This is a genomic window from Gluconacetobacter azotocaptans (assembly GCF_014174355.1).
GTDB lineage: Bacteria > Pseudomonadota > Alphaproteobacteria > Acetobacterales > Acetobacteraceae > Gluconacetobacter > Gluconacetobacter azotocaptans.
Window position 1 is genome coordinate 55299 of the sequence record NZ_JABEQF010000006.1, and the last position, 56826, is coordinate 112124.

At 67.7% G+C, this 56826-nt stretch carries 50 protein-coding genes, 1 tRNA gene and 2 pseudogenes (2 of these 53 running past the window's edge); 16 read left to right on the forward strand and 37 right to left on the reverse strand.

The annotated features are described in order from the left end of the window. A protein-coding gene (locus tag HLH34_RS09660; RefSeq protein ID WP_183119382.1) for a Bax inhibitor-1/YccA family protein crosses the window boundary here: on the forward strand, positions 1-706 show its 3' portion. The gene continues 14 nt to the left of window position 1, outside the view; only the last 706 of its 720 coding nucleotides appear in the window; its start codon lies beyond the left edge, outside the window; it ends in the stop codon at positions 704-706. Positions 707-805: 99 nt separating this feature from the next. Further along, positions 806-3343 (forward strand): cation-translocating P-type ATPase, encoded by a 2538-nt coding sequence (locus HLH34_RS09665; RefSeq protein ID WP_183119383.1) that lies wholly within the window; start codon positions 806-808, stop codon positions 3341-3343. 15 nt (positions 3344-3358) lie between these two features. Here the strand turns inward: HLH34_RS09665 and HLH34_RS09670 are convergent, their stop codons facing one another. Further along, the gene (locus HLH34_RS09670) at positions 3359-3805 is read right to left on the reverse strand and encodes a MarR family winged helix-turn-helix transcriptional regulator (protein WP_183119384.1); all 447 of its coding nucleotides are present in this window, start codon (positions 3803-3805) and stop codon (positions 3359-3361) included. Positions 3806-3859: 54 nt separating this feature from the next. Between HLH34_RS09670 and HLH34_RS09675 the strand changes: the two genes are divergently transcribed. Continuing rightward, the gene (locus tag HLH34_RS09675; RefSeq protein WP_183119385.1) at positions 3860-4978 is read left to right on the forward strand and encodes an FAD-dependent oxidoreductase; all 1119 of its coding nucleotides are present in this window, start codon (positions 3860-3862) and stop codon (positions 4976-4978) included. Between the two features lie 101 nt (positions 4979-5079). Here HLH34_RS09675 and HLH34_RS09680 read toward each other — a convergent pair whose 3' ends face one another. The 3 genes from HLH34_RS09680 to HLH34_RS09690 all read right to left on the reverse strand — a co-directional run bounded on the left by HLH34_RS09680 (position 5080) and on the right by HLH34_RS09690 (position 6724). Then, positions 5080-5514, reverse strand: coding sequence for a methyl-accepting chemotaxis protein (locus HLH34_RS09680; protein WP_183119386.1), 435 nt, complete (start codon positions 5512-5514; stop codon positions 5080-5082). A gap of 20 nt (positions 5515-5534) precedes the next feature. Next, positions 5535-5939, reverse strand: a complete 405-nt coding sequence (locus tag HLH34_RS09685) for a PAS domain-containing protein (RefSeq protein ID WP_342354511.1) — start codon at positions 5937-5939, stop codon at positions 5535-5537. 239 nt (positions 5940-6178) lie between these two features. Continuing rightward, on the reverse strand, positions 6179-6724 hold the full coding sequence (locus HLH34_RS09690) for a DUF4142 domain-containing protein (RefSeq protein WP_183119609.1): 546 nt from the start codon (positions 6722-6724) through the stop codon (positions 6179-6181). Between the two features lie 492 nt (positions 6725-7216). Here HLH34_RS09690 and HLH34_RS09695 point away from each other — a divergent pair, with 492 nt between their 5' ends. After that, positions 7217-7711, forward strand: coding sequence for a hypothetical protein (locus HLH34_RS09695; protein ID WP_183119610.1), 495 nt, complete (start codon positions 7217-7219; stop codon positions 7709-7711). A gap of 47 nt (positions 7712-7758) precedes the next feature. On the opposite strand, the gene HLH34_RS19395 is transcribed toward HLH34_RS09695, so the two are convergent. From HLH34_RS19395 to HLH34_RS09720, 5 genes are all read right to left on the reverse strand, one after another. Beyond that, on the reverse strand, positions 7759-7899 hold the full coding sequence (locus HLH34_RS19395) for a hypothetical protein (protein ID WP_244959823.1): 141 nt from the start codon (positions 7897-7899) through the stop codon (positions 7759-7761). A gap of 409 nt (positions 7900-8308) precedes the next feature. Further along, complete coding sequence (locus HLH34_RS09705; protein WP_264784538.1) at positions 8309-9613, reverse strand: NAD(P)/FAD-dependent oxidoreductase; 1305 nt, start codon at positions 9611-9613, stop codon at positions 8309-8311. Next, on the reverse strand, positions 9610-11043 hold the full coding sequence (locus HLH34_RS09710; RefSeq protein WP_183119389.1) for an aldehyde dehydrogenase family protein: 1434 nt from the start codon (positions 11041-11043) through the stop codon (positions 9610-9612). The genes HLH34_RS09705 and HLH34_RS09710 overlap by 4 nt, the downstream gene beginning before the upstream one ends. An 80-nt stretch (positions 11044-11123) precedes the next feature. Next, complete coding sequence (locus HLH34_RS09715) at positions 11124-12176, reverse strand: alpha-E domain-containing protein (RefSeq protein WP_183119390.1); 1053 nt, start codon at positions 12174-12176, stop codon at positions 11124-11126. After that, complete coding sequence (locus HLH34_RS09720; RefSeq protein WP_183119391.1) at positions 12158-13630, reverse strand: circularly permuted type 2 ATP-grasp protein; 1473 nt, start codon at positions 13628-13630, stop codon at positions 12158-12160. The genes HLH34_RS09715 and HLH34_RS09720 overlap by 19 nt, the downstream gene beginning before the upstream one ends. A gap of 226 nt (positions 13631-13856) precedes the next feature. On the opposite strand from HLH34_RS09720, the gene HLH34_RS09725 reads away from it, so the two are divergent. The 4 genes from HLH34_RS09725 (at position 13857) to HLH34_RS09740 (ending at position 22019) form a co-directional block, all read left to right on the forward strand. Then, positions 13857-17288, forward strand: a complete 3432-nt coding sequence (locus HLH34_RS09725) for a transglutaminase family protein (RefSeq protein WP_183119392.1) — start codon at positions 13857-13859, stop codon at positions 17286-17288. A gap of 104 nt (positions 17289-17392) precedes the next feature. Continuing rightward, positions 17393-18475, forward strand: coding sequence for a zinc-binding metallopeptidase family protein (locus tag HLH34_RS09730; protein WP_183119393.1), 1083 nt, complete (start codon positions 17393-17395; stop codon positions 18473-18475). Positions 18476-18535: 60 nt separating this feature from the next. After that, the gene (locus tag HLH34_RS09735) at positions 18536-21088 is read left to right on the forward strand and encodes a circularly permuted type 2 ATP-grasp protein (RefSeq protein ID WP_183119394.1); all 2553 of its coding nucleotides are present in this window, start codon (positions 18536-18538) and stop codon (positions 21086-21088) included. A gap of 34 nt (positions 21089-21122) precedes the next feature. After that, positions 21123-22019: a transglutaminase family protein gene (locus HLH34_RS09740; RefSeq protein ID WP_183119395.1), complete on the forward strand. Its 897-nt coding sequence runs from the start codon at positions 21123-21125 to the stop codon at positions 22017-22019. A gap of 169 nt (positions 22020-22188) precedes the next feature. Here the strand turns inward: HLH34_RS09740 and HLH34_RS09745 are convergent, their stop codons facing one another. From HLH34_RS09745 to HLH34_RS09760, 4 genes are all read right to left on the reverse strand, one after another. Beyond that, complete coding sequence (locus HLH34_RS09745) at positions 22189-22350, reverse strand: hypothetical protein (RefSeq protein WP_220792118.1); 162 nt, start codon at positions 22348-22350, stop codon at positions 22189-22191. 85 nt (positions 22351-22435) lie between these two features. Beyond that, positions 22436-23347 (reverse strand): methylisocitrate lyase, encoded by a 912-nt coding sequence (gene prpB, locus HLH34_RS09750; RefSeq protein WP_183119396.1) that lies wholly within the window; start codon positions 23345-23347, stop codon positions 22436-22438. Next, positions 23344-24507 (reverse strand): bifunctional 2-methylcitrate synthase/citrate synthase, encoded by a 1164-nt coding sequence (gene prpC / locus HLH34_RS09755; protein ID WP_183119397.1) that lies wholly within the window; start codon positions 24505-24507, stop codon positions 23344-23346. The genes prpB and prpC overlap by 4 nt, the downstream gene beginning before the upstream one ends. Before the next feature lie 29 nt (positions 24508-24536). Next, positions 24537-26057: an MmgE/PrpD family protein gene (locus HLH34_RS09760; protein ID WP_183119398.1), complete on the reverse strand. Its 1521-nt coding sequence runs from the start codon at positions 26055-26057 to the stop codon at positions 24537-24539. Positions 26058-26174: 117 nt separating this feature from the next. Between HLH34_RS09760 and HLH34_RS09765 the strand changes: the two genes are divergently transcribed. Beyond that, complete coding sequence (locus HLH34_RS09765; RefSeq protein WP_183119399.1) at positions 26175-27623, forward strand: helix-turn-helix domain-containing protein; 1449 nt, start codon at positions 26175-26177, stop codon at positions 27621-27623. A 65-nt stretch (positions 27624-27688) separates the two neighbouring features. Then, positions 27689-28585 carry a pantoate--beta-alanine ligase gene (panC, locus tag HLH34_RS09770; protein WP_183119400.1) on the forward strand — a complete coding sequence of 299 codons (897 nt, stop codon included), beginning with the start codon at positions 27689-27691 and terminating at the stop codon, positions 28583-28585. On the opposite strand, the gene HLH34_RS09775 is transcribed toward panC, so the two are convergent. From HLH34_RS09775 to HLH34_RS09785, 3 genes are all read right to left on the reverse strand, one after another. Further along, positions 28576-28782, reverse strand: a complete 207-nt coding sequence (locus tag HLH34_RS09775; RefSeq protein ID WP_183119401.1) for a Trm112 family protein — start codon at positions 28780-28782, stop codon at positions 28576-28578. The genes panC and HLH34_RS09775 overlap by 10 nt on opposite strands. 23 nt (positions 28783-28805) lie before the next feature. Continuing rightward, a complete protein-coding gene (locus HLH34_RS09780; protein WP_183119612.1) occupies positions 28806-29486 on the reverse strand; it encodes an LON peptidase substrate-binding domain-containing protein in 681 nt (226 codons plus the stop codon). Between the two features lie 73 nt (positions 29487-29559). After that, the gene (locus HLH34_RS09785; RefSeq protein ID WP_183119402.1) at positions 29560-30558 is read right to left on the reverse strand and encodes a tetratricopeptide repeat protein; all 999 of its coding nucleotides are present in this window, start codon (positions 30556-30558) and stop codon (positions 29560-29562) included. Between the two features lie 228 nt (positions 30559-30786). On the opposite strand from HLH34_RS09785, the gene HLH34_RS09790 reads away from it, so the two are divergent. Continuing rightward, positions 30787-30861: transfer RNA gene (locus HLH34_RS09790), tRNA-Gly, on the forward strand. A gap of 113 nt (positions 30862-30974) precedes the next feature. Here the strand turns inward: HLH34_RS09790 and HLH34_RS19815 are convergent. Then, positions 30975-31190 carry a tyrosine-type recombinase/integrase gene (locus HLH34_RS19815; protein ID WP_183119613.1) on the reverse strand — a complete coding sequence of 72 codons (216 nt, stop codon included), beginning with the start codon at positions 31188-31190 and terminating at the stop codon, positions 30975-30977. 38 nt (positions 31191-31228) lie between these two features. Here HLH34_RS19815 and HLH34_RS19820 point away from each other — a divergent pair, with 38 nt between their 5' ends. Further along, positions 31229-31489 carry a DUF6876 family protein gene (locus HLH34_RS19820; RefSeq protein WP_373318567.1) on the forward strand — a complete coding sequence of 87 codons (261 nt, stop codon included), beginning with the start codon at positions 31229-31231 and terminating at the stop codon, positions 31487-31489. A 12-nt stretch (positions 31490-31501) separates the two neighbouring features. Here the strand turns inward: HLH34_RS19820 and HLH34_RS09800 are convergent. The 5 genes and pseudogenes from HLH34_RS09800 to HLH34_RS09820 all read right to left on the reverse strand — a co-directional run. Next, positions 31502-31741: pseudogene (locus HLH34_RS09800) on the reverse strand (transposase); the annotation flags it as partial. A gap of 217 nt (positions 31742-31958) precedes the next feature. Continuing rightward, positions 31959-32270, reverse strand: coding sequence for a putative quinol monooxygenase (locus HLH34_RS09805; protein ID WP_183119403.1), 312 nt, complete (start codon positions 32268-32270; stop codon positions 31959-31961). Positions 32271-32319: 49 nt separating this feature from the next. Next, positions 32320-33315, reverse strand: a complete 996-nt coding sequence (locus tag HLH34_RS09810) for an ABC transporter substrate-binding protein (RefSeq protein ID WP_183119404.1) — start codon at positions 33313-33315, stop codon at positions 32320-32322. Then, positions 33221-34813 (reverse strand): acetate and sugar kinases/Hsc70/actin family protein, encoded by a 1593-nt coding sequence (locus HLH34_RS09815; protein ID WP_264784185.1) that lies wholly within the window; start codon positions 34811-34813, stop codon positions 33221-33223. Before HLH34_RS09815 ends, HLH34_RS09810 begins: the two co-directional genes overlap by 95 nt. Further along, positions 34810-35586 carry a DeoR/GlpR family DNA-binding transcription regulator gene (locus HLH34_RS09820; RefSeq protein ID WP_183119405.1) on the reverse strand — a complete coding sequence of 259 codons (777 nt, stop codon included), beginning with the start codon at positions 35584-35586 and terminating at the stop codon, positions 34810-34812. The genes HLH34_RS09815 and HLH34_RS09820 overlap by 4 nt, the downstream gene beginning before the upstream one ends. A 188-nt stretch (positions 35587-35774) precedes the next feature. Between HLH34_RS09820 and HLH34_RS09825 the strand changes: the two genes are divergently transcribed. The 3 genes from HLH34_RS09825 to HLH34_RS09835 are packed head-to-tail and all read left to right on the forward strand — an operon-like array spanning position 35775 to position 39008. Continuing rightward, positions 35775-36887: a class II aldolase/adducin family protein gene (locus tag HLH34_RS09825; protein WP_183119406.1), complete on the forward strand. Its 1113-nt coding sequence runs from the start codon at positions 35775-35777 to the stop codon at positions 36885-36887. Next, positions 36880-38172, forward strand: coding sequence for an FGGY-family carbohydrate kinase (locus HLH34_RS09830; protein ID WP_183119407.1), 1293 nt, complete (start codon positions 36880-36882; stop codon positions 38170-38172). Before HLH34_RS09825 ends, HLH34_RS09830 begins: the two co-directional genes overlap by 8 nt. Beyond that, positions 38169-39008 (forward strand): TIGR01459 family HAD-type hydrolase, encoded by an 840-nt coding sequence (locus tag HLH34_RS09835; RefSeq protein WP_183119408.1) that lies wholly within the window; start codon positions 38169-38171, stop codon positions 39006-39008. The genes HLH34_RS09830 and HLH34_RS09835 overlap by 4 nt, the downstream gene beginning before the upstream one ends. Positions 39009-39055: 47 nt before the next feature. On the opposite strand, the gene HLH34_RS09840 is transcribed toward HLH34_RS09835, so the two are convergent. The 7 genes from HLH34_RS09840 to HLH34_RS09870 form a co-directional block, all read right to left on the reverse strand. Then, positions 39056-39973, reverse strand: coding sequence for a sugar phosphate isomerase/epimerase family protein (locus HLH34_RS09840; RefSeq protein WP_183119409.1), 918 nt, complete (start codon positions 39971-39973; stop codon positions 39056-39058). After that, positions 39970-40959: an ABC transporter permease gene (locus HLH34_RS09845; protein ID WP_183119410.1), complete on the reverse strand. Its 990-nt coding sequence runs from the start codon at positions 40957-40959 to the stop codon at positions 39970-39972. The genes HLH34_RS09840 and HLH34_RS09845 overlap by 4 nt, the downstream gene beginning before the upstream one ends. Then, the gene (locus tag HLH34_RS09850; RefSeq protein ID WP_183119411.1) at positions 40956-41975 is read right to left on the reverse strand and encodes an ABC transporter permease; all 1020 of its coding nucleotides are present in this window, start codon (positions 41973-41975) and stop codon (positions 40956-40958) included. The genes HLH34_RS09845 and HLH34_RS09850 overlap by 4 nt, the downstream gene beginning before the upstream one ends. After that, a complete protein-coding gene (locus HLH34_RS09855; RefSeq protein WP_183119412.1) occupies positions 41972-43510 on the reverse strand; it encodes a sugar ABC transporter ATP-binding protein in 1539 nt (512 codons plus the stop codon). Before HLH34_RS09855 ends, HLH34_RS09850 begins: the two co-directional genes overlap by 4 nt. 8 nt (positions 43511-43518) lie before the next feature. Beyond that, on the reverse strand, positions 43519-44502 hold the full coding sequence (locus HLH34_RS09860; protein ID WP_183119413.1) for an autoinducer 2 ABC transporter substrate-binding protein: 984 nt from the start codon (positions 44500-44502) through the stop codon (positions 43519-43521). A 318-nt stretch (positions 44503-44820) separates the two neighbouring features. Next, the gene (locus HLH34_RS09865; protein ID WP_183119414.1) at positions 44821-46389 is read right to left on the reverse strand and encodes a hydantoinase B/oxoprolinase family protein; all 1569 of its coding nucleotides are present in this window, start codon (positions 46387-46389) and stop codon (positions 44821-44823) included. After that, a complete protein-coding gene (locus HLH34_RS09870) occupies positions 46389-48479 on the reverse strand; it encodes a hydantoinase/oxoprolinase family protein (RefSeq protein ID WP_183119415.1) in 2091 nt (696 codons plus the stop codon). The genes HLH34_RS09865 and HLH34_RS09870 overlap by 1 nt, the downstream gene beginning before the upstream one ends. A 77-nt stretch (positions 48480-48556) precedes the next feature. Between HLH34_RS09870 and HLH34_RS09875 the strand changes: the two genes are divergently transcribed. Beyond that, positions 48557-49129, forward strand: coding sequence for a winged helix DNA-binding protein (locus HLH34_RS09875; protein WP_183119416.1), 573 nt, complete (start codon positions 48557-48559; stop codon positions 49127-49129). Between the two features lie 13 nt (positions 49130-49142). Here HLH34_RS09875 and HLH34_RS09880 read toward each other — a convergent pair whose 3' ends face one another. The 8 genes and pseudogenes from HLH34_RS09880 to HLH34_RS09915 all read right to left on the reverse strand — a co-directional run. After that, complete coding sequence (locus HLH34_RS09880; RefSeq protein WP_183119417.1) at positions 49143-49523, reverse strand: hypothetical protein; 381 nt, start codon at positions 49521-49523, stop codon at positions 49143-49145. Continuing rightward, positions 49520-50878 (reverse strand): acetyl-CoA carboxylase biotin carboxylase subunit, encoded by a 1359-nt coding sequence (accC, locus tag HLH34_RS09885; RefSeq protein ID WP_183119418.1) that lies wholly within the window; start codon positions 50876-50878, stop codon positions 49520-49522. The genes HLH34_RS09880 and accC overlap by 4 nt, the downstream gene beginning before the upstream one ends. Beyond that, positions 50871-51314: an acetyl-CoA carboxylase biotin carboxyl carrier protein gene (locus HLH34_RS09890; RefSeq protein ID WP_183119419.1), complete on the reverse strand. Its 444-nt coding sequence runs from the start codon at positions 51312-51314 to the stop codon at positions 50871-50873. Before HLH34_RS09890 ends, accC begins: the two co-directional genes overlap by 8 nt. A 23-nt stretch (positions 51315-51337) precedes the next feature. Then, a complete protein-coding gene (locus HLH34_RS09895) occupies positions 51338-52102 on the reverse strand; it encodes a LamB/YcsF family protein (protein WP_183119420.1) in 765 nt (254 codons plus the stop codon). A gap of 25 nt (positions 52103-52127) precedes the next feature. After that, positions 52128-53099 carry a 5-oxoprolinase subunit C family protein gene (locus HLH34_RS09900; protein WP_183119421.1) on the reverse strand — a complete coding sequence of 324 codons (972 nt, stop codon included), beginning with the start codon at positions 53097-53099 and terminating at the stop codon, positions 52128-52130. Beyond that, positions 53096-53737 (reverse strand): 5-oxoprolinase subunit PxpB, encoded by a 642-nt coding sequence (gene pxpB / locus HLH34_RS09905; protein ID WP_183119422.1) that lies wholly within the window; start codon positions 53735-53737, stop codon positions 53096-53098. The genes HLH34_RS09900 and pxpB overlap by 4 nt, the downstream gene beginning before the upstream one ends. Next, positions 53734-54912, reverse strand: coding sequence for an MFS transporter (locus HLH34_RS09910; protein ID WP_244959825.1), 1179 nt, complete (start codon positions 54910-54912; stop codon positions 53734-53736). The genes pxpB and HLH34_RS09910 overlap by 4 nt, the downstream gene beginning before the upstream one ends. Before the next feature lie 103 nt (positions 54913-55015). Beyond that, positions 55016-56826, reverse strand: a pseudogene (locus HLH34_RS09915) (TonB-dependent receptor plug domain-containing protein); it runs 668 nt beyond the window's last position.

A 56826-nucleotide genomic window follows, 5' to 3' on the forward strand; every position in this document is an offset into this window, starting at 1 on the left:
CTATCCGGGGCCGTCGTTCCGGCCCGCCGGGGTTGCCGTCCCGTTCGACGCGGGCCTGCGCCGCTATATGCTGTCGGTCTACAACTACATGTCGGCGGGGCTGGTCCTGACGGGCCTTGTCGCCTATTTCGCCGTCGCGACGGGCTTCTACCAGCAGATCGTCTCCACGCCGTGGATGTGGCTGGTGATGCTGTCGCCCCTGGCGGCGGTGCTGTTCCTCAGCTTTCGCATCGACAAGATGAGCCTGGGCACCGCGCAGGCGGTCTTCTGGGGGTTCGCGGCGATCATGGGGCTGTCGCTGGCCGGGATTTTCCTGGTCTATACCGGCACCAGCATCGCGCGGGTCTTCTTCATCACCGCCGGCACCTTCGCGGCCATGAGCCTGTATGGCTATCGCACGAAGCGGGACCTGACCGCCGTCGGCGCGTTCATGATCATGGGGCTGATCGGGCTGATCCTGGCCAGCCTGGTCAATCTGTTCCTGGGATCGAGCATGCTGCAGTTCGTGATCTCGGTGGTGGGCGTGCTGGTGTTCACGGGCCTGACGGCGTTCGACACGCAGCGGATCAAGCAGGTCTACCTGACCGTCGGCGCGGCCGGAGACCTGGCGAAGGCGGCGCTGATGGGCGCGCTTTCGCTGTATCTCGACTTCATCAACCTGTTTGTCATGCTGCTCAGCCTGACGGGCAACCGGCGTCAGTCGTAGGAGATCAGGGGGAACGCGTTCCGGCCGGGATCGGGTACTTTCCGCCCCGATGCGGGTTGAAGATCTGCTGCGGCGCATCGGGCGTCGGGAGGGAAGCAGATGGATGCGTTCTCCGAGGGCCGGGGACTCGCCGGGTCGGAAGCCGCACTGCGGCTGAAGCAGGACGGGCCGAACGAACTGCCGCACGCCGGGCACCGCACGGCCTGGCGCATCGTGCGGGAGGTCCTGAAGGAACCGATGTTCCTGATGCTGCTGGCCGCCGGCGGCATCTACCTGCTGCTGGGCGAGCGCGGCGAGGCGTTGCTGATCGTCGGGCTGGCTTCGGCCTCGGTCCTGATCACCGTCATCCAGGAAGCGCGCAGCGAACGGGTGCTGGAGGCCCTGCGCGACCTGACCAGCCCACGGGCGCTGGTCATCCGCGACGGCCGGCGCCAGCGCATCGCGGGGCGGGACGTGGTGCGCGGGGATGTGGTGGTGCTGGCCGAAGGCGACCGGATTCCGGCGGATGCGGTCCTGTTGTCCGGGCAGGTCTTCGAGACGGACGAGTCGCTTCTGACCGGGGAATCCGTGCCCGTGCGCAAGCGCGCTTCGAATGATGGCGCCATCGAGCCGGTCGCACCGGGTGGCGAGGAGTCTCCGTTCGTTTTCGCCGGCACGCTGGTCGTGCGGGGGCAGAGCATCGCCGAGGTGATCGCCACCGGCGCGCGCAGTGAAATCGGGAAGATCGGCAAGACGCTGGAGGGCATCGAGCGCGAGGCCCCGCGTCTGGCGCGGCAGACCAACCGTCTGGCCAAGGGCCTGGCGATCATCGGCCTGGGCGTCAGCGCGCTGTTCACGGTGCTGGACGGGGCGTTGCGGGGCGCGTGGCTGGAGGCGCTGCTGGGGGGCGTGGCCCTCAGCATGTCCCTGCTGCCCGAGGAACTGCCGCTTGTCCTGACGGTGTTTCTGGTCATGGGCGCGTGGCGCATCACGAAGGCGGGGGTGCTGACCCGCCGGGCGTCGGCGATCGAAAGCCTGGGCTCGGCTACCGTGCTGTGCACGGACAAGACCGGCACCTTGACCGAGAACCGGATGACCATCGTGGAACTGCGGGTGGGGGAGGCGGTCGTCGATCTGCGGGGCGATGCCGGCCCGCCCGGCGACGCGCCGACGGGCCGGATGATCCGCATCGGCCGGCTTGCCTGCCCGCCGGACCCGTTCGACCCGATGGAAAAGGCCTTCCATGTTCTGGCCGGGCAGCATCTGGCGGCGGACGCGGCGATGGACGGCGGCGATCTGGTGCGGGATTACCCGTTCGGGTCGGACGTGCTGGCCATGTCCAACGTCTGGCGCCAGGCCGATGGCAGCCTGCTGGTCGCGACGAAGGGCGCGCCCGAGGCCGTGGCGGACCTGTGCCGCCTGGACCCCGTTCGGCGCGCGGCGCTGCGGCAGGCCACCGACGACATGGCGGCGCGCGGCATGCGGGTTCTGGGCATTGCGCAGGCCGTCCGCCCGGCCGAACCGCTGCCCGCGTCGCAGCGGGAACTGGCACTGGAGTTTCTGGGGCTGGTGGGGCTGTCCGACCCCCTGCGCGCCACGGTGCCGCGTGCGGTGGGGGAATGCCGGTCGGCGGGGATCCGGGTGGTCATGATCACCGGCGATTACCCGGCGACCGCGCGGGCGATCGCCGACGAGGCCGGGATCGAGACGGGCGCGATCCTCAGCGGCGACGATCTGGCGCGGATGACCGACGACGCCCTGGTGGCGCAGGTGGGCCGCGTCAATGTCTTCGCCCGCATCCGGCCGGACCAGAAGCTGCGCATCGTGCGCGCCCTGCGCCGCAGGGGCGACGTGGTGGCCATGACGGGCGACGGCGTGAATGACGCCCCGGCGCTGAAGGCCGCGGACATCGGCATCGCGATGGGTGGACGCGGCAGCGACGTGGCGCGCGAGGCCAGCGCCATCGTCCTGCTGCGGGACGATTTCGGGTCCATCGTCCAGACCATCCGCCTGGGCCGGCGGATCTACGACAATATCCACAAGGCGATGGGCTTCGTGATGGCGATCCACGTCCCGATCGCGGGCCTGGCCATCCTGCCGCTGCTGTCCGGGCTGCCGTTGATCCTGATGCCGGTGCATATCGCCTTTCTGGAAATCATCATCGATCCGATCTGCTCCATCGCGTTCGAGGCCGAACCCGAGGAGCGCGACCTGATGACGCGACGGCCGCGCGACCCGGGTGCGGCCCTGTTTTCCCCCGCGCTGATCGCATGGAGCCTGGTTCAGGGTGCCGCGGTGCTGCTGGCCGCGGCGGCCATCCTGTTCCTGTGCGTGGGGCGCGGCATGCCCGAGGGCGAGGCGCGGGCGCTGGTGCTGGTGACGCTGGTGCTGGGGGATATCACGCTGATCCTGATCAACCGGTCGTTCAGCACCTCGCTGGTGCGGGCGTTCCTGCGGCCGAACCGGACGCTGCTGCTGATTCTGGGGGTGGATATCGGCCTGCTGGCCCTGATCCTGCTGCTGCCCCCGCTGCGCGGACTGTTCCGTCTGGGGACGGTGGCGCCGCAGGACCTGGCCTATTGCGTGCTTGCCAATGCCGTCGTGCTGGCCACGATGGAGTTCTTCAAGCGGTTCTGGCGCACGGCCTTGCGCACATGAGACGATGGGGGGCCATCAGCGATCCATCTCGTTGACGTTTGCCAGGACGCGCTGCAGCAGGTCGATCAGCGTTGCCACCTCGGCGTCGGTCATGCCCTTTGTGGCGTCGCGGTTGGCCTGGCGCAGGATGGCGCGTCCGGCCGGAATCCGGCTGCGGGCCGCGTCGCTGAGGGACACCAGGCTGCTGCGGCGGTCCTTCGGGTCGGGCGTGCGGTGGATCAGCCCGTCGCGCTCCATCCGGGCCAGAAGCTGGGCCATGGTCGGCTGTTCCACCTTCGCCAGGCGGGCCAGTTCGCTCTGGGAGAGGGTCTCGCCGTTCGACAGGGCGGACAGCACGGGCAACTGGCCGCTGGCGAACCCGACCTCGCGCAGCCGGACGTCGCCGATCCGCATCAGGGCGCGGGCGATGCGGCTGATGTAATGGCCCGGTGTCCTTGTCAGGTTCCAGCCGTCGGACGTCATTGCATAGTATCCTATGTTTATACATAGTGGCCTATGTATATCACGGAGCGACCCATGACACCAAACGCGCGCATTGCCATTCTCGGCGCCGGCCCCGGCGGATTGATGCTGGCACGTCTGCTGCAGTGCCGTGGGGTTTCGGCCAGCATTTTCGAGCGCGAGGCGCATCCCGACGAACGGCCCCAGGGCGGGTCGCTGGACCTGCATGCCCGGACCGGGCAGCGCGCGATGCGCAAGGCCGGGCTGGACGCCGCGTTCCTGGCCGCCGCGCGCCCCGAGGACCAGGACGACCGGCTGTACGATCCGCAGGGGACGTTGCTGCTGGAGCGCGACGGGTCGGGCGACGACCGGCCGGAAATCGATCGTACTGCGCTGCGGCGTATCCTACTGGCGTCCGTGGCGCCGGGGACGGTGCGGTGGGGACAGGGCATCGAGACGGTCGCGCCGTCACAGGGCGGGGGCTATGACGTCACCCATCCGGGAGGCGTCGAGACATTCGACATCGTGGTCGGCGCCGACGGCGCCTGGTCGCGCGCGCGCCGGCTGCTGTCGGCCCAGCGGCCGGTCTACGAAGGCGTGGCCCTGGTCGATTACAGCGTCGAGGAAAGCGCGCATCCGTCGGTCGGCGCGCTGGTCGGGCGCGGCAAGATGATGGCGGTGGGCGAGAACCGCGCGCTGATCGGGCAGCGGAACGGGGACGGCCATATCCGGCTGTATGCGCTGCGCCGGATGGCGGAAGGGGACGCGCGCGGGCTGATGTCCGCCTCGGCCGATGCCGTGCGCGCCGCCACGCTGGCGGCCTTTTCGGGTTGGGCGCCGCAGTTGCGGCATCTGATCGACGCCGGCACGTTTTCCGCCGTCCGGCCGCTGTACGCGCTGCCGGTCGGGTATCGCTGGGAAAGCCGTGCCGGCGTCACGCTGCTGGGCGACGCCGCGCATGTGATGGCCCCGTTCGGTGGAAAGGGCGTGAACCTGGCGCTGGCGGATGCGGCGGACCTTGCGGATGCGCTGTGTTCCGGCGAGGGGTGGGCGGCCGTGACGCGGTACGAGGCCCTGATGGCCGAGCGTGCCGCCCCGGCGGCGGCCGGCGCCGCCGCCGGGTTGAACGCGGTGATCTCGTCCGACGGGCTGGCGCATGCGCTGGCGCATTATCAGGCGCGGACGCCGCAATAATCCGGTGCGGTGTCGAGGATTTGTTGGGCGGAAGCGGCTATTCCGCGCCCCTCCCTGTCAACGGTAGAGCATCTTCCCCGGGCCGCAGGACCACAATGCCGCTACGCCGTAAGGGCGGGATAGTCGTGATCGATTTTAAAATGATTGACAATTTGGCGCAGAGACGTGGCTTCTCGCTCCAGATTATGAACCGCGGCAGTCGTTTCTTCAACCATGGCCGCGTTTTTCTGGGTTATGACATCCATCTCATTCATGGCCGAATTTATTTCGTTCAATCCTCTGGACTGCTCTTGAGATGAGATCGAAACTTCTTCGATAAGATCGCCAAGTTCACCGATGTATTTTGTTGTTTCCTTGATGCAGCTTCCTGTATCGTTGACGAACTTTACGCCTTTATTAATTTCCTCGTGCGACTGAGAAATAAGCTCTTTAATGCCATACAGGCCGGCATTAAAGTCTTTCCTTATGGATTCGTAATCGGCGGCAAACGGTTTATCCAGACTGACCTCCAGATCTCCGCGTTTTATTGCTTCCAATGCCTTGCTGAAGGAACTTCTTACGAATTCGACGTCGCTGTCCGATTCTTTCTGCTTTTCCTGGTTGGGAAATGTTTCCGACGATCTTCCCACACGACGGTGATCTGATCTGCGCCTTCGATATGAACCAGGAATATCGTTGCGAAAACCGGAAGAATGGTGCCGTCCAGGCGGACATGCATCCAATCGAATTGAACGGGACGGCGCGTTTTCAACAGGTCACTGATAATATTTTGCGAGGCTTGACCCGATTTTCTACCATCGGGCTGAAATTCGGGTGAGAATTTTTCGACACTTAACCCGATAACCTGATCTCTGCTTCCTCCGACCAGATCAAGCATGGCTTTGTTGCAGTCGGAAATTTTTCCATTTTTCAAATAAAAGCACGCGGTAAGGGTATACTCAAATATTGACTCGGCAAGAATTGACGAACTGTTCTGTCGTCTGAATTTTTACGGTCGCTTTTTTTTGAGAACCACACGTGACCGCGCCCTTTTTTGAAGGCCAGCTTTTTAAAAGAAAGTTCCCCCCGCATCCCTTAAATTTTTTAATAATTACATGCACAGAGGCGGGTGGGCGGGCCGACCACACCGCCGGGACGCCGGCATGGCTCGGGGCCGCAGCCACAGCGGGTCGTGCCAGCGTCCGATCCCGCAATGGGTCCTTATTGAAGCTGTGCTTCGTAAGTGGCGAGCATGGTTCGGGTGTCGCTGGCGAGTTTGACGAGGTCTGCATTCTTCGAGCCGGCAATCTCGTTTTCAAAGACAGGTTTCATTTTGGCCTGGTCATGTGAAAGATACCGGATGTGGCTCCGGTCGAACGCTGCGCCATGAAGGCGTTGCATCCGGTCGATCACCTTCTGGTCTTCGCTGGACGGCTTGGTCGTCAGGGTGATGGCGTGTGCCGTCACGACCTTCGCCAGCTTGTCCTGGTTTCCTTTCATGTCCTTTACAATGGTCGTGCCAAGGGTTGCGACATCGCTGCGGGCCGCATGGGTTTCGGCAATGTTGGCCAGCGCGATCTGCGTGATGTCCATTTCGTTGAGTTTTTGCACAAAATCGGCGTCGGCGGTCGTAAGGGGGGCGGCCTTTGCCACGGCCGGCAATGGCGGCGGGGACGGCTGACCGGGGGCTACGCAGGCACCGAGTGCCAGAAGGCCCGCCATAAGAGGAGGCAGGGCAAGCGACTTGTGACGAGACAGGAGCGACATGATCGGCAGATTCTCCCTGGATTTCCGATGCAGTTTTGAGCGACGGCGGCGTGATGCCGGACGGAGTTTCGAAGAAGCCGTGGCTGTGGCCGGCTTTTCCGGTCTTCGGATCCGCAGCGGACGCCCTCCTTGCTGACGATATGTCCCATGATGATAGTGTGGGGCGAGAAAGGCAATGGCGAAGTAAAGATGTCTTCCTTTGGCCAGATGTTCGGATCGAATCGTACATAATATGAACACAATTCCCGTAACATCGAGTTTCATTGGGAAAGAGACATTTTGCGCCTCGTCCGGCTCTTGCATCGACCGGAAAGAGCGCACTAGGTTTGTCGAAGGGGTGCGCCGTGCCTCGTGTGTTCCGATTGAGGTGTGGGGATAATCCTGGAAATGAACTGTCGCATTCTGTGTCTGCTCGTTGTTTCCTCGCTTTCTCTGGGTCTGGGTGGGTGCGGATATTTTGATTCACGGGCTGCTCACAAGGCACAGATCACCATGATCGGAATGACGTCCTACGATCTTCAGGCGTGTGCCGGGATTCCATCCGCCACCAAGCAGCTCAATGACACGACCCAGGTCTTCGTCTATACCGGAACGCATGCGCAGCCGAACTATGGAGGCTCGACGCTCATTCCGGTGGGCGACATCATAACGACGCTTTCGCAGTTCAGCGGTGGGGGCGGGACGACCTGCACGGCTGTGATCCGCCTGGACCACGACCGGGTATCGGACGTGCATTATACGGGCGATAATGACGAAATGGTCGGAACGGACGGGATCTGTTCCATTATCACCCGTGGGTGCGCCCGCCAGCCTGAAAGCACGATGAAGAGGTCTGCCGGAGGCCTGTTTGGTCCGGTTTCGGCGTTCCACCCGCCCGTTACACCGAATCAGTCGACATCGAATACATATTCCTCGCAATCCGGAGGGGTCGTTCTCAATCCCGACAAAAAATCTCCGGACGCGGTCATTATCCCCCGGCCCCAGTGAAGGGCCGTCTGTAGAGGGACGGGGGCAGACCGGGGCCCTATCTTTCGTCAGCCATGCGGACGGTCGTCGTTCGACCGCTGAATGGCCGTATCCTGGGCCTTGGTCGTGACCCAGTGCAGGGCGGCCTCGGCCTGGGGCACGCTCAGGGTGCCGGCGTCGACATCCAGGCCGATGCGCAAAGAGGCCATATCGACCTGCGCAATCAGGTCGTAATTGGCGCCGATCGCGTCCGGGTCATATCTGAAATGGGCCTGGGCGATGCAGCCGAACCGGTCGTATGCGGTTCCCTTCTTGAACGGATACCGTGCAAAACATCGGGAAACGGCCGCATGCGCGGCGCCCTTGCCGTGGTCGTCCGTACACGCGGCCGAGATGCGACATGGGCGGGATTTTTCATGGTTTTCGGTAATATTGTCGCCAGGTTCAGTGTTTTCTAAGAAATGTCGTCCCTGATGTCCGTCGCGATCCGGACGCTATCAATGGTCCGCAGGCCGGTCGTCCCGAAAGGTGCCTGTGGTAAAAGAGATAGTGTCACGCACCAATCGTTCCGTATCCTTTTTCAAAAGCGGGGCATTGCGGTGCAAGGGCGTCGTGCGTTCACCCCCGCAGGCGGGACAGGCGGTCGGTCAGGCGGCCCTGGATGATTTTGGCGGTGACCCCCAGGGGCCAGGCGGCGTGGAAGGGGATGGGGCGGATGGGGCTGGGGGGCAGCAGGATGTCCTCGGTGGTGGCGCCCAGGGCGCGGCGGGCGATTTCGCGGCCCAGCAGGGTGGCCATGGCGACGCCGCGGCCGTTGTAGCCCACGCAGGCGATGATGCCCGGCATGGGTTCGTGCCAGTGCGGGTAATGGTCCAGCGTGACGGCGACATGGCCGTTCCAGCCGTGCGTCCATTGCACGCCGTGCAGGAACGGCCACAGCGTCAGCGCGTGGCGTTGCAGGAAGGGGAAGGCGCCGGGGCCGGAACGCTCGGCCAGGGACGATCGGCCGCCGATCAGCAGCCGGCCGGCGTCGTCGATCCGGTAATAGGTGGTGATCTCGCCCAGTTCGTACAGCACCTCGCGCGCCGCCAGGATGCGCGCGCGGATGTCGGGGGGCAGGGGGGCGGTGGCGACGATGGCGCTGGAGGCCGGCACCACCGTCCGGCGCAGGCGGTTCCACAGCCGGTCGGCATAGCCGTTGGTGGCGAAGACCACGCGGTCGGCCCGCACCGCGCCGTTGCGGGTGCCGATGCGCCAGCACCCGTCGTCGCGGCGCAGCGACAGGGCGCGCGTGCCGCCGAAGATCTGCGCCCCGTGCCCGATGGCGGCCTGGGCCATGCCGCGCGCCAGGCCCAGCGGATTGACCTGCCCGCCGCGCCGGTCCAGCAGGGCGGCGCGATAGCGGCCGGTGCCGGTGCGGGCTGCGATGGCGGCATCGTCCAGCCACGCCACGTCGCCGCCGCGCGCGCGGCATTCGTCGGTTAGTTGCCGCAGGGCCGGGATCTGGTCGTCGCTGGTGGCCACGCGCAACGTGCCGCCGCGCGCGGCGGCGCAGGCGATGCCGTGGCGTTCGACAAGTTCAAAGACCAGATCGGGGGCGTTCCAGGCCGCGTGGGCCAGGCGCGCGCCGCGTTCGGGGCCGAAATCGCGCTCGACGTCCGAAGGCAGGGTCTTCAGGCCGGGGTTGACCTGCCCGCCGTTGCGGCCGGACGCGCCCCAGCCGGGGGCGTTGGCCTCCAGCACCGCCACCGCGTGCCCGGCCTCGGCCAGATGCAGCGCGGCCGACAGGCCGGTGAAACCGCCGCCGATCAGGGCGGTGCCCACCCGGATTTCGCCCGTCAGGGGCGGGGTGGGGACGGCGGGGCGGGCGGTTTCGGCGTACAGGCTGTCGGGCAGGGGCCGGCCTTCGGTGGGGTGGGTCACGCTTCGGGTCCGTATCCCAGGATGGCCTTGATTTCCAGGAAGTCGGTCAGGCCGTATTCGCCGCATTCGCGCCCGTTGCCCGACTGCTTGTAGCCGCCGAAGGGGGCGGCGACGGTCCAGGCGGCGCCGTTGATGTTCACGTTGCCCGCCCGCAGCCGCCGTGCCACCGCCCGGGCGCGGGCCAGGTCGCCGGACTGTACATAGGCCGCCAGCCCGTAGGGGGTGTCGTTGGCGATGGCGATGGCGTCTTCCTCGTCGTCGTAGGCGATGATCGACAGCACGGGGCCGAAGATTTCCTCGCGCGCGATGGTCATGGCGGGGGTGACGTTGCCGAAGATGGTCGGGCGCACGTAATAGCCGACCGGCAGCCCCTCGGGCCGGCCGGGGCCGCCGGCCACCAGGGTGGCGCCCTCGTCGAGGCCGGCCTGGATCAGGGCCTGGATCTTGGCGAACTGCACGTCGCTGACCACCGGACCCAGGCGCGTGCCCGGGGCGTCCGGCGGGCCGACGATGAAGGGGGCCGCGGCCTCGGCGGCGATGGCCATCGCCTCGGCCATGCGCGCGCGGGGCACCAGCATGCGGGTGGGGGCGTCGCAGGACTGGCCGGAATTGCCGAAGCAGCCCGCCACCCCGCGCCGCACCGCGTCGGCGAGGTCGGCGTCGGGCAGGATGATGTTGGGCGATTTGCCGCCCAGTTCCTGATGCACGCGCTTGACGGTGTCGGCGGCCAGGCGGGCCACGATGGTGCCGGCGCGGGTCGAGCCGGTGAAGGACACCATCTCGATATCCCTGTGGCGGGCGATGGCCTCGCCGACCTCGGGCCCGTCGCCGTTCACCAGGTTATAGACGCCGGGCGGCACGCCGGCCTCGTCCAGGATCTCGGTGAAGACCAGGCCGCTGAGCGGTGCGATCTCGCTGGGTTTCAACACCATGGTGCAGCCGGCCGCCAGCGCCGGGCCGACCTTGCAGGCGATCTGGTTCATCGGCCAGTTCCACGGCGTGATCAGCCCCACCACGCCCACGGGCTCGCGGGTGATCAGCATGTCGTCCACCTGCTGGTCGAACGTAAAGTCGCGCAGGGCGCGGATCATCTGTTCCAGATGCGCCATGCCGGCCCAGGCCTGCGCGTCGCGGGCGAAGGGCAGCGGCGCCCCCATTTCCTGCGAGATGGCGGACGCCATGTCGTCCATGCGGCGGCGATAGACGGTCAGGATCCGTTCCAGCAGGTCGATCCGCTCGGCCCGGGTCGAGACCGACCATGTTCCGAACGCCCGGCGCGCGGCGGCCACGGCCAGATCGACATCGGCGGCGCTGCCCAGCGCGATGGTGGCGCAGGGGGCCTCGGTCGCCGGATTGATGACGTCGATCGTCCGGGGAACGGTGGGATCGACCCATTTTCCGTCGATATACATCTGCAGGGCGTGGGCCATCGGGGGTCTCCGGTCAGGCGGGGCCTGCCGTCACAAGATCGCATGGCGACCGCAGGCTCCCGGTGTGTGGGTGCAGGCCGTCAGGCCTGGGACTGGCTCTGCGCGGGTGCGGGCGCGGGGGGCGGTTCCATGGGCGGCCAGAAGGCCTGGGCGATCTCGCCCTGCACCAGCCGCAGTTCGCGCTGTACCCAGTCGAGGAATTCGTGCAGGCCGCGCAGGATGATGTCCTTGACCGTCTGTTCGGCCAGGGTGGCGCGCAGTTCCTCGATCCGTTCGGCCGCCGCGTACCCGTGCTTCAGCCCGTAATCGGTGCGCAGGTGCCCCACCGCCCAGTGCAGCTGGCGCAGGCAGGTGGACAGCGACCGGGGGAAGCCGTCGTTCTTCAGCAGGAAGCCTGCGACGGTGCCGGGCGTCATCTCGCCCGGCACGACGCGGCGGAACGCATGGTAGGCGGCGGCCGAACGCAGCACGGCGGTCCACTGGCTGATATCGACCTCGGACCCCACCCCGGCCACGCTGGGCAGCAGCGTGTGGTATTTGATGTCGATCAGCCGCGTGATCTGGTCGCCGCGTTCCAGGTTGCGCCCGATGAGGTAGAACAGCCACGCCTGGTCGCGATAGAACGTGCCTTCGGTAATGCCGTGATGGGTCTGGCATTCCTGTTTCAGCCGGGCGCACAGCGCCGACAGGTTGGACGAGCGGATGTCGGTGGTGCCCAGCGCCCGGACGGTGTTGGTGAAGATATTGAGCTGCGTCCACATCTCGGTCGAGATCAGGGGCCGCAGCGCGCGCGCGTTTTCCCGCGCCGCATGGGCGATCGAGGCGATGGAGTTGGGGTTTTCGCGGTCGGTGACGTAGAAGCCGACCACGCTTTCCTCGGTCGCGACCGCGTGGCGTGCGAAGAACCGCTCCTCGTCGGCATTGATCTGGATGATCGACTGCCAGCCGTTCACGGTGCTGCCCGAGCGGACGAAGGTCTCGGTCACGTCGATCAGGCGCGCGAGGTTCTCGATCCGCTCCATGTAGCGCGCCAGCCAGATGGTGCATTCGGCATAGCGCGACAGCAGGATGGGCATGGTCCCGTCGGCGGGCGGGGCATCGACGATGATCGGGTTCATGACGCCAGCACCCATGTATCCTTCGACCCCCCGCCCTGCGAGGAATTGACCACCAGAGATCCCTTGCGCAGGGCCACGCGCGACAGCCCGCCCGGCAGCACCCAGGTGGAGCGGCCCGTTACCGCGAACGGCCGCAGGTCCACATGCCGGGCCTCGACCCCCGCGTCGCACAAAGTGGGGCAGACCGACAGGCTGATGACCGGCTGGCTGATGTAGTTGGCCGGGTCGGCCAGCAGCTTGACGCGGAACTCGTCCAGTTCGGTCCGGGTGGCGTGCGGGCCGATGATCAGCCCGTATCCGCCGGATTCGCCCACCGGCTTGACCACCAGCTTGTCCAGGTTGGCCAGCGTGTAGGCCAGCCCCTCGGCCTCGGCGCAGATATGGGTGTCGACGTTCGACAGGATGGGTTCTTCCGACAGGTAATAGCGGATGATGCGCGGCATGTAGGCGTAGACCGCCTTGTCGTCGGCCACGCCGGTGCCGATGGCGTTGGCGATGGTCACGTTGCCGCGCCGGTAGGCGTCCACCAGCCCGGGCACGCCCAGCATGCTGTCGGGGTTGAAGACCTGGGGGTCGAGAAAATCGTCGTTCAGGCGGCGGTAGATCGAATGGACCGGGCGCAGGCCCGCGACGGTGCGCATGTAGACGCGGCCGCCTTCCACCACCAGGTCGCGCCCCTCGACCAGCGGCACGCCCATTTCGCGCGCCAGGAACACATGCTCGAAATAGGCCGAATTGTAGATGCCGGGCGACAGCAGCACCACCTGCGGGTCCATGACCCCCTGGGGGGCGACCTCGGCCAGGGCATGACGCAGGCGCAGGCCGTACTCGTCGACCGGCATGAGGTCCAGCCCCGCCGCCAGGTCCGGCATGACGCGCAGCATCATGTGCCGGTTCTCGATGACGTACGACACGCCCGAGGGGGTGCGCGCATTGTCTTCCAGCACCAGGAACCGGCCGTCGCCGTCGCGCACGATGTCGGTGCCGTTGATATGGACGTAGACCCCGCCGGGCACGTCCAGCCCCTCCATCTCGGGCCGGTAGTTGGGGTTGCCCAGCACCAGCTCGGCCGGGATGATCCCGTCCTTCAGGATGCGCTTCTCGTGGTAGATGTCCCACAGGAAATGGTTGATGGCGGTGACCCGCTGGCGCACCCCGCGCTCGACATGGTCCCACTCGGCGGCGGTCAGGATATGCGGGATCAGGTCGAAGGGCAGGATGCGGTCGATCGCGTCGCGGTCGGTATAGACGGTGAAGGTGATGCCCAGGTTGTACAGCTCGGCCTCGGCCGCGCCGGCGCGCTGGCGCAGTTCGGGCAGGTCGAAGCGCGACAGGCGTTCGCGCACCAGGGCCAGGCTGTCGGGCGGGGCATCCTTGCGATTCATCAGCTCGCAGAAGAAATCCGGCGTGTCATAGGCGACGAACAAGCCGGCGCGCTGGGCCGTGCCCCGATCTGTCAGGTCACTCATATCCTATGTCCCCCGTGCCGGACGGGGGATCAGGCGCGAAGGAGTCATGTCCACCCACCTGCTGGTCCGTTTATTCCATTGCAGCCAAGCAAGAAATCGTCCGCTCGCCAAGGGCCAATCCGATGCAGAATCGTGATGTCCGATTTTCCCGGCCACCCCCTGTTCGTCCGCATGCCATGTGGGGTAGCGTTCTGCGGGCGGAACACTTAAATCTTAAGGCCGATGCATGACCCTGCACGTCGCGCTGACACATAGCACACGGTATCGTTACGATCGTCCGGTGGCCCTGGGCCCGCAGACGGTCCGGCTGAGGCCCGCACCCCACGCCCGCACCCCGATCGTGTCCTATGCGCTGCGGATCGAACCCAAGCCGCATTTCATCAACTGGATGCAGGATCCGTCGGGCAATTATCAGGCGCGGATCGTCTTTCCCGAACCGGTGACGCATTTCGACGTCACGGTTGATCTGGTGGCTGACATGGCCACGATCAACCCGTTCGACTTCTTCCTCGAACCCCAGGCCGAGCAGTGGCCGTTCGCCTACGATCCGGTGCTGGCCGGCGAACTGGCGCCCTACCGCACGCGCGAGACGCCCGGCCCGCTGCTGCAGGCGCTGCTGGACGGTATCGACCGCACGCCGCGCCATACGGTGGACATGCTGGTGGCGCTGAACCAGCAGGTGCAGGCGCGCATCGCCTATGTCGTGCGGATGGAGCCGGGCGTCTGGACGCCCGAGGAAACGCTGGAAAGCGGCACCGGGTCGTGCCGCGACAGCGCGTGGCTGCTGGTGCAGATCCTGCGGCACCTGGGCTTCGCGGCGCGGTTCGTGTCGGGCTACCTGATTCAGCTGGTCGCGGACCAGAAGCCGCTGACCGGCCCCGAAGGCCCCACCGAGGACTTCACCGACCTGCATGCCTGGGCCGAGGTCTACCTGCCCGGCGCGGGCTGGGTGGGGCTGGACGCCACGTCGGGCCTGCTGACCGGCGAGGGCCACATTCCGCTGGCCGCGACCCCGGAACCGGCGTCGGCCGCCGCGATTTCCGGCCTGATCGGAAAATGCGAGACCGAGTTCGATTTCGCCATGTCGGTCACCCGGGTCCTGGAGACGCCCCGGACCACCAGGCCCTACAGCGAGGCGCAGTGGCAGGCGATCCTGGCCGCCGGCCGCACGGTGGACGCCAGCCTGGACGCCGGCGGCGTGGACCTGACGATGGGGGGCGAGCCCACCTTCATCGCCGCCGACGACATGGACGCGGCGGAATGGAACACCGACGCGCTGGGCCCGACCAAGCGCGCCTATGCCGGGCGGCTGCTGCGGCGGCTGATGCCGCCGTGGACCACAGGGGCGGCGATCCAGCACGTGCTGGGCAAGCATTACCCCGGCGAGCAGCTGCCGCGCTGGGCGCTGCTGTGCCACTGGCGCCGGGATGGCGAGCCGGTGTGGACCGACCCGTCGCTGCTGGCGTCCGACGACGATTCCGACACCGCGACCGAGGCCGACGCCGCCGCCTTCTGCCGCGCGCTGGCCGAGCGGTTGCAGGTCGATCCCGGGCTGGTCAGTCCGGCCTACGAGGACATCCATTACTATCTGTGGCGCGAGCATCGCCTGCCGGCGAACGTGATCGTCGAGGATGCGAAGCTGCGCGACCCGCTGGAGCGCGACCGCCTGGCCCGCGTCTACGGCCACGGGCTGAACGTGCCGGTGGGCAGCGTGCTGCCGCTGCGCGTGGTGGAACGCGACGGCGTGCGGCGCTGGCAGTCCGGCCGGTGGTTCTTCCGCGGCGACCTGATGTTCCTGGTGCCGGGCGACGCGCCGGTGGGCTTCCGCCTGCCGCTGCAAAGCCTGCTGTGGGCCGACGAGGCCAGCATCGACCACGATATGGAGCGCGACCCCTTCGCGCCCCGCATGCCCCTGCCGCCCCATCCGGGGCTGGCCCGCCGCACGGCCGGCCCGGCGACCAGCGCGCCCGAATGGGCGGGCCAGGGCGTGCCGGGCCGGGCGGCGCCGGGCGGCGTCGCCTCGGGCGGCGACATGCCGGCCCTGTCCGACCTGCCGGCCCTGCCGCCCTATCCGGGCGGGGGCGCGGGGCGGATGTCGCTGGACCAGGCGATGCGCGGCCATCTGGTCGCCGTGGGGCAGCAGGACCCGGAACTGGTGCGCACCGCCCTGGCGGTGGAGGCGCGGGGCGGCATCCTGCATGTGTTCTTCCCGCCGCTGTACGCCGTCGAGGACTGGCTGGACCTGTGCGCGGCGGTCGAGGACACGGCCCGCGCCGCCGGGCGCAAGGTAGTGCTGGAAGGCTACCAGCCGCCGCGCGACCCGCGCCTGCTGAATTTCTCGATCACGCCCGACCCGGGGGTGATCGAGGTCAACATCCACCCCGCCGCAAGCTGGGACGAGCACGTCACCCGCAGCGAGCAGCTGTACGACCAGGCGCGGCAGGTGGGGCTGATCGCCGAGAAATTCATGCTGGACGGCCGCCATGTCGGCACCGGTGGCGGCAACCATGTGGTGATGGGCGCGGCCCGCGCCGCCGACAGCCCGTTCCTGCGCCGGCCGGACCTGCTGAAGTCGCTGGTGGGCTTCTGGCACAACCACCCGTCGCTGTCCTATCTGTTCAGCGGCCTGTTCATCGGCCCGTCCTCGCAGCATCCCCGGGTGGACGAGGCGCGCGACGACAGCGTGGCGGAACTGGAAATCGCGTTTTCCCAGGTCCATCCCGACCGGCCGACGCCGCCCTGGCTGACCGACCGCCTGTTCCGCAACACCCTGGCGGACATGACGGGCAACACGCATCGCACGGAATTCTGCATCGACAAGCTCTATGCGCCGGAAAGCAGCACCGGGCGGCTGGGGCTGGTGGAATATCGCGCGTTCGAGATGCCGCCCCATCACCAGATGGCGGCGGCGCAGATGCTGCTGATGCGCGCGGCGGTGGCGGCGTTCTGGGCGCAGCCCTACGACCGGCGGCTGGTGCGCTGGGGCACGCGTCTGCATGACGATTTCATGCTGCCGCATTACGTCCGGCAGGATTTCGACGACGCGCTGGCCGAACTGCGCGCGCTGGGCGCGCCGCTGGACCCCGGCTGGTTCGCGCCGCACATGGATTTCCGCTTCCCCGAAATCGGGTCGGTATCCGTGCTGGGCATGACGCTGGACCTGCGGCATGCGCTGGAACCGTGGAACACCCTGGCCGAGGAGCCGGGCTCGGGCGGCACCGTGCGCTATGTCGACAGCTCGGCCGAACGGGTGCAGGCGCGGGTGACCGGCTGGGTGGACGAACGCTACGTGCTGGCCTGCAACGGCGTGGCCGTGCCGCTGACGCGGACCGACCGCCAGGGCGAGTATGTCGGCGGCGTCCGCTTCAAGGCCTGGAACCCGCCCAGCGCCCTGCACCCCACGGTGGGCGTGCAGTCGCCGCTGATCTTCGACATCTACGACAGCTGGACCGGGCGCAGCGTGGGTGGGCTGACGCACCATGTCGCCCATCCGGGCGGCCGCAATTACGAGACGCGGCCCGTCAACGCCAACGAGGCCGAGGCCCGGCGGCGCACGCGCTTCTTCCCGTTCGGCCATACCGTGGGCACGATGGCGCCCCCGGTGCTGCGCCGGTCGCTGGAGCAGCCGCGCACGCTGGACCTGCGCCGGTTTTCCTGACGCCTGCCGCTGTCCCCCCGCCAGGGGGGAACGCCATGGGGGGAACGGCCGCCGCCGCCCCGGCGTTATTCCCTTTTCGGGGATAACTGCCGTGGGGGCGCGTCGTGAAACTGTTTGCCTGTCAGTCCTGCAACCAGATCCTGTTTTTCGAGAACACGATGTGCGAGCGCTGCCATCATGTGCTCGGCTACCTGCCCGATTGCAACGACCTGACCGCGCTGGAACCCGTCGAGGACATCGAGGGGGCATGGCGTCCGCTGTCGGAAGCGGCCGGCGCCGATGCGGTGCGGTTCTGCGCCAACGCCGAGCATGGGGTGTGCAACTGGCTGGTGCCGGACGGGGGCGACGCCTTCTGCGTGGCCTGCCGCCATAACCGGGTGATCCCGGACCTGTCGATCGACGGCAACGGCGAACGCTGGCGGCAGCTGGAATCGGCCAAGCACCGGCTTTTCTATACCCTGCTGTGCCTGGACCTGCCCATGCGGACCCGCCAGCAGGACCCGCAGGGCGGCCTGGCCTTCGATTTCCTGGAAGACCCGACGGGCGGCGGCCGGGTGATGACCGGCCATCAGGACGGCGTCATCACCATTGCGGTGCGCGAGGCCGACGACGCCACGCGCGAGACCATGCGCGTCGAGATGGGCGAGCATTATCGCACCCTGCTGGGCCATTTCCGGCACGAGATCGGCCATTACTACTGGAACGTCCTGGTCCGCGACGGCGGCCGGCTGGAGGATTGCCGCGCGGTGTTCGGCGACGACAGCCAGGACTACCAGGCGGCGTTGCAGTACCATTACGAAGCCGGCCCCCCGCCGGGCTGGCAGGACGAATATGTCAGCGAATACGCCACCACCCACCCGTGGGAGGACTTCGCCGAGACCTGGGCCCATTACCTGCACATCGTCTCGACGCTGGAAACGGCGCAGGCGTACGGCCTGTCGGTGGGCGTGCGGATTTCCAGCGACCCGTCCTTTCAGACCGCGGTCGATTTCAACCCTTATACGGTCGATTCGTTCGACCAGGTGGCGCGGGCGTGGCTGCCGCTGACCTATGCGGTGAACAGCCTCAACCGGTCGATGGGCCAGTCGGATTTCTATCCGTTCGTCCTGCCCGTGCCCGTGCTGCGCAAGCTGGCCTTCATCCACGCGCTGGTGCATCGGGCGCCGGCGCCCCAACCGGCGACCTAGCCGACGGGGCGGCGCAAGGCCGTTTACTGTTGACCGGCGTTCGCCCATACATCGGGCATCATGGACCTGGAGCGCATTCCCCTGGACGAAATGGTGGACGGACGCGGTGGCGTTCGGCCCCATTGGCGCGGCCTGCTGGGCGCGATCAGCGATCTCGGCCATCGGGACCTGCTGGAACGCGCGCGGCAGATGGCGCGCGCGCTGCACGACCAGACCGGCATCGCGGGCGGCACGCCGCCGCTGGCCGGGGGGTGCGACCCGGTGCCGCTGCTGCTGACGGCGCAGGAATTCGACCGGCTGGGCGACGGGATCGTGCAGCGCGCGCGTATCCTGGAGGACACGCTGCGCGACCTGTACGGCCCGCGCACGCTGCTGGCCGACGGTGTGCTGCCGCCGGCGCTGGTGTATCCGGCCCCGGGCTTCCTGCGCATGGGCGACCATCCGGGGCCGGGGTGGGACGTGCCGCCCCGGCAGTTCCTGTCGTTCTATTCGGCCGATCTGATTCGCGGGCCCGATGGCGGCTGGCGGGTGGTGGCCGACCGGGTGGCGCGGGCCAACGGCATCGGGCGGGCGCTGGAAAACCGCCGGCAGATGGCGCGCGTGCTGCCCGAACTGTTCTCGGGCCGCGAGGTCCGGCGCCTGACCCCGTTCTTCGAATCCTGGCAGGACAGCCTGCAACGGCTGGCGGGCCTGTCCGACCGCAACCCGGGGCTGGCGCTGCTGACCCCGGGCCCGCGGGGGCCGCAATGGGCGGAACACGTCATCCTGGCGCGCGAACTGGGCTGCGTGCTGGCCGAGGCCGGGGACCTGACGGTGCGCGACGGCGCGCTGTGGCTGAAGACCGTGCGGGGCCTGCGCCGGGTGGATGTGCTGCTGCTGCGGCAGGACGGCTGGACGGTCGATCCGCTGGAGCTGGACGGCGGGCCGGTGCCGGGCATCGCCGGGCTGCTGGATGCCGTGCGCAGCGGGGCGGTGCATCTGGTGAACGACCCCGCCGCCGGCGTGGTCGAGGCCCCGGGGTTCGCCGCCTTCATGCCCGACCTGGCCGCCCGGTTCCTGGAGCGCGACCTGCTGCTGCCGGACACGCGGACCCTGTGGCTGGGCGATGTGCCCGGCGGGCTGGGGGATCTGCTGGCCGGTGACCGGTCGCGCTGGTGGCTGCGGCCCGTCGCGGACGCCATGGCGCCGGTGCGCCGGCTGGACCGGCTGGACGACGACGCCCTGGCGGCCCTGCGCCGCGCGCCCGAACGCTTCGTGGCGGTCGAGGCCGTGCCGCCGTCGGTGATGCCGTCGGTCCAGCCCGGTGGGATCGAACCCGGCGCCATCGTGCTGCGCCTGTTCGCCCTGTTCGACGGCGCCGACTGGCAGGTGCTGCCCGGCGGCATGGCGCATCTGCTGCCTGATGCCGACGCGGCGCCCGGCCGGCGGCTGGGTGGGCAGGTCGTCACCAAGGACGTCTGGGTCACGGTCGAGGACAGCACCGACACCATCGGGGCGGCGGTGCTGCCGACGATGACGCTGGCCATCCGCCGGGGGCAGGGGGACCTGCCCAGCCGGGCCGCCGATGATTTCTTCTGGCTGGGCCGCTATCTGGAACAGTTGGAAGGCGCCGGCCGCGTGCTGCGCGGGGTGACGGGCCGCGCCGGCCGGGTGGACGGGTCGCCGCGCGAACGGGTGGAACTGGAAACCCTGCTGCGGCTGGCCGGCCATGTCGGCCTGTTGCAGGACGAACCGGCGATCGGCGCGGGGTTTCCGACCCTGGTGCGGATGCTGTCGGGCGTCGCCTTCGATTCCGGCCTGCCGCAGCGCCTGCTGTCCGAGATCGCGCGGGTCGCGGCGGGATTGCAGGACCGGCTGACGGCGGAAACCTACGACACCATCGTCCAGGGCACCGAGGCCCTGCGCGGCCAGTTGCAGGACACCCGCGTGCCCGGCGACCCGGGCCGCACGCTGGAACGGATCGGGCGGGTGACCGACGGGCTGCTGCGCTATGGCGCCACCATTTCGGGCCTGACGGCCGAGAACATGGTGCGCAACGGCGGGCGGCAGTTCCTGGACCTCGGCCGCCGGATCGAGCGCGCCGGGGCGATCCTGACGTCGATCGCGCTGGTGCTGCAGCAGAAGGACGTGGCGCAGCGCGGCCGGATGGAGGGCGCGCTGCGCCTGATCCTGGAACTGAGCGACTGCGTCATCACCTATCGCTCGCGCTATTTCGCGGTGTTGCAGCCGGGGCCGGTGCTGGACCTGCTGCTGCTGGACGAGGGCAATCCGCGCGGGGTCGCCAGCCAGATGGCCATGATCGGCGACGCGCTGGCTGATCTGAGCCAGGCCGATCCGGACCGGCCGGCCGCCGGCCCGGTGGGCGGGGCCGACCTGCTGCGCGCCGTCCGCGCCATCATGGACCGGCTGCACGGGGTGGTCGACGACGTGCTGGCGGCGCCGCGGCAGGACAGCATGGCCGCGACCCTGCCCGACCGCATCCTGGACATCCGCGACGACATCCGCGACCTGGCCCGCCAGATCGCGCGCCGCTACTTCGTGGTGCTGATACCGCCGCGCGCGGTGGGTGGCGGGCATTATGTCGACAGGGGCGGAGCGGGGGACGAGGCATGAGGGCGACGGGCGCGCAGGGCCGGGGGGGCCGCACATGATCTATCGCGTGCGCCACGCCACCCGCTACGTCTATGGCCGCCCGGTCGATCTGGCGGCCCATATCGTGCATGTGACGCCGCGCGACCTGCCGGGCCAGGCGGTGCTGTGGACGCGGCTGGAGGTCACGCCCGCCCCGGTGCGGCGCGTGGACGGCGTGGATTATTTCGGCAATCCGGTCGCGTGGCTGTATCACGAGGCCCCGCACCTGACCTTCGACGTGCTGACGGAATCGGAGGTCGATGTCGATTTCGCCCGGCCTCCGCCGGAGGAGACGACCCTGGCGTGGGAGGATGTGGCGGCCCTGGCGCGGGTGGGCGGGGGCCCGGCCCTGGATGCGGCGGAATTCCTGTTCGACAGCCCGATGTGCGCGGCCAACGCGGCGGCGGGGGAGTACGCGGCCCTGTCGTTCGCGCCGGGGCGCCCCGTGCTGGCGGCGCTGCTGGACCTGAACCGGCGGATCTATACCGAATTCCGCTTTCGCGCCGGGGTCACCACGCTGTCCACCCCGGTCGATCAGGTGCTGAGCCGGCGCGAGGGCGTGTGCCAGGATTTCACGCATCTGATGATCAGCGCGCTGCGCCAGGTCGGCGTGCCGGCGCGCTACATGTCCGGCTATATCCGCACGCGGCCGCCGCCGGGGCAGAAGCGCCGCCTGGGGTCCGACCAGTCCCACGCCTGGGTGGGGGCCTGGCTGGGGCCGGAGCACGGCTGGGTGGGGCTGGACCCCACGAACGGCATCGTGGTGCGGGCCGAGCATGTGGTGCTGGGCTGGGGCCGCGATTACGGCGACATCAGCCCGGTGCGCGGCCTGATCCTGGGGGGCGGGGACGACGTGCTGACGGTGGGGGTCGATCTGGTCCCGGCCGACGAATGGCCCGACATCGCCCCATAGGCACCAAGTTATATGGGACAAGGAAGGTCGGGCGCTGCCCGAACCCGGCAAGGGCCTCGGCCCGTGCATCCCATTCGTTTCATGAAGTCCTGGGTTTCCAAAGGGCCAGGCCCTTTGGTGGGTCAAGGGCAACGCCCTTGCCGGGTTCGGGCAGAGCCCGGCCTCTCCCTCAGGGGGTCTTCTGCAATCCGTCCTGGTAGCCCAGCGCCTGCCACCGTTCCCGCGTGCTGACGGGGCCATGGTGGTGGGCGTGCTTTCCGCCGCCCCCGCCGCAGGCGGCAAGCAAGAGAAGAAGTGTGGTCATGCTGAAAAGCCGGATCGTCTGGGTCAACGCTGCCTCCTGCCGGGGAAGGCACCGTCCTTAGCAGACAACCCCGCCCGCGCGGAAGATGCGCGGGCGGAACGGGTGCGCGCGGTCAGCCGGCCTGCGGCAGCACGGTGCGGACGATGCTGCCGTCCAGCGCCTCGTACTCGTGATAGCGCAGGGTGCGGTACAGTTCCTCGCGCGTCTGCATGCGCGGCAGCATGCGCTGCGTGCTGCCGTCCTGGCGCAGGGCGGCGTACAGTTCGGCCTGGGCGCGGTTGGCGACGCGCAGCGAACTGACGGGCCAGATGACCATGCGATAGCCCATGGCCTGGAACTGGGACGCGGTGAAGAACGGCGTGCGGCCGAATTCCGTCATGTTGGCCAGCAGCGGCACGTCGGGCAGGCGCTGGGCGAAGGCGCGGAACATCGCCTCGTCGGTCATGGCCTCGGGGAAGATCGCGTCGGCCCCGGCTTCGCGATACAGGCGGGCGCGGGCCACGGCGCCGTCCAGCCCTTCGGTGGCGGCGGCGTCGGTGCGCGCCACCACCACCAGGTGGCGTGCTGCGCGCGACGCGGCCTGGATCTTCAGCGCCATTTCCTGCGGCGGGACCAGCTTCTTGTCGTTCAGGTGCCCGCATTTCTTGGGCAGGACCTGATCCTCGATATGCACGGCGGCCGCGCCGGCGTCCTCGAACGCGCGGACCATGTTCATCACGTTCAGCGTCTCGCCATAGCCGGTGTCGCCGTCCACCAGCAGCGGCAGGCCGCTGGCGCGGACGATCTGGCGGATGAAGAACGTCACCTCGTCGATGGTGATGATGCCCAGGTCCGGCAGGCCCATGCTGGCGGTCATGGCCGCGCCCGACAGGTAGAGCGCGTCGAACCCGGCATCGCGGGCCTGGAGGGCGGCCTGGCCGTTGTGCGCGCCGGGCAGTTGCAGGATGCCGTCGCCTTGCAGCAGGCGGCGGAAGCGGAGGCCGGCGGCCTGGTCGGGCAGGTCCGCCCCGGTCAGGTAGGTCATGCCGCGATCTCCATCGTCTCGCGTTCCGCCATCGGCACGAAGCGGCGGGGCGCCGGGCCGGTGTAGTTGGCCGACGGCCGGATGATCTTGCCGTCCTGGCGCTGTTCCATCACATGGGCGCTCCATCCCGCCGTGCGGGCCATGACGAACAGGGGCGTGAACATCGCCGTGGGCACGTTCATCATGTGGTAGGACACGGCGCTGAACCAGTCGAGGTTCGGAAACATGCCCCTGCTGTCGGCCATGACCTGTTCCACCCGCGCTGCGATGTCGTAGGTCCGGCGTGTCCGCGCCCGGTCGGACAAGGTGCGCGCGAACCCCTTGATTATGGCGTGCCGGGGGTCGGCGATGGTGTAGACCGGATGGCCGAAGCCGATGACGATTTCGCGTTCGGCCAGGCGGCGGCGGATATCGGCCTCGGCCTCGTCCGGGTCGGCGTAGCGCTGCTGGATGTCCAGCGCGACCTCGTTGGCGCCGCCGTGCCGGGGGCCACGCAGGGCGCCGATGCCGGCGGTGATGGCCGAATACATGTCGGCCCCGGTGCCCGCCACCACCCGGCAGGCGAAGGTCGAGGCGTTGAATTCGTGCTCGGCATACAGGATCAGCGACGCATGCATCGCGCGCACCCATTCGTCGGGGGGCTGCCGCCCGTGCAGCAGGTGCAGGAAATGGCCGCCGATGCTGTCGTCGGCGGTCTCGACGTCGATGCGGCGGCCGTGGTTCGAGAAATGATACCAGTACATCAGCATCGAACCCATGGACGCCAGCAGCCTGTCGGCGACCTCGCGCGCGCCGGCGGGCGACAGGTCGGCGCGTTCGGGCAGCACGCAGCCCATGATCGACACGCCCGATCGCAGCACGTCCATCGGATGGGCGGCGGCGGGCAGGTCTTCCAGCGCGCGGCGCACCGCTTCGGGAAGGCCCCGGCTGGCGCGTAGCTTTTCCATATAGGCGGCCAGCACCGATGCGCCGGGCAGCGTGCCGTGGACCAGCAGATGGGCGATTTCCTCGAAACGGCAGTTTTCGGCCAGGTCGCGGATGTCATAGCCCCGGTACTGCAGGTCGTTGCCGCTGTGCCCGACCGAACTCAGCGCCGTGTTGCCGGCGGCGACGCCGGACAGGGCGACCGATTTCTTGGGGCGGGGTGGGGTCTGGGTCATGGATCAGGCTCCCTTGCGTAGAGTGGTTCTTATTTTTCCTGATGGCAGAAGAAGATTCCGCGGCGCTCGTTGCGGGCCAGCGTGCCCTGCGGCACCGCCAGTTCCAGCGCCGTCAGCTCGCCGGCCCGCAGGTCGGGCAGGCGCTGCACGGTGGCGAGGAAGCGCCGGGCTTCGGCGGGGTCGATCACGCCTTCGGTCAGGGTCTGGAACTTGCGGATGTAGTCCGGGCGCGTCCAGGGCGTGGCGCCCAGCGGGTGGGCGTTGGCCACCGCCAGTTCGTCGGTGATCGTCCGGCCGTCCTTGAAACGGATGGTGATGCGGCCGCCGAACGCCTTGATCGCCGGATCGTCGGAATGGTAGCGCGTGGTCCAGTCCGGGTCTTCCACCGTATGGATCCTGCGCCACAGCCGCACCGTGTCGGCCCGTCGCGCGCGTTCGGGCAGGTACGAGCGCACATGGTGCCAGGACCCGTCCTGCAACGCCACGGCCACGATATACATGATGGAATGGTCCAGCGTTTCGCGCGACGCCTCGGGGTCGAACTTCTGCGGGTCGTTGGCCCCGGTGCCGATCACGTAGTGGGTGTGGTGGCTGGTGTGGATGGCGATGTCGTCGACCTGGTCCCAGTCGTCCACCCGCCGGCCCAGCCGGAAAGCCAGGTCGATCAGCGCCTGGCTCTGGTACTCGGCGGAATGTTCCTTGGTGAAACTGTCCAGGATCGCGCGCTTGGGCTCGCCGGGTTCGGGCAGGGGCACCAGATAGCGCGCCTCGGGGCCGTCCAGCATCCGGGCGATGACGCCGTCCTCGCCTTCGTAGATCGGGCTGGGGGCGCCTTCGCCCAGCATGGCACGGTCCACGGCCTCGACCGCCAGCTTGCCGGCATGGGCGGGGGCGAAGGCCTTCCACGACGAAATCTCGCCCTTGCGGCTCTGCCGGGTCGCGGTGGTGACGTGCAGCGCCTGCTGGATCGCCTGGTAGGTCACCTCGGGTTCCAGGTGCAGCAGGGTGCCGATCCCGGCGGCGACCGAGGGGCCGAGATGGGCCACATGGTCGATCTTGTGCGCGTGCAGGCAGATGGCGCGCACCAGGTCGATCTGGATTTCATAGCCGGTGGCGATGCCGCGGATCAGGTCGCGGCCCGATCGCCCGCATTGCTGCGCCACGGCCAGGATAGGGGGGATGTTGTCACCGGGGTGGGAATAGTCGGCGGCCAGGAAGGTGTCGTGGAAATCCAGTTCCCGCACCGCCGTGCCGTTGGCCCAGGCCGCCCATTCGGCATGGACGCGGATGTCGGGGCCGCAGCCGAACAGGGTGGCGCCCCCCGGCCGCGCATGGGCCAGCGCCTGGGCCCGCGCGGTGACGGCGGGGTGGCGGTTGACCGACGCGATGGCGACGGCCGCGTTGTCGATGATGCGGTTGACGATCATGTCGGCCACCGCGTCTTCGACCGCCACCGGGTCGGCGGCGATTTCGGCCATGCGCCAGGCCAGTTGCCGCGCGCGCGGCAGGCGGTCGCTTTCGGGGTGGACCTTGACCTCGCGGCGTTTCACGGGCGCCTCCTGTTTTTGATTTCCTGCTTGTGAATATTGCAAGAATCCGGCGTCGGATAAGCTGCATTCGGGCGAATAAGGGCAACAGCCCGGCCCCGCGTTGCGAAAGGTGCGAAGATGGCGAGACCGGCGGCGAAGCTCTTTGCCGGGCACAGGATCCGGCAGTTGCGCGACCGGGACCGCATGACGCAGAGCGCGCTGGCGCGCGGGCTGGCGGTTTCGGCCAGCTACCTCAACCAGATCGAGCACGACCAGCGCCCGCTGTCGCCGAAGCTGCTGGCGCGGCTGGGCGCGTTGTTCGGCGTGCCGGCCGATTATTTCGGCGACAGCGACGAACTGCGCCAGCTTCAGGCCCTGCGCGAGATCATGGGCGACCCGCTGTTCGGGCCGGCCGGCGTGCCGGCGGCGGAATTGCAGGCCGCCGTCCGGGCCGCCCCGTCGCTGGCCGGGCAGGTGGTGCACCTCTATCGCGCCTATCTGGCGGGGCGCGAGCAGGGGACGCTGCCCACGCTCGGCCCCGGCACCCGCCCGGTGCCCGAGGCCGTGGCCCCGTACGAGGCCGTGGGCGACTGGGTGCAGGCCGAACGCAACTATTTCGACGGAATCGACCGCGCGGCCGAGGACCGCGCGCGGGCGCTGGACCTGGCCGGCCTGGGGCCGGTCGAGGCGATGATCCGCCATCTGCGCGACCGGCACGGGCTGGCGGTGCAGGACGGCGACCTGGCCGAGCACGGGGTGATGTGGCGGCTGGACCGGCGGCAGGGGCGGTTGCTGCTGGCGCGCGGGGCGCCGGCCGAAAGCCGGGCCTTCTGGATGGCGCAGGTGGTGGCGCAGGCCGAGGACGGCGCGCGCTTCGACCGGGTCATCCGTCGTTCGCCGCTGATGACGGCCGATGCGCGTGCGCTGGCGCGGGTGGGGCTGGTCAATTATTACGCCGGGGCGCTGATGATGCCCTATGACCGCTTCCGCGCCGCCGCGCACGACAGCCGGCACGATATCGAGCGGCTGCAACACCAGTTCGGCGCCAGTTTCGAGCAGGTGTGCCATCGGCTGAGCACGTTGCAGGGGCCGGGGCGGGAAGGGGTGCCGTTCTATTTCCTCAAGACCGACATCGCCGGGAACGTCCTCAAAAGCTCCAGCGCCAACAGCTTCCGCCTGTCGCGCTTCGGCGGGCCGTGTCCGTTATGGAACGTGTTCCGGGCCTTCGGCATGCCGGGGCAGATCTCGGTGCAGTTATCGCGGACGACCGACGACGCCCTGTACCTGAACGTCGCGCGCACGGTGGGCCATGCCGGCCAGTCCTATTTCGACCGGCCCCGGCTGGTGGCGGTGGTGCTGGGCTGCGCGGTGTCGGACGCGCGGGACATGGTCTACGCCACCGGCCTGGCGCTGGGCGATCCGCGCATCGCGGTGCCCATCGGCCCCGGCTGCCGGGGGTGCGACCGGGTGGACTGCCGCCACCGCGCCGTGCCGGCGATCGGCCAGCCGCTGGACGTGGGCAGCGAGGAACGCGGCGTCGTGCCCTATCGCATCGGAAGCCATCGTCCCGGGGGGCGACTCGCGTAGGGCTTCCCCTGGCGCGGGATCGGGCCGATATATCCCGCCAGGACAGTCTCCCAGAGGGAAACACCATGCTGAAGACGCTTACGCCCGAGATGCGCACGGTCCATACGGTCGAGGCCCTGCGGCGCATCGTGCGCGGCTGGAAGCAGGACGGGCTGACGGTGGGGCTGGTGCCCACCATGGGGGCGCTGCACGACGGGCATCTCAGCCTGGTGCGGGCGGCGCTGCGGACGATGGACCGGGTGATCGTCTCGATCTTCGTCAACCCGACGCAGTTCGACAATCCGGCCGACCTGGGCAGCTACCCCCGGACCGGGGACGAGGACGCGCGCATGCTGGCCGAGGCCGGCACGCACCTGCTGTACGCCCCCACGGTGGACGAGATGTATCCGCCGGGCTTTGCGACCCGCATTTCGGCCGGCGGCGTGGCCGAGGGGCTGTGCGGCGCGCACCGCCCCGGCCATTTCGACGGGGTGGCGACGGTGGTCTGCAAGCTGTTCCTGCAAAGCCAGGCCGATGCCGCCTTTTTCGGCGAGAAGGATTTCCAGCAGGTCCATGTCGTGCGCCGCATGGCGACCGACCTGGATATCCCGATCCGCGTGGTGGCCTGCCCCACCCGGCGTGAGGCGGACGGGCTGGCGATGTCCTCGCGCAACCGCCGGCTGGCGGGCGCGGGCGAGCGCGACCGCGCGGGCGTGTTGCCGGCGGCGCTGACCGATGCCGCGCGCGACATCGCGGCCGGCCGCCCGGTGGGGGCGGTGCTGGCGGCCACCCGCGCGCGGCTGTTGCAGGCGGGCTTTGCCGACATCGAATATCTGGAACTGCGCCGGGACGCCGACCTGGCGCCGCTGTCGGAACAGGGGGGGCAGCCGGCGCGCCTGCTGGCGGCCGGCCGGGTGGGCACGGTCAGGCTGATCGACAACGTGCCGGTGGGCAGCCCGGGCGACCGGCCCGCTCAGGGCTGAAGCGGGCGGGCCTCGTCGGGCAGCATGATGGGGATGCCGTCGCGAATCGGGAAGGCCAGGCCGGCCTGCCGGCTGATCAGTTCCCCGGCCTCGCGATCATAGATCAGCGGGCCCTTGGTGACGGGGCAGACCAGGACGGACAGCAGCCGGGGGTCGAGCGGCGGCTGCGGGGCGGGCTGTTGAGCGGTTTTGGTCATCGTATCGGCTTCCCTGCGAAGGATCAGGATAATGGGGGCCGGGATGCACCCTCGTCGGGTTCATGTCCAGCCAGGTCCAGAAGGGTCTGGAGGGTGCGGGCGCGATCGGCCAACGTGCCCGATTCCAGCAGCGCCTGCTTTTCGGCGGCCACGAAGGGGCAGATCATCGGCAGCGTGACCAGCAGGGCCTCGTCGTCCATCTGCTCGATCATGCTCCAGCGCGCGCCGATGCCGCGGCTGCGGCAATAGCGGCGCAGGGCCTGCATCATCCGGTCCCGGTCGTAGAGCGTCGCCTCGGCCTCGGTCAGGTCCGAGGCGAAGGACGACACATCGATCCGCGCCCGGCGATAGCCGCGATGCAGCCCGCTTTCCCGCAACAGCCGGAAGCGTGCCAGGCCGGTCAGGGTGACGGCGTAGGTGCCGTCCGACCGCTCGGTCATCGAGGTGATGCGCCCGACGCAGCCGATTCGGTACAGGTCGGGCGAGGGGCCGTCCCCGCCGTCGCCCGGGGGGTCGTCGTCCTGGTCCAGTTCGTCCTGGCGCGGCTGGATCATGCCGATCAGCCGCGTCGCGGCCAGCGCGTCCTCGACCAGCGCGACATAGCGCGGTTCGAACACGTTCAGCGGCAGCTTGCCCTGCGGCAGCAGCAGGGCCGCGCGCAGGGGGAACAATCCCAGTTCCGGCGGGATGTCCGCCAGCGTCATCTCGCGCGGGCGCGGAATGCTGCGGGGGATGTCGTCGTCCCCCGTCACCGGCGGCGCGCCGTCCGCGACCGGGTCACGAGAACAGCAGGGCCGACATGCGCCTGCGCGCCTGCAGGGTTGCGGGGTCGGCATGCCCCCACGATTCGAACAGGCGGATCAGCTGCAGGCGGGCGGCGTCGTCGTTCCAGGCCCGGTCCTGCCGCATGATGGACAGCAGTTCGTCGGCGGCCTCCTGCCGCTTGCCTGCCGCATTCAGCGCAGCGGCCAGTTCGTAGCGCGCCGCATGGTCGGCGGGGTTGGCCGCCAGGCGCTGCTGCAGGGTCTCGGCCTCCTCGGCGGCCTTGCGGCCCTCGCGCTTCAGCTCCAGCGCGGCGCGCGCGCCGGTGATCTCGGCATGGTCGGCGATCTTGGCCGGCACGTCGGCCAGCGCGGCCTCGGCCGCTTCCTCGTCGCTCATCAGGATCAGGGCGCGCACCAGCCCGCCCCAGGCGGCGGGGTTTTCGGGCTCGATCTCGATGGTCTGGGAATACAGGCCGGCGGCCTCCTCGGCGCTGCCGTTCTCCATCGCCGCGCCGGCGGCGGCGATCAGGTCGGCGGCCGGCATCGTGCCGCCCCCGGCCGAGGCCAGCAGGCCCTCGACGAATCGCTTGATCTCGCTCTCGGGCAGGGCGCCCTGGAACAGGTCGAGGATCTGCCCCTGCCAGAACGCCGCCACCAGCGGAATCGACTGCAACGGCAGTCCCACCTGGGTCAGCTGCTGGGCCAGGGCACGGTTGGCGTCGATATCGATCTTCACCAGCCGCACGCGGCCGCCGGCGGCCCGGACGATCTTTTCCAGAACCGGGGTCAGCTGGCGGCACGGGCCGCACCAGCTGGCCCAGAAATCGACCAGGATCGGCACCGTGCGGCTGGCCTCCAGCACCTCCTGCATGAAGGTGTCCTGGCTGCCGTCGACGATCAGGCCCGCCTCCGTGGCCCCGGCACCCGGGGCGGAGGTTGAAACGCCCGCTTCGTCCACCAATCCGTTGGCGGGGCGCTGTCCCGCGCGGGGCTGACCGATGATGTAATCCATAGAACCCGATCCTGCTTGCCTGTGTCGTTCCCCGCCGCCGGTGAGCGACCGCGCGGCGGGGAGGGGCGCCGGGCCACGGCGCCATGGATAATCCAAGGGATAACATTGTTATCCGCGCGGTGTCCGACAAGCCACTCCCCCGCCTCGCCAAAAAAAGCACGGCGGACGTTTTTCCCCCCTTGCCAGGTCCTGCGCTATCCCCTAAACCCCCGTTCACCGACACGGTGAGCGGGCGTAGCTCAGGGGTAGAGCACAACCTTGCCAAGGTTGGGGTCGTGGGTTCGAATCCCATCGCCCGCTCCAAGAAAACGGCAGTTTTCTGCGGAAATTAACCGCTCCCGTCTCGGTCTTATTGGACAAAAATGGACAGAACGGCACGTGAACATTCCAAGCGGATTGGGCACAGGCTGGGCAAGCTATGTCAGGCGCTTGATGGCTTCGGCCATGTGGTCTGCGCTGACTGCTGCATACCGCTGCACCATTGCAGGGCTGCTCCATCCCCCTAGCCGCATCAGCGTTACCAGATCGCATCCAGTCATCACCATCCACGAGGCCCAGTGGTGACGCCAGGAATGAGGGCTGAAGTCCACGATCCCAGCCCGCCGGCAGGCCGTCTGGTGCGCCTTGGTGATCGGATTGCCTCCTTCCTTCTTCTCGCCCGTGTCGGTATATGGCTTCCCGGCCGGATCCCAGTCCGTCTATTACGTCGGCCCCGGCGCGGACCTTGATACCGCACAGCGGGCTCGTATTGACGGACGGCGCATGCTGGCTGGCGCGAAATGGAGCGGCGTGGCTGATCTACGTTATCGCCAGCGTGCGGCACCGTCCGCTCATCCGGGCCGAGGAGCAGGAGTTCTGGACGCTCCAGGTCGATCTGAAGAAATCTTGTGGGTCGTGTCCGTCAACGTGGTGGAAAAAGCGTTGTAGCTGAAGTGGCTGTGGATCATGCGGCTTCGGTTGCGATCTGCGGTGGCTGGACGTCGATGGCGGGTGCCATGAGCTCAGCCATGGGTTCGGTCTGCATGTAACGGTTCTGGGTCTGCCATTCGTCATTGACCTCCAGCAGGACGGCGCCGATCAGGCGGATAATGGCGCCCTCGTTGGGGAAGATGCCCACCACATCGGCGCGACGCTTCACGTCCTTGTTCAGCCGTTCGAGTGAATTGGTGCTATGGATCCGTGAGATCGGTCGAGCCGACCTTGGCAAATGCGCCGGTCCCGCCGAACGTCATCGTACCCAATGTCAGGACCGATACTTTCAGCTCCGAACGTCCCAATGGTCGATCATCCATGGTTTCCGTTCCGTGGTCGTGTTGAATGTGGTGAAGGAAGGCTGGCCTCTGCCCGGGTCCGGCGACGGGGGCGCCGGCCCGGGCAGAGGGCGTGCCTTCCTGAAACGATCAGCGGTCGTACGTGCTGACCATATCGAAGAATTTCATTTCGGCCGGCTGGGCCAGAAGCTCCGGCTGGCGCTTGAACCATTCCTGCTGGTACGGCAGCGCCATATGCCGGTCGAGGTCCGCCCGCGCGACCCAGTTTTCATAGAACATGAAGACCAGCGGGTCATCCTTGCTGACCTGGAGCTGGTATTCGAGGCAGCCCGGCTCGCTGCGGGATTTGTCGATGAAGGTGCTGAGCAGGGCCAGGAGTTCGCCGCGCGTTTCGGGCTTGGCACGGAGGGTCGCGGTCAGGGTGCAGCCTGGAGCAGTCATGGTGAGTTTCCTTGTTCTTGTTGGTCTGTTGCGGAAACGACAAGATCGGTCAGCTATTGTGCGGTGCGTTCCAGCCTTTGTAGCTGCCGATCGTGTCATGGGTGATCAGGCTGGGGTCGAGCAGGCGCACGACGCCCGGCTTGACCCGTCCGGCCCGAATATCGAACCCGATGCGGGTCGCCGTGGCTGCAATGGCGAAGGGGTCCTGCGATGCCGTCGCCGCGATCAGCGTGTTGCCGCGCCGCATTTCCTGTTCCACGTCGGGCGAGCCGTCGACGGAAGTCAGGAAGAAATCCTGCCGTCCCGCCTGGCGCGCCGCCAGTTCGACGCCCAGCGCGGTCGGGTCGTTGACCGCGAACATGGCGTCCACCTTGGGAAAGCGCACCAGCAGGCTCTGGCCCACTGCCAGCCCGCCGTCGCGCGAGCCCTTTGCGTCGAGGTTGGAGGACAGGACATTGATCCCGGTCGCCTTGGAGAACACTGACTGGCAGCCCTTCACCCGGTCGGTCAGTGCCGTGACCGGCGGGCCATTGACGATCACGACGTCGCCGTGTCCGTGCAGGCGATCGACGATATACTGGCACGCGATCTCGCCGGCCTTGACGTTGTTCGTGGTGACGGTCGCGTCCGCGCCGGGCGCGCCGACGTCGAAGGCGACGACCGTCGCACCGCTGGCGTGCATGCGGCGGACCAACGGGGCGGCGGCCTGGTAGTCCACGGCGTTGAACATGACCAGGTCGTTGCCGGCCGCCACGAAGGAATCGACCTGCGACGCCTGTTTGCCGATATCGTAATCGGCCGAGGCGCTCTGCACAGGCACGGTGGGCGCCAGGGTCTTGGCCTGTTGCGTGATCCCCCTGATGGTCGCGATGAAGAACGGATTGCCGAGCGACCCCACGGTCACCCCGATTTTGTGGACCGCGCCATCCGCCGCATGCGCGGCGGCTGCATTACCAAGGGCGAGCAGCCCCGTAAGCAGCAGGATCTTCCGGCTGTACCGGCGTGCCGATCCACGAGACGTCGGCCGGACGTGCGTTGTACGCATGATGATGATCCTTGTCGGGCGCGTTGTGCGCCAGTGTGGCCGGTTCGATCCGGCTCTTGCCGCGCTGGTCGGCCAGATGCCGCCAGCGGGCCACGTAGTCCCGCCATCCCGGCGGGTCGAAGGGCGCCACGCGGGCCGCCCGTTCGTTGCGAAAGGGGTCCAGCCCCAGCGCGGCATAGGCCAGGCCCGCCGCGCCGCATGCCGTTCCCTCCGGATTCCGCCCGACCAGCACGGCCTGCGCGGGACGCAGCGCCGCGACCAGGCGCGGAATGGCGCCGACCTTCGCCAGCCCGCCATCGAACACGATCGCGTCCGTGCTGCGCAGCAGCTCGAGCGTCAGGTCGGTCATCGCGGCGATATACAGGGCGGCCAGCGCGGCGCGGTCGTCCGGCGCCGGCACCAGGGGCCGCCCTGCCTCGTCGACGAATTTCCCCGTCTGCCCCGGATAAGGCCCGCCGTCGGCGAAGGATGGCAGGGCGAACAGGCCGCGCGCCACCAGGGAGACGATGCGCTCGTCCGTGACGTCGGCCGGCCCCTCGCCGCGGATCAGGTCGAATTCGCGGCCGCCCATGAAACGCGCGGTCGGAACCGGTTCGTGCCGCACCGAGACGTTGGCGAGCATGTCGCGTTCCGGCGCCAGGGCGTCCAGCGGGCAATCGGGGTTCATGACGATGACCCACGTCCCGGTGGAAACCATCGTCATGCCGCCCGGCACGACGCGCCGGTAATGGCTGAGCGAGGCGTTGCTGTCATGCACCCCGTTATGCACATCCAGCGTCACCGTCCCGCGCCCGGAAACGTCCAGCGTCATCGTGCCGACCACGGCCCCGGCCTCGCGGAAGGGCGGCATCTTGTCCCGCCACCCGCGCTGGTCCACCAGCGACGAGAAATCGTCGCGGTAAGGCGACCACAGATGGGTATGGCAGCCCAGCGACGAGATTTCGGACACCAGCGCGCCACACAGTCGCCATACCCAGAACTGCGGGTAGGTCAGGATATGCCGCGTGCGCGCGGCCAGCGTCGGGTCACGCATTTCCTGCCAGACGATATGCTTGCCGAACGCGAAGCCGCGTTCCATCGCCGGGGTCGCGGTTTCGGAAAAGGGCGGGCGGATGCGCGCGAACGCCGCCTCGATGTCCGGCGGCACGCGTTCCTCATAATCGATTACGGGCACCGCAAGATCGTCCTCGCCCAGAAGGGCGAAGGTGCACCCGTGCGTGGTGATCATGATACCGCTCACATCGAAGGTTGCGACGGCCTCGCGCAGCACCGCCAGCATCCAGTGCAGCAGGGCCGCGTCGTCCAGCACACGCAGGCCGTCGGCCACCGGCCAGGCGGCGTGGGTACGTCGTTCGGCAAGGATCGACCCGCCGGCGCCGAACACCAGCAGCTTGGCGTTCGTCTTGCCGAAATCGAACACCGCGAGCGTGGGGTGCGCGACCGGAAGGGCTTCCGGTGGCGTCACGGGCGGCCCGGCCGAGGGGCGGGCGGGGGTCACGTCTTGTCGTCCATGCGCGGGGCGACCAGTACCGTCACGCCCGCATCTTCAAGGATACGCACATCGTCCTCCTGCACGCCGTCATCGGTGATGAGGGTGGAAATCCGGTCGATCGGACATGAGAGAAAGCGCGCCCGCACGGCCAGTTTGCGGCTGTCGGCCAACACGATCACGTCGTCGGCGCGTTCCAGCATCGGGCGCGTCGCCATGGGCAGCAGCGGGTGCGATTCCATCACGCCCTCCGGGCCGACACCCTGCGCGCCGAGAAACAGGCGCGAGGCAAAGAAATCCGGCGCGGGCGCCTTGGGATCGTACAGGATGCCCGGTTCGCGGTGCAGCGCGCCGCCCGCCACCGAGAGCTGGCAGACGCCCTGGGTGCCCAACGCCGCCGCCAGCGGCATCGAATTGGTGTAGAGCCCGATCGACCGCCCCGCGAGGCGAAGCCCCAACTGGTGGCATGTCGATCCGCCGGCGACCATGACCATGTCCCCGTCGCGGCACAGCCCCTCGGCCATGGCGGCGATCGCGTGCTTGGCGTCGACCGCCAGGTCGCTGCTCTGCGCAAAGGGCAGCGCATGCGTCCGCGATGCGGCGGTGAGGGACGCGACGCCGCCGAAGACCTTGCGCGCCTCGCCGGCCTCGTGAAGCTTTTCGATGTCGCGGCGAACGGTGGCAGGCGACACGCTCAGCATGTCGATCAGTTCCCGCACGGTCGCGAAGGGGCGCGTCTCGAGCATGGTGATGATCTGGCGCTGGCGTTCGGTCTCGGTCACTGGGTCGCGTCCTCGTAGGGGGTGTGGGTGGCTTGTGATGCCTGGAACGCACGATTCTCCGGTTCTCCGCTTGTGGTCAAGCGAAATTTGATTGACCTGCGCCAAATCATGATGGCATTCCGTCTTTTGTGATTGTAATGCGTCATTCGCTTCCGGGAATGCCGCCATCATCGTGAAGGAATATCCGCATGTTGTCGCAGGTTCGACCGGCCGCCCCCATGAGCCCGCCTGCCCTGGCTGAAGACGAACTCGACGCGCTGCGCAGGCTTTCGGCGCGTCTGGGTGCGGACCCCAGCCGAACTCAGGGGGCGGGGGGAAATACCTCGATCAAGAAAGATGGCACGATGTGGATCAAGGCGTCAGGCACGTGGCTGGCCCATGCGCTGGACCGGTCGATCATGGTGCCGGTGGCGCTTGCCCCCCTGCTGGAGGCGTACGGGCAGGGCAGCGAGGAGGCCGAAACCGCGCTCAGTTTCGTCGTGGCCCAGCCCGAGGGGGCGCAAGGCGCGCCGGCCGTGGCGTTGCGGCCGTCGATCGAAACGACGGTCCATGCCGTGATTCCGTGGCGCGTCGTCATCCATCTGCATTGCGTGGAGACAATCGCTCATGCCGTGCGCACCGATGCGCATGCTCGGGTGGCGGCGAGGCTGGACGGGTTGCGGGGCGTGCATTGGGCGCTGGTACCCTATGCCCGGCCGGGGCTGCCGCTGGCGCGCGCGATCGTCGGGGCGCGTCCGTACGGGGAACGGGCGAATGTCCATGTGCTGGCCAATCACGGGCTGATCGTCTCCGCCGACACGGTGGCGGGGGCGGAGGCGCTGCTGGAACGGGTGATCGCCGCCCTGGCCGTGGACATACGCGCGGCGCCGCTGGCGGATCTCCGCGCCCTGGCCGCTCTGGCCGAGGGCTCGGCCTATCGTCTGCCGGCCGACCCGGCCGCCCATGCCATCGCTCTGGACCCCGCCACGCTGGCCGTGGCGCGGGGGGCGCCGCTCTATCCGGATCACGTCATCTTCCTGGGAGATCGGATCGATCTGCTGGAGGACGGGGCCTGTCCCCCGCCCGTCGCCCCGCCCGCCGCCGCGTCGATGCTGGTGATGCCGGGCCGGGGCGTGCTGCTGCGGCGTGACGGCTGGACGGCGGGCGTGGACGCCATGGCGCGTTGCCTGGCCGACGTGGCGTCGCGCCTGTCCCCCGCCGATCCGATCCGCCGTCTGAGTGGCGCGGAGATCCATGCCCTGACGCATTGGGAGGCGGAAACCTATCGGCAGGCCGTGAACGGGAGCCCCCGGCATGGTTGAGGCAGCAGGAGCGGCAGCGCTCGGGATCGATCTGGGCACGTCGGGCGTGCGCGCGGCGGTGCTGGACGGAAGGGGAGAGGTGCGGGCCGTGGAGGGCGCGCGTTTCGCGGGGCTGGGTGCGGCGGCCGCGCCGTCCGTCTGGTGGCAGGCGCTGGTTCACACGCTCGATGCGCTGAAGGCCCGGGTGTCATTGCGCGACGTGCGGTCCGTCACCGTGGACGGCACATCGGGCACGCTGGTCGCCGTCGATGCCGCCGGGGCCGTGATCGGCCCCGCGTCGATGTATCACGCGCGGGCTGCCGATCGCGCCGTGCTGGCGCGGATCGACGCGATCGCGCCGCCCGACAGCCCGGCGCGCGGCGTGGGCTCGCCGTTGGCGCGCGCCGTGGAGTTGGCGCGTCGTCCCGGCGTGCGCGCCATCCTGCATCAGGCCGACTGGATCGCCGGCCGCCTGCGCGGATGCTTCGACGCGACGGACGCCAACAACGCGCTCAAGACCGGCGGAGACCCGGACGCGCTGGCCTGGCCGGACTGGGTGGCGGGGGCCGGACTGGCGCCGGCGCTTCTGCCGGCCATTCACCTGCCGGGCGCGGCGCTGGGGCCGGTGGGGGCCGAGGGGCTGGCGGTCGGCCTGCCGCCCGGTGCGGTCGTGCATGCGGGCACGACGGACGGATGCGCGTCGTTTCTGGCAACTGGGGCGGATCGGGCAGGGGATGCGGTAACGGCGCTGGGGTCCACCCTGGTCGTCAAGCTGCTGTCGGACGTGAAAATCGATGCGCCTGCCTATGGGATCTACAGCCACCGGATCGGCAACCGCTATCTGGCGGGTGGGGCGTCCAATAGCGGGGGGGCGGTCCTGCTGGCCCTGTTCGGTGCCGACCGGCTTGCCTCCCTGACGGCAAGGCTCCGCCCCGATGTGCCGACCGGGCTGGATTATTATCCGCTGGTGCGCGCAGGTGAACGGTTTCCGGTCAGCGACCCGGCGTTCCAGCCCCGGCTGGAGCCGCGTCCGGCCGATGACGGGGTGTTCTTTCAGGGGGTGCTGGAGGGCATGGCGATGATCGAGGCGACGGGATATGCCCGGCTGGAACAACTGGGGGCGACAGCGCTTCGCTCGGTTCGTACGGTCGGCGGCGGTGCGGCGAATGCGGGCTGGACCGCCCTGCGCCAGGCACGGATCGGCGTGTCGTTTCTGCCCAGCCGGTCCGAGGATGCGTGCGTGGGCGTGGCGCGACTGGGTCTGTTCGGCGGCGTGGCCGTCTGCCGGCCGGGTGAGGCGGCATGAGCTCGCGCGCGCTGGCCGGGGTCGCGGCACTCGCGGGGCGCTACGACGCCCTGTTCGTCGATCAATATGGCGTCCTGCATGATGGCGCTACACCGTATCCGGGTGCGCGCGATGCGCTGCTGCGCCTGCGCGATGCGGGGCAGCGGGTGCTGCTGCTCAGCAATTCGGGGCGGCCCGGCCCCTATAATGCGGAACGGCTGGCGCGACTGGGGCTGGGCCCCGAGTTGTACGAAACGATCGTGACCTCCGGCGACACGGCGCTGGCGCTGGCGCGGTCGGGGGATATTCCGGTGCGACGGGGAATGCGCTGCCTGCTGATCGACGGCGGGGGGCACGATACGCATTTCTGCGACGTGCTGGGGCTGGTGGTGGATGCGACGCCCGCGCGGGCGGACCTGGTCGTGATTGCGGGAAGCCAGGGCGGCACGCTGACCGAGGCGCAGTACCGCGCGATGCTGGCCCCCCTGGCACGGCGCGGCGTCTACGCGGTGTGCACCAATCCGGACCGGCGGATGCTCGTGCCCGGGGGTACGGCGTTCGGCGCGGGCCGCATCGCGGAACTGTACGAGGAGGAAGGCGGCAGGGTGGTCTGGATCGGCAAGCCCCACCGCGCCATCTACACGCACGCGGCCCGGATCTGCGATGTGCGGCCCGAGCGCGTGCTGTGCGTCGGCGACAGCGTGGAACATGACATTGCCGGCGCGCTCGGCTTTGGTGCCGACAGCGCCCTGGTCAGGACAGGCATCCTGGCCGACGCCACCCCGCGGGAGCTTGAAGCGGCGTTCGTCCGGTACTCGGCGCGGCCGGATTACATCCTGCCCGGCCTGGCCTGGTAGCGTGGGTCGTGTGGGCGGCGTTTCGGACGCCGCCCGTCATGTCCCCCTCACGCCGTATTCTCGGCGCGTTCCGCCGCCGCCATCTGCGCGGCGATGAAGAGGCGCGCATGGCGTGCCAGGTCGGCACCGTCGTCCCACAGGTTTCGCCAGACGCCCAGCGTGTGGGACAGATGCGGATCCACGACGGTCGAGGAGAACGATTCGAAGGCGATCGGCCCCGTATAAGCGATGCGTCGCAGGGCGCGGAAGACCGGGCCCCAATCGACGGTCCCGGTTCCCAGATAGCCGCGATGGCTTTCGCCGACATGGAAATAGCCGATAGCGTCGCCACATTTCTCGATCGCGTTCGACAGGATGCCTTCCTCGATATTCATGTGATAGGTGTCGAGATGCACGCCGATCTCCGGCCGCCCGACCTTGCCGATGAAGGCGACCGCCTGCGCGCCGGTATTGATGATGTTGCTTTCGTAGCGGTTGACGACTTCCAGATGCAGCCGGATGCCCGCGCGGCCCGCGCGCTCGGCCAGGGCGCGCAGCACCTCGGTCGAATGCGCGATGCCGCGTTCGGTGGCGGGCCGGTCATATTTGCGCATGGCCGAGAAGATGACCCCCGCCAGGTCGGTGCCGCCAAGGTCGCGCAGGACCGACACGGCATGGTCCAGCAGCGCCGCCCCCCGCTTCACGACCTGTGGGTCGTCCGATGAAATGTCGGTGTCGGCCGACAGCCCCAGCGATGCCGTCAGGCCGATCCCCGCGTCCTCCGCCGCCTGGCGCAGGGCGGGAACGGCGATCCCATCCGGGCTGGACAGGGGAAGTTCCAGGAAATCATATCCGGTCGCCGCCGTTTCGTGCATGGCGCGCACGCCGTCATCATTGTCCCAGCGGCCCGACCAGACCGAGCCATGGATGCCGATCCGGTTGGCGCCGGTCCTGGTGGTGCCCGTCTTGTGGGTGATGGTCGTCATGCCATCTTTCTCCTGTTGCGCGCGGCGGCGATCAGGCGTGGCAGATGCCCCCGCACGAGATTTTCGACCAGCACGACCAGCACGAGGATCAGGCCCATCATGCCGGCCTGCAGGGTCGGGTTGAAATCGTTGTAGTTCAGGCCGTAATTGACCACCGCGATGGCGATGGTGGCGATCGCGGTCCCGACGGGCGAGCCGTCCCCGCCGAAGATGCTGGCCCCCCCCAGCACGACGATCGCGATGCTGATCAGGTTCGCTTCCGGCACGCCGTCCGGCGTCGCCGTGCCCAGCCGCGCCGCCGCGATCACCCCGGCCAGCCCGGACAGCGCGCCCGACAGCACATAGGTCGCCGCCCGAAGTCGCTTGACGTGTATGCCGGCCAGCCAGGCGGCGGTGGCGTTCGTGCCGGCCAGATACAAGGCGCGGCCGAACCGGCTGCGGTGCTGGACCAGCACCAGGACGCCAAGCAGCGGCAGATAGACACACAGGATCTGAAACGGCACGCCCAGCACGCTGCCCTGGCCCGCGGCCAGGAAGCGCGCGGGGGCGGCGGTCAGGTCGATGGTGTTGCCCTCCGACGCGATCAGCGCCAGGCCCGTGAAGGCGAACATCGTGCCCAGCGTCGCGATGATGGGCGGGATCCTGAACCGGGCGATCGCGGCGGCATTGCAGCCCCCCATCGCGGCGCCGGAGAGGATTCCGATGCCGATTCCCACGGGCCAGGGCAGGCCGTGCGTGATGAACAGGGCGGTCAGGATCTGTGCCAGTCCCGATATGGCGCCGACGCTCAGGTCGATGGCGCCGTCACCGCCCTCGATCACCAGCCCCTGGCCGAAGGCGATGATGCCCAGTTCGACGGCGAAGACCGCCATGCTCGACACATTGTCGGCCGACAGGATGGTCGGGTTGCCGACGGCGAAACCGCCCAGCACCAGAAGCGCGAAGACGCCGAGGATAAGGATCCGGCCGGAGCGGAAGCCGCTCATGACACCACCTGCCGGGCGCGGCGGCCCTCGTTGAGTCCCACGGACGCGAGAATGATGGAGCCCAGCACCACGCCGCTCCAGAACGGCTGGATGTGCATCAGCACGATGGCGTCGCCGACCAGACCCACGACCAGCGTGCCCAGGAACGTCCCGAACATGCCGCCGCGCCCGCCGGACAGTTCGGTGCCGCCCAGTACCACGGCCGCGATGACGCCCAGTTCGAAGCCGCTGCCGGTCGTAGTCTGGACGATGGGGGACTGGCCCAGCCGCATCAGCGCGCCCAGCCCGACGCAGGCGCCCAGTATCGTGTAGGTCATCCAGCGCAGCCGCCGCACGGGAATGCCGACCAGGCGCGCCGCTTCCTCGTTATTGCCGATCGCGAACAGGCGGCGGCCGGTGCGATGCACCCGCAGAAAGGCCGCCAGCGCCGCCATGATGACCAGCGCGATAACGGCGGCGCCCGGCAGGGGGCCGAGATGGTCGGCCACGAAAAACCGCGTCAGCCCCGGCGGCAGCGCCGTGATCCACTCGCTGCCCATCATCAGGAACACGCCCATGCGAAAGATGCTGAGCGTGCCCAGCGTGCAGACGATCGGCGGCACGCGGCCGCACAGGATGATCAGGCCATTGATCCAGCCCAGCGCCGCGCCGGCCAGCAGGAAGACCGGCACCACCGCCGCGACGGGCCACCCCGCGACGAACAGCAATCCCCCGATCGCCGAGACCAGCCCGAGCATGGAGCCGATGGAGGCGTCTATCCCGCCGGTCAGGATGACCAGGGTCATGCCCGCGGCCGGCACGGCGGTGATGGCGCAGGTGACCATCAGCCCGTCCAGGTTGACCCGGGTCCAGAACCCGCCATGCGCGCCGAGGCTGACCGCCGTCACCACCAGGACGATGACGCCCAGCAATGCGGTTTCGCGCCGCGCCAGCAGCGCGCGCCAGGCGACCGGGACACGCCGCGGGCCGTGCAGGGCCGGCGCGGCGGGGCCGAGATTCAGGGCAGAACTTTTCATGCTGCATGCTCCTGACTGCTCGTTGCGGCGCCGATCGCCGAGGCCAGTACCCGTTCGGCCGTTACTGCAGTCCCCCGGAAACGATCGACCACGCGCCCCTGGCGCATCACGATCACGTCCTGGCTGACGGCCATCAGTTCCGCGAGGTCGGAGGTGATCACGACGATCGCCGTTCCCGCCTGGGCAAGCTGGCGGATGAAGCCATGGATTTCCGCCTTGGTCGCCAGGTCGATGCCGCGCGTGGGCTCGTCCAGGATCAGCACGCGCAGCGTCTGCCCCGCCCAGCGCGCGAACAGCCCCTTCTGCTGGTTGCCGCCCGACAATGTCCCGATCGCGGTCCCCGGCGTGTCGGCCTTGATCGCGAAACGCCGCATGATGGCCTGCGTCTCGGTCAGCATGGCGGGGAAATTCAGCAGCCAGCCGCCATGCGAAAGGCGTGAAAGGCCGGTGCAGGTCAGGTTGCTCTCCAGGCCCATCGGGGCGAAGATGCCCTGCTTCTTGCGGTCTTCCGGCAGGTATCCGATGCCCAGTGCCATCGCCTCGGCCGGGGAGCGGGGCATGATCTCGCGCCCGTCCAGCAGGATCCGGCCGCTGGCGGCGCGCAGGGCGCCGAACACCGTCATCGCCACTTCCGACCGCCCGGCGCCTACCAGCCCGTAGATGCCAGTGATGCGCCCGCCCGATGCGTCCCAGTCGACGTCGTGGAAATGGCGGGAATGGCTCAAGCCCCGGATGGACAGGACCGGCGGCGCGGAGGACGCCCCCGCCGCAGCGGATGGCCGTATGGCTTCGCGTTCCGGACCGGCGTCATGGCGCTTGCCCATCATCAGGCGCAGCAGCAGGTCCTCGGTCACCTCGGAGGCGGCATAATCGCCGGTCACACGCCCGTCCGTCAGCACCGTGACATGGTCGCCCAGGCGCGGCACTTCCTCCAGCCGGTGCGTGATGTACACGATGGCGCGCCCGTCGTCGCGCAGGCGGTGGATGATGCCGACCAGCCTGTCCGTCTCGGCGCGCGACAGGATCGCCGTCGGTTCGTCGAAGACGATGACCCGGGCGCCCTGCACCAGCGCCTGTGCGATCAGGACCAGCTGCTGGTGCCCGAGCCCCAGATCCGCCATGGGCCGATGCAGCAGCGATTCCGCGAGATCGAGCGAGGACAGCCACGGCCGCACCGCCCGAAGCATCGCCTCGGTCTGGACCCGGCCGAAGCGGTCCGTGATTTCGCAGCCGGCAAAGATGTTCTCCAGCACGCTCAGGTGCGGGAAGATCATCGGCTCCTGATAGACAGCGGTAATGCCCAGTGCCCGCGCATGCATCGGGTCGCGCAGCACGACCGGGGTACCGTCGATCAGGATCTCGCCTTCGTCGGGGCGGACCGCGCCCGTCAATGTCTTGATCAGCGTCGATTTGCCGGCCCCGTTCTCGCCCAGCAGCACCAGGGTCCGCCCGGCGGCGATCACGGCGTCCACGCCCTTCAGGGCCCTGACGCCGCCGAACGATTTCACGATTCCCCTCAGTTCGAGACGGTTCATGACGCACCTCAGAAATCGAGGGAAATGTTCTCTTTGGTGAAGATCATCGGCTGGCCCAGCAGCAGCGTCTTCGTCGTCGCGTCATACGCGATGGTGCCCAGCCCGGGCACGGCGTTCTGCGGCTGCAGCGTCTTGTGCTGCAGAAGCTGCGTCAGGCCCCAGACCGTCAGGTACCCAAGGTCGATCGGGTTCCACAGGACCGCGCTCTTGACGGTGCCGTTCAGCACGTAAGCCCGGATGGTGTTCGGATCGTCGATGCCGGTCACGGCGACCTTTCCGGACAGGCCGGCCTGCAGGACCGCCTGGGCCGCGCCCGGCGTCGCGGTGGTGTTGACGCCGATGATCCCCTTCAGCCCCGGATAGGCCGACAGGATCTGCGACGTGATCTCGGTCGCCTTGCTGATATCCTCGCCGGCATACTGGACGCTGACGAGTTCGAGCTTGGGATATCTGGCGGCCAGATAGGATTTCATCAGGGAAATCCACAAATTCAGGTTGGTCGCGGTCGGGCCGCCGGAGACGAAGGCGATCTGTCCCCCGCCCTCGATCTGTGCGGCAAGCTGGTCGACCAGTGTGTGGGCGATGGCTTCGTCCGTGGCCTGCATGACCCGCAACGACACCGCCTCGCCATCCACCTGGCTGTCGGTCGAGGCGAAGGCGACGCCGCGCTCCCGGGCATGGGTGGCCTGGGCCTGGAGGGCGGTCGGGCTGTTGGCGGCGACGGCCACCGCGTCCAGCTTGCGATTGATCAGGCTCTGGACGATCTGCGCCTGCGCCGCGACCGACGACGTCGTCGGCCCTTGATAGACGATTTTGGCGTCGAACGTGCGGCCTCCCTTCAGGAAGCCCTGCTGCATGGCGCTGAAATAGGGGATGCCGATCACCTTCGGCACGAAGCCGATCTGGAATGTTTCCGCACGGCCATGTGCCGGGGCCACGCAGGATATCCCCGCTGCCACCAGCGCCGCGATCACCGCCGAATGCTTCTTCACGATGTTGTCTCCTCGTGGCCCATGTCTGCGCATGGTTCCCACAGCGTTGAGACGGCGCCGTCCGGTTGGAAGGGCGCCGAGCATCAAACGCTAACGAGGATAAGTGATCATGGTCAATCATAATCCGTCACATGATGGAGTAAGTGCGCCATAATGTGATCGAATGAGATCATGGGGCCAGGCAACCTGTCGGACGTCTCGTGCGGGGCCGGCTTCACTCAGGAGGTGACGCGTTCGCCGAATATGACGTCCGCAGGTCGGCAGGGCTGGAACGATCCTCGTCGATCCGGAGAAAAACGAGATTGTCGCTCTGCCGAGTCAGCAAGGCCCGAGACCGGCCCCGCCTGGCGTCATGAGAATCAGCGTGTCATCCGGAGTGATGACCGTAAGTCCCTTGCCGGGAAGCGTCCTGCCTGAGGCGGTCAGTACGCGCCCAGGCGCGCCGTTGCCGCCGCCCTGCGCGCCGCGTGGCGGGTAGCAGACGCGGTCGAAGGCCGCCAGAAGTTCAAACGGACGGTCCTGCGTGGTGCCGATCCGCATGACCTGCCCGTCCCCTCCCTTGGTCGCGCCGTCGCCCCCGCTGCCGTCGCGGAGTTCCTTTTGCCAGAAGATCAGCGGGCATTGCAGTTCCGCGATCTCGACCGGGGTGCCGTGCACGCCGGACGGGAAGGCGGTGGCGGACAACCCGTCCAGGCCCGGTCGCGCCCCGGTGCCGCCGTTGGTGGTAATGGCCAGCGCATAGGTCTGCGGTGTCGAGGCACCGCCCGGATTCCACTGGCCGCGTACGGCAATGTTCCAAAGGCATGACGTTCCTTCTGCCGGGATGCGGTCGGGCAGGGGCGTGCGCAGGCAGCCGAATACCATGTCCGGCAGCATCTGCCCGATGATATGGCGCGACGAGACCGGGGCGGGGCGCAGGGCGTTGAGCACCGACCCCGCAGGTGCGACCACACGATAGGGCGCGAGCGAACCGGCATTGTTCGGTACGTCCGGCGAGATGGCGCAGGCGAGCCCGAAGACGGTATAGGCCTTCGTATAGGCCAGAGGGACGTTGATCCCGCGTGAAACAGCGGGGGCAGTGCCGTCATAATCGACCAGAACGCCGTCCTCGCCAATTGTCAGCCGGGCCTTCAGCGTCAGAGGAGCGTCATAGCCGTCAATGGTCATCTCATGGGACCAGACGCCCTTGGGAAGGGCGGCAATCTTGTCGAGGACGGCCTGGCGCGAGCGGTCGATGATGAAATCCGCCAGAGGTTCCAGCGTATCGAGCGCGAACTCCTCCATCATGGTGCGCAACGCGCGGACGCCGATGTCATTGCACGCCGCGAGCGAGTAGGTGTCGCCTTCGGTATCGACGGGCAGGCGCGTATTGGCGCGGATCATCTCCATCAGCGTCTCGTTCACCTTGCCCTGGTCGATCAGCTTGAGCATGGGGATCGATAGACCCTCCATGTACACATCCGTCGCTTCAGGCCCGTTTCCGAGACCTCCGATATCCATCAGATGACTGGTGCACGAAAACAGTCCGACCAGTTTTCCACGATGGAAGGCGGGCGTCGTGATGACGAAATCGTTCAGGTGTCCGGTACCCATCCACGGGTCGTTGGTGATGTAGGCGTCGCCTTCCTTCATTGTCTCGATCGGGAAGTGGCGCAGGAAATGCCCGACCGATTCCGCCATCGAGTTGACGTGGCCGGGCGTGCCCGTGACGGCCTGGGCGATCATGCGGCCCCGGATGTCGAAAATACCGGCGGAAATGTCCTCGCATTCGCGAACGATGGGGCTGAAAGCGGTGCGGATGAGAACCTGGGCCTGCTCGCCGACCACCGCGATCAGGCGGTTCCACATGATCTGGAGGTCGATTTCCCCATGGGCTGTGCCGTGCATCAGACCGTTTCCTTCATGTCCAGAATGATGTTGCCGCTGCCGTCCAGGCAGGCGTCATAGTGGGCGGAGACGTAGGTGGTGGTTTCCTGTTCCACGATCAGGGCCGGGCCGACGACCCGGCTGCCGGGCTGCATCGTCGCACGGTCATAGAGCGGGAGATCCACATGGGTTGCCGTCGAACCGTCGAACAGGTGACGCATCCGCACGGACGTCACGTCATGAAGAGGAGGCGTGGGGGCGAAGGGCGGTGGCGTTTCCGTCGGCGTGAACACGCTGACGGACCAGTTGAGAATTTCCACCGCGGCATTCGGGATGACGCGTGCGAACTGTCGTGCATATTCCGCTTCGAACGCTGCGCGCAGGGCAGGCAGTTCGTCCGTCCGCACCGGCCCGTCAGGCAGGGTGACGACGATTTCGTGCCCCTGGCCGACATACCGCATGAAACCTGTGCGCCTGACCACAAGGGCCGCGGCCTGCCCGGCGTCCTGCACCATGGCGCGGGCGGAGGCTTCCATCCCGTCGAGGAGCGCACGGACGCCGGGGGCGTCGAACGTGTCATCCAGGCACGTCGGGAAGGAGCGTACGAGTTCGAACGAGACCGGCGCGGCGAGGAAGCCCACGGCGGAGCCGACGCCGGCATTGGACGGAATGACCAGTCGCCGGATGCCCAGCTTTTCGGCCACGCGCGCGGCATGAAGCGGGGCCGCGCCGCCGAACGCGATCATTGTGTGCTCGCCGATCGCAGCCCCGCGTTCGGCGGCATGGACACGCGCCGCGCTCGCCATGTTCTCGCAGACGATTTCATAGACGGCATGGGCCGCCATTTCGGCAGACAGTCCCAGCGGCGCGCCGACATCGTTCTTCAGCGCCGCCGCCGCGCGGTCGGGCTGGAGCGTCATGCTGCCGCCCGCGAAGCCCTCGGGCTGGATCAGGCCGAGCATGACGTCGGCGTCCGTCACGGCGGGACGCGTGCCCCCAAGTCCGTAGCAGGCCGGACCAGGCACGGACGAGGCGCTTTCGGGTCCTACGACCACGCGCTGCATGGCGTCCAGATGGGCGATCGACCCGCCGCCCGCGCCGATTTCGACCATCTCGATGACAGGAATGCGCAGCGGCAGACCGGACCCTTTCATGAAGCGTGCTGTGCGGTCGACCTCGAAGAAGCGGGATGAAGAGGGCTTGCCGTCTTCAATCAGGCAGACCTTGGCGGTGGTTCCTCCCATGTCGAAGGACAGAACGCGGTCTTCCTTCAGCCGCTCGGCGCATTCGGCGGCGAAAATTGCTCCGCCTGCCGGTCCGGATTCGACGAGCCGGACAGGGAACTGCCGGGCGGTCTCCAGCGACGTCAGGCCGCCGCCGGAGGTGACGAGGTACAGGGCGCCGGTAAAGTTTCGCGCGGTCAGGGCCTCGCGCAGCCGGCCGAGATAGCCCGCCATCAACGGCTGCACGTAGGCATTGGCCACTGTCGTCGAGGTGCGTTCGTACTCCCGCACTTCCGGGCAGACCGCGCTGGAGATCGAGATTGTAACATCCGGCAAGGCCGCGGCGAGGATGTCGCGGACCCGTTCCTCATGGGCCGGATTCGCATAGGCGTGCAGGAACGTGATGGCCACGCTTTCGATGGCGGCCGCCTCAAGGCGGGGGATCAGGGCCCGGACGGCCTGTTCATCCAGAGGGCGCTGGATGGTGCCGCGCGCGTCCATCCGTTCGGGGACTGTGAAGCGCAGTTCGCGGGGGACGAGCGGCCGAGGCTTCTGGAGCATGAGGTCATACTGGTTGAAGCGGCTTTCCGTGCCGATTTCCAGAATGTCCCGGAATCCATCCGTTCCGATCAGGGCCGTTCGCGCGCCACGCCTTTCGATGATGGCGTTGGTGGCCAGCGTCGTGCCATGGACGAAAGCCGTCACGTCCTGGAAGCCGAGACCCGCGTCCGCCAGAACCAGCTCCAGGCCGGTCATCACGCCGTTTTCCGGGACCCGCGGGGTCGTCAGGACCTTGCGGGTCAGGCGCTGCCGGGGCGTTTCAAGGACGATGTCGGTAAAAGTCCCGCCGATATCGGCTGCAAGGCGGATTTGTGAGCTGGAGATCATGCCATGTCTTCCGGATCGGGTTAGGATGCATCTTGGCATCGGAAGCCGACACCATGTGGGTTGGAGGGAAGGGCGTCATGACGGACGTGAAAACTGGGAAAACGCGCAAGCTCACGCCGAAAGCGCCTGATGTGGCGGAGATGGAGCGCGCCTTCATCGTTTCCTCCTCTCATCTGGCGACGCCGGGAAACGAAGATCTGAGCGAATTCGAATTCGCGCTGACGGTGGTGAATCATGCCTTCCAGCGCTGGGTGGTGCGCGGCATGGCGGCGGCCGGACTGCCGGCGCTTTCGCCGCTCGATGCGCTGATTCTGCATAGCATCAACCACAGGAACCGCGAGAAAAGCCTTTCGGACCTGATGTTCACGCTTAACCTGTCGGAGCGGCATTACCTTAACTATGCAATGAAGAAACTGGATGACCTCGGACTTGTCACGCGTCGGCGCCATGGCAAGGAAGTATTCGTCAGTGCGACGGAAAAGGGACGAGGCTGCTGCGAGGAGTACGCGCGCCTGCGTCGCTTCTGCCTGCTGGAGCTGATTCCGCCGGACAGGATGACGGCGGGCGTGCCCATCGTGGACGTGGCGAAGGCCCTGCGCGTGCTCACCGGATTCTACGAGCAGGCGTCGCGTTCGGCGGCGTCGCTGTAGGAGGGCCGGCGCCTCAGCCATGTCGGATCTCGAAGAGCGAGAGATGATATCCGACCACCTCGCCCTTTTCGACAAGAGGGTGGCCGAGCATGCCGCCGCGCGGGGCGGTCACCGGCAGAAGCACGGCGCCAATTTCCACGAAACCGACGATTTCGTCCTGTTCGACCGGCCGCTCCTCCACCGGCCCCGCCGGGTGGAAAATGCCCATTTCCGGACTCAGAACCGGCGTGACGGAAGGCGGAGGTGATATTTCGGCGGCCGGAGAAGGCCCGGATACGACTTCCGGCGCCAGGACCAGCGTCAGCGCGCTTTCATCATCCGCGCTGGACAGGCGCCGCACGCCGTGTGCTCTCATCCGCGCGACGAGGTGTGGAAGATCGTCCAGTACCGTCATGACGCCGATTTCTCCCGTGCGAGGGATTCGAGGTAATGGACGCTGACGCCGCCCGCGCAAAAGCCCGGCTCGTCCATGAGCCGGCGATGCAGGGGGGCCGTCGTCGGGATGCCGGACACCTGCATTTCATCGAGCGCCGCGCGCATTCGTGTCATGGCGTCCTGCCGGTCCGCGCCATGGACGATCAGCTTGGCGACCAGCGAATCATAATGAGGCGGGACGACGTAGCCATCGTAGAGGTGGGTCTCCACCCGCACGCCCGGGCCGCCCGGCGCGCGCCATGTCCGCACCCGGCCGGGCGCGGGACGGAATGTCTCGGGGTCTTCGGCATTGATCCGGCATTCGATGGCGTGACCGGTCGTCGTGACGTGATCCTGGGTCACGGAGAGGGGGCGGCCCATGGCGATCAGAAGCTGCTCGCGCACGATGTCGACGCCTGTGGTCATTTCCGTCACAGGATGTTCGACCTGAAGGCGCGTATTCATCTCGATGAAGGAGAACGTGCCGTCTTCATACAGGAATTCGAACGTCCCGGCGCCGACATAGCCCATTTGCCTGCAGGCGCGTGCGCAGGCCGTGCCCAGTTCCGCGATGGTTTCCGGCGCGATGCCGATGGCCGGCGCCTCCTCGATGAGTTTCTGGTGCCGCCGCTGGACGGAACAGTCCCGCGCGCCGAGCCAGACGGCATTGCCTATGCGGTCCGCGAGTACCTGGATTTCCACATGGCGGGGATGTTCGAGGAAACGTTCGGCATAAACGGCAGGGTTGCCGAAGGCGCGCCCCGCTTCTTCCCGCGCGGTTTCGATGGCATCGCGCAACATGTCCGCCTGCCGGACGACGCGCATGCCTCGGCCGCCGCCGCCGCCGGCGGCCTTGACGATGAGCGGATAGCCGATGGTGTCGCAGAGGTGCTGCGCCTGGGACAGGTCCTCCGGCAGGGCGCCGTCCGAGCCCGGCAGGCAGGGTATGCCGGAAAGGCGCATCTGGTGCTTGGCGCTGATCTTGTCCCCCATCAAGCGCATGACCTGCGCGGAAGGACCGACGAGCACCAGCCCGGCACGTTCCACGGCGTCGGCGAAATCGGCGTTTTCGGACAGGAAACCATAGCCCGGGTGGATCGCATCCGCCCCCGTCAGCGCGGCGGCGCGCAGCACGCGGTCACCGTCCAGATAGCTGCGGGATGCCGCAGCCGGGCCGATGCAGAGCGCCTGGTCGACAAGCCGAAGATGGGCAAGGCCGCTGTCCGCTTCGGAGTGGATCCCGATACTGTGCAGGCCCAGCAGGCGGCATGCGCGGACTACGCGCAGGGCGATTTCGCCACGATTGGCGATCAGGACGCGGCGCACCTCACGCATCGAGGCGTTCCACGGAAAAGAGCGGCGTTCCCGGCTCGACGGCCTGTGCGTTTCCGCATAGCACGGCGATGATGCGGCAGCGGAACTCGGCTTCCATGCGTGACAGTGTCTTCATCACTTCCAGGATGTAAAGCGGCTGGCCTTCGTCCACGATGTCTCCGGGTGTGACGAAGGGGGGGGCGTCCGGCGCGGGCGCCGTGTAGAACAGGCCATGCATGGACGCCGCGATCGTCATGGCCGCGGCAGGGGGCGAAGGCGGTTCGTATGCCGGGACACCGGCAAGATCGGTTGGTGCGGCAGGAGCGGCGGGGCCGGGAACAGGTGCGTCCCGGACGAGATGAATGCGTTCGCCGTCCTTCGCATACTCGAGTTCGGTAATGCCCAGTTCCCGCATCCGGGACATCAGGGCGTCGAGCCGCGTCAGGTCGATGGCCATGGGCTGCGGATCTTTCGGGGCGTTCAGGTCAGGGCGCGCAGGGCGATGCCTGCCGCTTCCAGCTTCGCGCGGACCGTTCGGGCGACATCCACGGATTCGGCGTTGTCACCATGCACGCAGATGGTATCGATCCGCGTCGGCAGCAGCCTGCCGGAAATCGTCTCGATCGCGCCCGCATTGACCATGCGGACCACGCGGTCCGCCGCGAACTCCGCGTCATGCAGGACGGCGCCAGGTTCCTTGCGGGAGACGAGATGACCGTCTTCCGTATAGGCGCGGTCGGCGAAGATTTCGGAAAACACCGTCAGCCCGCTGTCGCGCCCGATGCGTTCGAGGTGGCTTAGGGCAATGGCCAGGATCGGCAGGTTCGGGTCCACCCCCTTGACGGCATTGACCACGGCCTGCGCGACGGCGGGGTCGCGTTCCGTCAGGTTGCCCAGGGCGCCATGCGTTTTCACATAAGCCACGCGATGGCCGGCGTAGGTCGCCATGGCCGTGGCCGCGCCCACCTGGTAGGCGACGATCCGCTCGATCTCCGCCGGAGAAAACGGCATGATCCGGCGTCCGAAGCCCCAGAGATCCGGAAAGCCCGGATGGGCGCCCACCGCGACCCCCTTTTCCCGTGCCACGCGGAACGTCGCGTTCATCACCTCGGGGTCGCCGCCGTGAAAGCCGCAGGCGACATTGGCGGAGGTGACGATGTCCAGCATCGCGGCGTCGTCGCCGATCGTGTAGGCGCCGAAACTCTCGCCGAGATCCGCGTTGAGGTCGATGGTCCGGGTCGACATGATGTTCGTCTCCATTGAATAAGGGTCAGGCGGTCAGGGACGTGCGCAGGCGGGCGACGTCCCTGGCCAGCACCTGGACGGCGCGTGTTTCCGCGCGGATGGCGTCGACCGCTTCCTCTCGCGTGATCGCGATGAAGCGGATGAAGGTGCCGACCGGCGTCTGGGCCAGAAGGCGGAGGTCGGGTTCGATGACCGTGGCAATCTTGGGATAGCCGCCGCAGGTATTGGCATCCGTCATCTGGATGATCGGCTGGCCAGCCGGCGGCACCTGCACCGTTCCCGGCACGATGCCGTGCGAGAACAGGTTGAGTGGCCGCGTGAGGGCCAATGTTGTTTCTCCTTCCAGGCGGTAGCCCATCCGGTTGGCGCTGGGCGTAAGGCGCCATGCCTGCCCGTGGAACAGCGTCTGCGCGGCCGTAGTGAAGACGTCGTATTCGGCGGCCGGCAGGACGCGGACGGTTGTCCCATCGGACGAAGGCAGCGGGCAGCGCCGGGACAGGCCGTAGCCGGAATGTGGCAGCGGCGATGCCAGGGCGGGGACGCAGGCCAGCCTGTCGCCCTTCCGGAGGGCGCGGCCATCCAGCCCGCCGAAGCCGCCCTTGAGATCCGTTGCGCGCGCGCCCAGAACCGGTGGAACGTCGATGCCGCCGCCGAGGGCGAGATAGCAGCGCGCCCCTTGCGCCGGGGCCTGCAGGGCCAGGACCTGACCGGGTTGGGCGGTGGTCGCCCAGTCCTTCGGGAGGGCCTGGCCATCCAGCGTCGCAGGGCATTCGGCGCCCGTGACGGCAAAGGTCGTCGCCGTGTGGAAGCGTACTCGGAACGGGAAGAAGACGATTTCGATCCCGGCGGCATCCGGCGCGTTGCCGAGCAGGATATTGCCGCAGGCCAATGCAAGGCGATCCATTGCGCCGCCGCGGGCCACGCCGAGCGTCATGGCGTGCGCGCGTCCGAAATCCTGAATGGTGTTCAAGGTCGAACCGGTGAGGACCTCGATCATGGCACCCTCACGAAGCGCACGGTGTCGCCCAGCCGCAGGAGACAGGGTTCGGAGCGGAAAGCGTCGAACAGCGCGAGGTCGGTCCGGCCGAGGATATGCCAGCCCGAGGGCGACGTGCAGGGCATGACCCCGGCATGACCACCACCGATGCAGACAGCGCCCTGTTCGACCTTCAGGCGCGGTGTGTCCCTTCGCGGAATGGCCAGGCGCGGATCGAGGCCGGTAAGGTAGGCGAATCCCGGCATGGCCCCGATGGCCGCGACGCTATAGCGGCCCGATGTGTGCAGGGCGATGGTCTGGTCGATGGACAGGCCGGCGAAGTGGGAGACGAGCGCGAGATCCTCACCGAAATCCCCACCATAGGTCACGGGAATCTCGATGTCCCGCGAAGGTGTCGTCTCGGGCGTCGTCCTGTCCCAGGTTTCAAGGAGGGTCCGTTCCACGACGGGCGGGTCGATGTCGTTCACGTCGAACGTGACGAGCAGATTGTTGACGCCGGGAACGGCCTGGATGACCGAGGGCTGGGCGCCCATCAGTCGGGCCGTCGCCCAGATGCGCTGCTGTGTGGCGTCACTGAACGCGCCGTTCGCCGCGTCCAGCAGCAGGGCGCCGGCGCCGGCCATGCTGATGCGGATCATGCAATGTCGTCCCGGGCAGGGAGGGCGTGGATCGGTCGCCGGGGCACGAAGCGGGCGGCTACGGCGCCGCAGAGGATGATGGCGGCGGTGATGTAGAAGACGTCGCGGAAATTGCCGGTGGCCTGGACCAGATAGCCGGTCATCACCGGAGCGATGATGCCGAGGCCGTTGCTGAACGTCAATGTCAGGCCGGTGACCGAGCCGAGCAGTTCATGTTCGACCAGCAGATCGGCCAGAAGCGCCATGTTCGCCCCCGTGCCGCCCGCCATGAAGGCCATCGACACGGCAAGGAGTGGGATGAGAATGGAGGCCGAGTGGACAAGGGGCAGGAGACCCATCAGGGATGCCAGCACCAGATAGAGGCAGACCACGTTGCGGCGTGCGCCCCGGTGGAGCGGATGGCCGCGGACCAATGTTTCGCCGGCCTTTCCGGCCATCACCGAAATCGCCGCGGCACCCAGATAGGCATAGGCGGTGTAGGCGCCGGACTGCATGAGATCGAGGTGAAGCGTCTGGCGCATGATGACCGGCAGCCAGGACATGAGCAGGAAATTCGCATAGTTCGCGCAGCACTGGGGGATCACGACGCCCCAGAAGGCGGAGGAGCGGAACAATGTCGGCACCGACAGCATGGTGAAATGCGTCTGTTCCCGGACGGTCTTCTGTTCGGGGTGGGTCAGAAGCCAGACCACCGACCATACGAGGCCAAGCGCGCCCAGGCCGGAGAACGCCGTGCGCCAGCCGAAATGCGCCACCAGCCAGGCGCCCGCCGCGGCGCCGCCGGCCAGGCCGACCGGAATGCCGCAGATGAATGCGGTCATCATGACACCGCGCTCGTGCACGGGGGCCCAGGCCCTCACGACCTTGTTGCCGAGTGAAAAGGTCGGAGCTTCACCGATGCCGAGGAGCACACGGGTGGCGATGAAGGCGGGAACCGTGGCGGCCAGGCTGCCCAGGATCATGGCAAGCGACCAGAGGGCCACGGCGGCAGCCCCGACGATCCGGACCCCCACCCTGTCGAGCACGATCGCGCTCGGCAGGTTGAGGACGAAATAGGACCAGAGAAAGCTGGAGAGAACCCAGCCCGTCTCGGCGGGCGTAAGGGCAAATTCCTGTGCGATCCGGGGCATTCCCACGGACAGGGCCGCCCGATCGCCATAGCAGATCACGCACATGGCAATGGTCAGTGCATAGATGACAAATCGAAAGGAACGCGGTGGGATCGTATCGCTTTGTGGAGTTGTCTGCAAAGACATCGCCTTCCCGAATGGAGCAGGATCAGAAGTTGAAATTGGTTTTTACATAGTACATGCCGCCATTGAACCCGAAGGGGGAGTAGAAGGAGTAGTTATACGCACCGAATAGCGGGGCAATGACGGATTTGGGGATGCGTGTGGGATATTTGTTTCCGACATTGTTCGCGCCGACGGCGACGCTCCATCTGGGCAGGATTTTGTAGTCCACTTCGAGATTGGTCAAGAAGGCCGGGTTGACCGTAACCGCGGGCGAAGTCGGGCTGGCCAGGAACAGGGTCGAGCCGAAACGCTGCTCCTGGACGAAGAAGCTCCATTTTCCGTAATTCCAGTTTACGGACAGGCTCTCGCGGTTCTTCGGCGCGGCATGCAGCAAAATCTGTTCCGCATACTTATTGAACGTGGTGAGATGAAGATTGGCGAGGACCTCCGGGGTCTTGTTGTAGCTGCGGATCTCGTTGTCGGAATAGTTGAACGTGAAGGCAAAGCGGAATGTGCCCGCGCGCGTGGTGTGCAGTGTATAGTCGGTGTTGATATCGCCGCCATAGGTCTGAGTATTGACCGGGTTGGTGTAATACGACGCATAGGTAACGTTCTGCAGGCCCGCCGCAGCGAGGATGGACGCGACGCTGGGGCCGCCGAGGGTCGTGGTGCTTGCGAGGCGGTCGTTGATGGCGATGTAATAAAGATTGCCCGTCACATGCCAGTTTTCGACAGGGGTGGCGTCGAGGCCGATGCTGTAGTTGCGGGAGTACTCCCCCTTGATGTTGCCCGCGCCCAGCGCCTTGGCCGCCGGGCTGCTGTTGGGGAGCTGGTCCACGGCATAAGTGGGGAAGGGGGCATTATAGAAATAATAGGTCTGCCCGAGAGTCGGCGGACGGTATCCGGTGTTGACGCTCGCCCGAATGGCCCAGTTCCTGTTGAAATTGTAACGAGTCCCGATCGATCCGGTTTCCACCGTCGCAAGGTGGGCGTAGCTGACGGCGCGTCCGCCCATCGTCCATTCCCATTTTCGCGTCAGAAAGAAATCGAGGTCGACGTTGCCGTCATAAACGTCACGTCCGCGGTTGGTCACGGCACTGGGGTTGTTGCCGCCATGATCCATGGCCCCCAGCCCGATCCAGGAGGCTTCTTCGCCCTCCGTCATCTGGAACGTGTCGCGGCGGTATTCGGCGCCAAAGCGCAGGGCAATCGGACGGGGCAGAAGTGAGGTGTGGAAAAGGTGCGAGCCCCGCAGGCCCCGTCGAGAACTGGGACGTGATGGCCTTCCCGTCATAGAAGTCGCGCTGGTCGGCGCTGCCGAGGGAGAGGTTGTTGCTATGGATGGTTGAATAAGCCTGGTCGTCGCGGCCGTAATTCACGTAGGCATCCCAGGCGAAGCCGAATTTGTGTGCCTTTATGCCGTTATCCGTCTCGAAATCATATTGATCCATTGAGATATAGGGAATCGCGCCATTCGGCCAGAGAGTGACGTCCGTCAGGCTGTTGGCCGCGCTGCGGTAGGTTTCCGCGACATGCACGCGCCGGTGGCCGAAGGTGGATGTGCTGTAGAGAGAGATGTTCCCGGCCAGCGGGACGGACATGTTCTCGCTGAGCGTTTCCATGGTCGATTTGGGAATGCCAAGGATCCGCTGGACGTCGCGGCTTGCCGTTTCGTTACGCGGGTCACCAACGGGATAGAATTGCCCTACGTAGTCGGCGGTACGGTTGGTGGGGAGTTGATGGACGACCTGGGCCGCCAGATCCAGGTAGCCGCCACTTTTGCCCAGAGCCGTGCCCCAGTCGGCGTATCCGTTCAGCGCCTGGCCATCGCCCGCGTAATAGCCGCTGTTCTGG

What these genes read in the sequence shown, in the direction of transcription:
- HLH34_RS09880 (WP_183119417.1), bottom strand. Translation starts at nt 49,523, where the DNA reads ATGACGGTACTGGACGATCTTCCACACCTCGTCGCGCGGATGAGAGCA.
- HLH34_RS09830 (WP_183119407.1), top strand. Translation starts at nt 36,880, where the DNA reads ATGGTTGAGGCAGCAGGAGCGGCAGCGCTCGGGATCGATCTGGGCACG.
- HLH34_RS09775 (WP_183119401.1), bottom strand. Translation starts at nt 28,782, where the DNA reads ATGACCAAAACCGCTCAACAGCCCGCCCCGCAGCCGCCGCTCGACCCC.
- HLH34_RS09740 (WP_183119395.1), top strand. Translation starts at nt 21,123, where the DNA reads ATGATCTATCGCGTGCGCCACGCCACCCGCTACGTCTATGGCCGCCCG.
- HLH34_RS09675 (WP_183119385.1), top strand. Translation starts at nt 3,860, where the DNA reads ATGACACCAAACGCGCGCATTGCCATTCTCGGCGCCGGCCCCGGCGGA.
- HLH34_RS09785 (WP_183119402.1), bottom strand. Translation starts at nt 30,558, where the DNA reads ATGGATTACATCATCGGTCAGCCCCGCGCGGGACAGCGCCCCGCCAAC.
- HLH34_RS09895 (WP_183119420.1), bottom strand. Translation starts at nt 52,102, where the DNA reads ATGTCGACCCGGACCATCGACCTCAACGCGGATCTCGGCGAGAGTTTC.
- HLH34_RS19395 (WP_244959823.1), bottom strand. Translation starts at nt 7,899, where the DNA reads ATGGCCTCTTTGCGCATCGGCCTGGATGTCGACGCCGGCACCCTGAGC.
- HLH34_RS09870 (WP_183119415.1), bottom strand. Translation starts at nt 48,479, where the DNA reads ATGATCTCCAGCTCACAAATCCGCCTTGCAGCCGATATCGGCGGGACT.
- HLH34_RS09910 (WP_244959825.1), bottom strand. Translation starts at nt 54,912, where the DNA reads ATGTGCGTGATCTGCTATGGCGATCGGGCGGCCCTGTCCGTGGGAATG.
- HLH34_RS09665 (WP_183119383.1), top strand. Translation starts at nt 806, where the DNA reads ATGGATGCGTTCTCCGAGGGCCGGGGACTCGCCGGGTCGGAAGCCGCA.
- HLH34_RS09715 (WP_183119390.1), bottom strand. Translation starts at nt 12,176, where the DNA reads ATGGGTGCTGGCGTCATGAACCCGATCATCGTCGATGCCCCGCCCGCC.
- HLH34_RS09840 (WP_183119409.1), bottom strand. Translation starts at nt 39,973, where the DNA reads ATGACGACCATCACCCACAAGACGGGCACCACCAGGACCGGCGCCAAC.
- panC (WP_183119400.1), top strand. Translation starts at nt 27,689, where the DNA reads ATGCTGAAGACGCTTACGCCCGAGATGCGCACGGTCCATACGGTCGAG.
- prpB (WP_183119396.1), bottom strand. Translation starts at nt 23,347, where the DNA reads ATGACCTACCTGACCGGGGCGGACCTGCCCGACCAGGCCGCCGGCCTC.
- HLH34_RS09845 (WP_183119410.1), bottom strand. Translation starts at nt 40,959, where the DNA reads ATGAGCGGCTTCCGCTCCGGCCGGATCCTTATCCTCGGCGTCTTCGCG.
- HLH34_RS09890 (WP_183119419.1), bottom strand. Translation starts at nt 51,314, where the DNA reads ATGGCCATCGACCTGACGCGGCTCGACGCCCTGATGTCCCGGATGCGG.
- accC (WP_183119418.1), bottom strand. Translation starts at nt 50,878, where the DNA reads ATGCGTGAGGTGCGCCGCGTCCTGATCGCCAATCGTGGCGAAATCGCC.
- HLH34_RS09735 (WP_183119394.1), top strand. Translation starts at nt 18,536, where the DNA reads ATGGACCTGGAGCGCATTCCCCTGGACGAAATGGTGGACGGACGCGGT.
- HLH34_RS09690 (WP_183119609.1), bottom strand. Translation starts at nt 6,724, where the DNA reads ATGTCGCTCCTGTCTCGTCACAAGTCGCTTGCCCTGCCTCCTCTTATG.
- HLH34_RS19820 (WP_373318567.1), top strand. Translation starts at nt 31,229, where the DNA reads ATGGCTTCCCGGCCGGATCCCAGTCCGTCTATTACGTCGGCCCCGGCG.
- HLH34_RS09900 (WP_183119421.1), bottom strand. Translation starts at nt 53,099, where the DNA reads ATGATCGAGGTCCTCACCGGTTCGACCTTGAACACCATTCAGGATTTC.
- HLH34_RS09780 (WP_183119612.1), bottom strand. Translation starts at nt 29,486, where the DNA reads ATGACGCTGGCGGACATCCCGCCGGAACTGGGATTGTTCCCCCTGCGC.
- HLH34_RS09810 (WP_183119404.1), bottom strand. Translation starts at nt 33,315, where the DNA reads ATGCGTACAACGCACGTCCGGCCGACGTCTCGTGGATCGGCACGCCGG.
- pxpB (WP_183119422.1), bottom strand. Translation starts at nt 53,737, where the DNA reads ATGATCCGCATCAGCATGGCCGGCGCCGGCGCCCTGCTGCTGGACGCG.
- HLH34_RS09875 (WP_183119416.1), top strand. Translation starts at nt 48,557, where the DNA reads ATGACGGACGTGAAAACTGGGAAAACGCGCAAGCTCACGCCGAAAGCG.
- HLH34_RS09825 (WP_183119406.1), top strand. Translation starts at nt 35,775, where the DNA reads ATGTTGTCGCAGGTTCGACCGGCCGCCCCCATGAGCCCGCCTGCCCTG.
- HLH34_RS09850 (WP_183119411.1), bottom strand. Translation starts at nt 41,975, where the DNA reads ATGAAAAGTTCTGCCCTGAATCTCGGCCCCGCCGCGCCGGCCCTGCAC.
- HLH34_RS09670 (WP_183119384.1), bottom strand. Translation starts at nt 3,805, where the DNA reads ATGACGTCCGACGGCTGGAACCTGACAAGGACACCGGGCCATTACATC.
- HLH34_RS09720 (WP_183119391.1), bottom strand. Translation starts at nt 13,630, where the DNA reads ATGAGTGACCTGACAGATCGGGGCACGGCCCAGCGCGCCGGCTTGTTC.
- HLH34_RS09865 (WP_183119414.1), bottom strand. Translation starts at nt 46,389, where the DNA reads ATGCACGGCACAGCCCATGGGGAAATCGACCTCCAGATCATGTGGAAC.
- HLH34_RS09725 (WP_183119392.1), top strand. Translation starts at nt 13,857, where the DNA reads ATGACCCTGCACGTCGCGCTGACACATAGCACACGGTATCGTTACGAT.
- prpC (WP_183119397.1), bottom strand. Translation starts at nt 24,507, where the DNA reads ATGACCCAGACCCCACCCCGCCCCAAGAAATCGGTCGCCCTGTCCGGC.
- HLH34_RS09710 (WP_183119389.1), bottom strand. Translation starts at nt 11,043, where the DNA reads ATGGCCCACGCCCTGCAGATGTATATCGACGGAAAATGGGTCGATCCC.
- HLH34_RS09805 (WP_183119403.1), bottom strand. Translation starts at nt 32,270, where the DNA reads ATGACTGCTCCAGGCTGCACCCTGACCGCGACCCTCCGTGCCAAGCCC.
- HLH34_RS09835 (WP_183119408.1), top strand. Translation starts at nt 38,169, where the DNA reads ATGAGCTCGCGCGCGCTGGCCGGGGTCGCGGCACTCGCGGGGCGCTAC.
- HLH34_RS09765 (WP_183119399.1), top strand. Translation starts at nt 26,175, where the DNA reads ATGGCGAGACCGGCGGCGAAGCTCTTTGCCGGGCACAGGATCCGGCAG.
- HLH34_RS09695 (WP_183119610.1), top strand. Translation starts at nt 7,217, where the DNA reads ATGATCGGAATGACGTCCTACGATCTTCAGGCGTGTGCCGGGATTCCA.
- HLH34_RS09855 (WP_183119412.1), bottom strand. Translation starts at nt 43,510, where the DNA reads ATGAACCGTCTCGAACTGAGGGGAATCGTGAAATCGTTCGGCGGCGTC.